Raw genomic sequence first — 56695 nt, forward strand, 5'->3', positions numbered from 1 at the left:
AGGCCGAGCGAGCGCTGATGCCCGATGCCGATGATGCGCGCGACATGGGTGCGGCCGCGTAGCCGCTCATTGGCCTCGGCCGGGTTCAGCTCGGCGATCAGGCAGACGACCTTGCTGGTGCCGATGTCGAGAATCGACAGCGTCGCGCTCTTGCGCGACGAGAGCGGCCGCATCCGCGGCGTCAGGCCCTGGGAGGTGACGTGGTTCACGCCTCGCCTCCCTTCTTCTTCGTCTTGTTGTTCTTGAGCTGGTCGGCGCGGGTTGCCGCGCCCTCCTCCGTCAGCCGCATGACCACGCGGTCCGGCTGGCGCAGGTCGATGGCCAGCAGGTCCTTCTCCATGATGCGGTAGTCGCTTTGGAGCGAGACCAGGCGCTTCAGCGCCTCGGCCGGCGCGATCTCGGGCAGGCGGACATCCATGCCGTTGTCGAGCTTGAGGTTCCAGCGCCGCCCCGAGACGAGCGTCGCCGCGCGGATATGGGACGCCATGGCGCCGGCCTCGGACCGCAGCGCGAGGTATTCGCGGGCCCGGTTGTTGGCGTCTGCCCCCACGACGAGCGGCAGATGGGCAAAGCGTCCGTCGTCCATCTTGTCGATCACGGTCCCGTCCGCTGCGATGACGAAGAGCTCGCCCTTGACCTGCCAGAGCGCGAAGGGCTCGCGCTCGGTCAGCGTGATGGCGACCTCGCTCGGATAGAGCTTGCGCACGGTCGCCTCGCGGATCATCGGCGCGGCCTCCAGGCGCTTGCGTGCCTCGTCGGCGTCGAAGAACGCCAGCGAGGTCTTCGAATCGATTCCCGCCGCGACCAGCACCTCGATTTCGGAGAGTTCCGCGATGCCCGAAATGGTCACGCGGTCGATCCCGAAGCCGACGAGGCTCGCCAGCATGTGATGCGGCTCGCCGTAATTGGCGCGGAGCGTCTCGAGATGCCCGCCGAGCACGATGCCGACTCCGGCGCTGAGGGTGAGGAAACCCAGAGCCAACCAGGTGCCGATGCGCTGCGGCAGCCGCTGCGCCAGCGGCAGCGCGGCGGCGCTGCGGCGCGAGCGGCGCAGCCAGCGCCCCGGCCGCTCGCCGACGAGCAGCTGCGGCCCGGGAGCCGGAACGGGGAGACGCGAGGCGGCGTTCGCTGCCACTGTCTTCACCGATCGAGGGAGGCGTCCTCCACCATCCATTTGACGAGCTCACCGAAGTTAAGGCCCGCGTGGGCTGCGAGTTCTGGCACTAGGCTGGTTTCGGTCATGCCGGGCTGCGTGTTGACCTCCAGCCAGACGAGAGTGTCGGTCTCGTCGTCGTAGCGGAAGTCAGACCTGCTGACGCCCCGGCACCCGATTGCTTGATGCGCCGTTAACGCACACTCTTCGATCTGCTGGTAAATTTTTGGTAAAATTTGAGCCGGGCAGATGTGGATCGAGCCACCTTTTGTGTACTTGGCGTCGTAGTCGTAGAACTCGCCCGTGGACGCCCGGATCTCGGTAACGCCCAGCGATTTTCCGCCCATGATGGCGCAGGTCAGTTCGCGCCCGGCGATGAAGGTTTCGGCCAGCATCGCCTCGCCGCAGGGCCAGTCCGGCCGGGCGATTTCCTGCGGCGGATGCTCGCGCCCCTTCTTGACGATCACGACGCCGACGGATGAGCCCTCATTGACCGGCTTGAGCACATAAGGCGGTGGCAGAACGTGCTTCTTCGCCGCCTCGAAGCGGGAAACCAGCACGCCATGCGCCACCGGCACGCCGGCGGCGGCGACGACCATCTTGGCCTTGTCCTTGCGGATCGCCAGAGACGAGGCCAGCACGCCGGAATGGGTGTAGGGGATGCCGAGGATCTCGAGCAGGCCCTGGATCGTGCCGTCCTCGCCGAAGCGGCCATGCAGGGCATTGAAGGCGACGTCGGGCTTCAGCTTCGCCAGCACCTCGGCGATGTCGCGGCCGACATCGACCTTTGTGACCCGGAAGCCGACACTCTCCAGCGCCGCGGCGCAGCCGGCGCCCGTGTCGAGGCTGACCTCCCGCTCGACGGACCAACCGCCCATCAGCACTGCGACATGTGTGGTCATCGAGATCCCCGGTCGAAACGATGTCCGACCCTTGGCCCGAGATGGTTAACGGGCCGTTAACCCTGCCGCTTCCGCCCTGCCGGAAATTAACTGCCAGGGGGTCTCAGGCCGCCACGCCGAGCCGCTTGATCTCCCAGTGCAGCTCGTAGCCGGAATGCGCCTTGACCCGGCGCCGGACCTCCTCGCCCAGCCCCTCGACATCGGTCGCGGTGGCGCCGCCGGTGTTGATCAGGAAATTGCAGTGCATTTCCGAGACCTGCGCCCCGCCGACGCGCAGGCCCCGGCAGCCGGCCGCATCGATCAGCTGCCAGGCCTTCCCGCCGGGCGGGTTCTTGAAGGTCGAGCCGCCGGTGCGCTCCTTGATGGGCTGGGCCGCCTCGCGCGCGGCCGTGACCCGGTCCATCTCGGCCTGAATCTCCGCCTTGTCGCCCGGCCGGCCCTGGAACAGCGCCGAGGTGAAGATGATGTCCTGCGTCGCAGGCCCGCTACTGCGATAGGCAAAGCCCATCTCGGCATGGCTGAGCGTCACGATATCGCCCGCCCGGGTTACGCCGCGCGCCTCGACCAGCACATCGGTCGTCTCGCCGCCATGGGCGCCGGCATTCATCCGCAGCGCGCCGCCGATGCAGCCGGGAATGCCGCGGAAGAAGGCAAGCCCGTCGAGCGCGGCATCGGCCGCCGCCCGCGCCACCTTGACGTCCGGAACCGCGGTGCCGGCGCGCAACCGGTCCCCCTCCTCGATCGCGATCTCGCCGAAGGCCTTGCCGCCGAGCCGGATCACCAGACCCGGAACGCCGCCGTCGCGGACGATCAGGTTGGAGCCGAGCCCGACCACGGTGATGGCAATGCCCTTGGGCAGATGCGCCAGCAGATGGGCGAGGTCCGCCTCGTCGGCCGGGGTGAACAGGACCTGGGCCGGACCGCCGACCCGGAACCAGGTCAGCGGCGCCATCTCGGCATTGGCGATCAGGCGTCCGCGCAGTTCGGGGGCGGCGGCGCGGATGTCGGAGGTGATGTCGGGGAAGGTCATGACCGAGGCTTTATCCCAACGTCTGCAGCAACGAAACCGCGTCGTCATTCTCGGGCGCCCGTGGCGCAGACCCGAGAATGACGATCCGGAGATGTTCCGGGCAAGCCCGAGCATGACGCAGTTGCACCGTGTCACCTTCTCCCCCGAGGGAAGAAGGATTCAAGGCTCAGCCCTTCAGCGCCGCCAACTCCCCCGGCAGCGCATAGGCCCATTGCGTGATGTTGCCGGCACCCAGCAGGACGACATAATCGCCCGGCCCCGCGACTTCGGCCACCATCTCGGCGAGCTTGTCCGAGCTCTCCAGCGGCAAGGCATGACGGTGGCCGCGCGCCTTGATGCCGGAGACCAGCGAATCGCGGTCGGCACCAGGGATCGGCGCCTCGCCCGCCGCATAGGTGTCGGCGACGATCACCGTGTCGGCATCGTTGAAGCAGGCGGCGAAATCGTCGAACAGGCTGGCGAGCCGCGTGTAGCGGTGCGGCTGCACCACGGCGATGACCTTGCCCTTGGTCGATGCTCGTGCGGCGCGCAGAACGGCCGCGATCTCGACCGGGTGATGGCCGTAATCGTCGAAGATCAGCGCGCCGTTCCATTCGCCGGTCTTGGTGAAGCGGCGCTTCACCCCGCCGAACCCGGCCAGTGCCTCGCGGATGCGCTCCACCGGCACGCCGAGATCATAGGCCACGGCGATCGCGGCGGTCGCGTTCAGCGCGTTGTGATGGCCCGGCATCGGCATGATGAGATCGCGAATGACCTCGTCGCGGCCGCGCTTGCGGTCGCGGATCAGGAGCGTGAACTTCGCCTGCCCACCCGACAGATCGATGTCGATCAGGCGAAAATCGGCCTGCGGATTCTCGCCATAGGTGACGACGCGGCGGTCCTCGATCTGCCCGACCAGCCCCTGCACCGTCGGATGGTCGATGCACATCACGGCGAAACCATAGAAGGGCAGGTTCTCGACGAAGGTCCGGAACGCCGCCTTGATCGCGTCGAAGGTGCCGAAATGGTCGAGATGCTCGGGGTCGATATTGGTGACGATCGCGACGTCGGCCGGCAGCTTCAGGAAGGTGCCGTCCGATTCGTCGGCCTCCACCACCATCCAGTCGCTCTCGCCCATGCGCGCATTGGTGCCGTAGGCGTTGATGATGCCGCCATTGATCACGGTCGGGTCGAGCCCGCCCTTCTCGAGCAGCGTCGCGACCAGCGAGGTGGTCGTGGTCTTGCCATGGGTGCCGGCGACAGCGACTGCTGTCTTCAGCCGCATCAGTTCGGCCAGCATCTCGGCCCGGCGCACCACCGGCAGGCGGTTCTCGCGCGCCGCGACGAGTTCCGGATTGTCGCGCTTGATCGCCGTCGAGACCACGACGACCTCGGCCTCGCCGAGATTCTCCGCATTGTGGCCGACGAAGGTCCTGATGCCCTTCTCGGCCAGGCGCTTGACGTTGGCGCCGTCGGAGGCGTCCGAGCCCTGCACCTTGTAACCGAGATTGTGCAGCACCTCGGCAATGCCGGACATGCCGATACCGCCGATGCCGACGAAATGGATGGCGCCGAGTTCTGCCGGCAGCTTCATGGGTCAGATGTCCTTGATGGGGTCTAAATCGAGAATCCGGCCACCTCGGCAACGAGGCGGGCAAGTCGGTCGGCGGCATCGGGGATGCCCGCGCTCTTGGCGTTATCGGCCATGGCCGTCAAGTGCGCCGGCTGCCGCAGCAGGCCGGAGAGCTCGGTCGCAAGCCGACGTGGCGTGAACTCCGGTTGCAGGATGCGGATCGCGCCGCCGGCCTTCTCCAGGAAGCCGGCATTGGCGGCCTGATCCTGGTCGAGCGCGCCGGGCAGCGGCACCAGAAGTGACGGCCGGCCGATCACAGTCAGCTCCGCGACGGTCGAGGCACCCGAACGGCCGATGACGAGATGGGATCGCGCCATCCGCGCCGGCAGGTCCTTGAAGAAGGGCGCGATCTCGCACCTCACGCCGAGCTGGCCGTAGATGCCGCTCACGCGGTCGGCATCCTCGGCCCGCGCCTGCTGCGTGATGACGAGACGGGAACGCTCCTCCGGGCTCAGCTGCTGGATCGCGGGCGGCACGATGTCGGCCATGATCCGCGCGCCCTGGCTGCCGCCGAAGACGAGCAGGTTGAAGTCTCCCTCGCCCGGCCCGGCATAGGGCGAGGCCGCGGCAGTCACGGCCGGGCGCACCGGATTGCCGACATGGCGGCATTTCGCCCGCGCCGACGGCGAAAGCCCGCCGACCTCCGAGAAGCCCGTGCCGATCGCATCGACCCAACGCGAGAGGAAGCGGTTGGCCCGCCCGGCGACGGCGTTCTGCTCGTGGATCAGCGTCCTGGCGCCGCCGAGCGCGGCGCCCAGCACCGGCGGGACGGTGGGATACCCCCCGAAACCGACGACCAGCGCAGGCCTGACCTCCTTCACCGCCCGCCGCGCAGCCAACACGCCGCGGCCGATGTCGAGACCGACGCGAAGCTTGCCCGAGAGCGAGCGGCCGGACGGGGTCGCGGACGGAACCGGAATGACCGCATCGGCCGGGAACTCGCCGGCGAACTCCGCCCCGCGCGGATCGGTCATCAGCATGACCCGGATGCCCTGCGCCCGCAGCACATGGCTCAGCGCTTCGGCCGGGAACAGATGCCCGCCCGTCCCACCCGCCGCGAGGATGACGAGCTTGTCCTGCGCCATGGCGTCAGTTCCTGAACACGCCGGAATCGACGGCACGCGGCCGCCTGCGCGTCAGGGCCAGCAGGAAGCCGGTGCCGATGGCGAGCGAGATCAGCGAGGAGCCGCCATAGGAGATGAAGGGCAGCGTCATGCCCTTGGCCGGCATCATGTGCAGGTTCACCATCATGTTGATCGCGGCCTGGATGCCGAACAGCAAGGCAAGCCCCGTGACGGCGAGCCGGATGAACGGGTCCTCGGCTTTCTGCGCAATGGCGAGCGAGCGCAGCACGATCATCGCGAACAGCATGACGAGCAGGATGCAGACGACGATGCCGAACTCCTCGGCCGTCACCGCGAAGATGAAGTCGGTATGCGCGTCGGGCAGGATGCGCTTCACCGTGCCCTCGCCCGGCCCCTTTCCGAGCCAGCCGCCCTGGGCGAAGCTTTCCAGCGCGGTATCGATCTGGAAGGTGTCGCCCGAGCCCTTGTCCATGAAGCGCTCGATGCGGGCCCGCACATGCGGCACCATCTCGTAGGCGATCAGCATGCCCAGGGCGCCGATGCTGCCGAGCCCCAGCACCCAGAACCAGTGCAAACCGGCGACAAAGAACAACCCGCCCCAGACCAGCGTCACCAGCACGGTCTGGCCGAAATCCGGTTGCAGCACGAGCGGGGTGATGGTGGCCGGCAGCAGCATGAACGCCAGGATCGTGCCCGGTAGGTCGGGCCTGCGCGTGCCCTCGGCGAAAGCCCAGGCGGCGAGCACGACGAAGGCCGGCTTAAGGAATTCGGAGGGTTGGATCGAGCCAAGCGGGCCGAGCGTCAGCCAGCGTCGCGCGCCCTTCACCTCGACGCCGAGATACAGCGTCGCCACCACCATGGCGAGCGAGACCGTGAAGAGCAGCAGCGCCGCCCGGCGGACCTGGCGCGGCGTCAGGAACGAGACGGCGATGAAGACAGCCAGCGCAGCCAGCAGATAGACGGCCTGCCGATTGACGAAATGGAAGGTCGAGAGGCCGAGCCGCTCGGCCACCGGCGGTCCGCCGGCCATCAGCAGCACGACGCCTGAGACCATCAGCGCGACGAGGCCGCTCAGGATGACGCGGTCGATCGACCACCACCAGCGGCCGCTGAGAGAGGGTTCGGCGCGCGAAACCATGTCGGGGGCTCCAGAACGGGCATCGGCGCAGGGGATGCGCCGCGATTCCGAATCACTCTGTCAATGAATGGTTAAGCGTTTGATTCCGGGCGGGCACGAATGGGCGCCGGAATCGCGAAGGCGCGAGGCGGCGTAGCGACCCCGCATTTTGATCGTCTCGCCCCTTTGGCAGGTCACCACGCTGCGCAGGACCTTCGCCCGCTCCTCTCGCGCGCCGCGAAGTCCTCAGTCGTCCGTATCGAAATCGATCACGCGCCCATCGGCTTCGAACTCGGCATCGAACTCGCGCCCGTCGGCGAGGCGGCCTTCAATTTCAATGCGTCCGCCACGCTCGAACTCAATCTTTTCGAGCATGGCGTCGGCGGGCCAGGAGGGGCTTTTCAGCACCGGGGCCGGAACCAGCGAGCGGATCTGGTCAATGGGAAAGAGCCCGCGCCCACGCGCTTCGATCTCCTCGATCGTGCCGTTTCGCTCCAGTTCGATCTTGATGCGGGCGCCGCCGGGTAGGGTGCCATAGACATTGCTGCCATACTCGACGTGCGGCTTCTGGCGGATTTGAACATCGGTCAAGCCGAGCCCCGAAATCGAGGGTGGGAGCTCTTGGGCGGCAAGCATGCCAGGATAGGCGAAAGCTGCTGCCAGGACGGTGACCGCGAAAACGTGCTTCATCGTTTGAAATCCTCTCCGCCAGCGCTCTCGCACACGCCGATTGCTAAATTGCGACGCCTCGCAGAACCGACCACGAATGTCCGGCTTCTCGCAAGCTTCCGACGTCGGACATCGGCCGGGCCCAGCCCTGCTGACCGTTTGGACCCATGTTGGCGATCCACCCAAGACCGAAGCTGGCCTATCTCGCCCCGAACGGCTCGAAACCCGGCAGCGCCTTCACCAGCCCTCGGAACGCGTCGCCGCGCACCTCGAAATTCGGGAACTGGTCGAAGGAGGCGCAGGCCGGCGAGAGCAGTACCGCGATCTCGCCAGTGCCCTCATGGGCCTGCGCATCGCGCGTCGCGTTCGCGACCGCGACATCGAGCGTGCCGCTGCGCTCATAGATGACGCCGCCGGCTTCTTCGAAGGTCGCCGCGAAGAGGTCGCTCGCCGCGCCGATCAGATAGGCTTTGGCGATGTTCGGGAAATAGCGCCGCAGGCTCTCGATGCCGCCATCCTTGGCCTTGCCGCCGAGGATCCAGAAGATGTCGCGGAAGGAGGTCAGCGCCTTCTCGGTGGAATCGGCATTGGTCGCCTTCGAATCGTTGATGAAGACCACCCGGCCGATGCGGCCGATCTCCTCCATGCGGTGCGCGAGCCCCGGATAGCTGCGGAAGCCGGCGGCAATCTCATCGGCAGAAAGCCCGAGCGCAAAGCAGGTCGCGAAGGCAGCCGCCGCGTTCTGGGCGTTGTGCGAGCCACGGAGCGAGCCGATCCCGGCGAGGTTCGCAACGATGCGCGGCTTGCCGTCGCGCACCTGGACAATCCGCGTCTCCAGCGTCCCGGCATTGGCGGTGACGCCGGCGAAGACGCCCTCATCGAGCGGCTGCTCGCCGCTGATCTTGACCAGCGGACGCCCTGAGGCCGCGCGCCGCCGAGCCATCTGCTTGGAAGGCTCGTCATCGACGCCGACGACCGCAATGTCCGAGCCGGCAATGAGCCGCTCCTTGATCGCGCGGTAGTTCTCGAAGGTTCCGTGACGGTCGAGATGGTCCGGCGTCAGATTCATCTGGATGCCGACGCTCGGCGCGATCGAGGGCGCGAGATCAATCTGGTAGCTCGAGCATTCGACGACATGGACGCGCCCCTCGGCCGGCGGCTCCAGCGCCAGCACGGCGGTGCCGATATTGCCGCCCATCTGCACATCGCGCCCGGCCGAGCGCAGCACATGGGCGATCAGCGCCGTCGTCGTCGACTTGCCGTTGGTACCGGTGATGCAGACGACCGGCGCGGCCGGCGCGATCCTCGCCCGCTCGCGGAAGAACAGCTCGACATCGCCGATCACCTCGATACCGGCCGCCCTCGCCTTCTCGACGGTCCAGTGCGGCTGCGGATGGGTCAACGGCACACCGGGCGACAGGATCAGCGCCGCGAAGCCGGACCAGTCGGCCGAGGCCAGATCGACGATCGTGATGCCCTCGGCGGCGGCCTTGTCGCGGCCTGCCTGGCCGTCGTCCCAGGCGGCGACCTCCGCCCTTCCGGCTAGCAAGGCGCGCGCCGTCGCCAGCCCCGAACCGCCGAGGCCAAACAAGGCGACGCGGGCGCCAGCGAAGACGGTGATGGGCGTCATGATCAGCGCAGCTTCAGCGTCGAGAGGCCGATCAGCGCCAGCACGACGGAAATGATCCAAAAGCGGATCACCACCTGCGGCTCGGTCCAGCCCAGCTTCTCGAAATGGTGGTGGATCGGCGCCATCAGGAAGACGCGCTTGCCCGTGCGCTTGTAGACCAGGACCTGGATGATCACCGAGAGCGCCTCGATCACGAAGAGGCCGCCGACGATGGCGAGCACGATCTCGTGCTTGGTCGCGACCGCGATGACGCCGAGCAGGCCGCCGAGACCGAGCGAACCGGTGTCGCCCATGAAGATCTGGGCCGGCGGCGCGTTGAACCAGAGGAAGCCGATGCCCGCGCCGATCATCGCGCCGCAGATCACCGACAGCTCGCCGGCGCCGGGCACATGGTGGATCTGGAGGTAGTTGGCGAAGATCGCGTTACCGGTCAGGTAGGAGATGAAGCCGAAGGTGGCGGCCGCGATCATCACCGGCACGATGGCGAGCCCGTCGAGCCCGTCGGTGAGGTTGACCGCATTGCCGGCGCCGACGACGACGAAGGCCGTCACGAGGGGGAAGAAGATGCCGAGCGGGATCACCAGCTCCTTCAGGAAGGGCATCGCGAAGCCGGATGCGATGGCCGGCGGGCCGAGCTGCATCACGATCCAGCAGGCGATCAGCGCGATCACCATCTCGAGCCCGAGCCGGGCCTTGCCGGAGAAGCCCTTGTGGGACTGCTTCGTCACCTTGAGATAGTCGTCATAGAAGCCGATCGCGCCATAGCTCACGGTGACGCCGAGCACGACCCAGACGTAAGGGTTGCGCAGATTGCCCCAGAGCAGGGTCGCGACAAGCAACCCGCCCAGGATCATCAGACCGCCCATGGTCGGCGTGCCGCGCTTGGCGAGATGCGATTCCGGACCATCGGTGCGGATCGGCTGGCCCTTGCCCTGCTTGATCCTGAGCCAGGAGATCGCCGCCGGGCCGAAGAAGAACACCACGAGCAGCGCGGTCGCGGTCGCGCCGCCGGCGCGGAAGGTGATGTAGCGGAACACGTTCAGGATCGGGAACGAGCCGGAGAAATCGGCGAGCCAGACGAGCATCTGATTTTAGGTCTCTTCTTGCTAGACCGACGCGCGCCCGACCGGGAACGCATCGACCTATCTCCTTGTTGCAGCGTCGGACTTGCCCGAACGCTTATTCGGCCGGCAGCACCGGAAAACGCGCCATGATCGCCTTGACGATCGGCCCCATGCGCGAGCTCAGGGACCCCTTGACCATGACGACGTCGCCGCCGCGAATCGCATCCAGGACGAGAGGCTCCAGCCCGCTCGACTGCGCGGCATAAGCACCCCTGAGGTTGGAAGGCAAGCTGTCATAGAGCCCACGCATCAAGGGGCCGCATGCGAAGACCGCATCGACATGGTTGGCGAGGATGGTCTCGGCAAGGTCCTTGTGCAGCTCCGGCCCGGTCGGCCCGAGCTCCAGCATGTCGCCCAGCACCGCGATCCGCCGGCCCCGCCCGGTCGCCGGAATGCGGCCGAGATTCTCGATCGCGGCCCGGACCGATGCCGGATTGGCGTTGTAGCTCTCGTCGATCAGGGTGAAGAAGCCGCCCGGCGCCTCAAGCTTCTGCTGCGCGCCGCGTCCCGCCGGCGGCTTGAGATTGCCCAGTGCCAGCGCGGCCAAGGCGAGATCGGCGCCCAGCGCCTCCACCGCGGCGAGCACCGCCAGCGAATTCAGCACGATATGCTTGCCGGGGCTGCCGATCCGGTAGGTCACGGGCTTGCCCATCACCAGCGCATCCACAGTCGAGACGTCCGAGCGCAGCGCGCAGGAGATCAGCCGCACGTCCGCGTCAGGGCTTTCGCCGAAGCGGATCACGCGGCCGGCCGGGCCGGCCTTGGCGATCCTCTCCAGCAGCTCGGCCTGCGGAATGTCGGCATTGATGATGGCCGTGCCGCCGGGCTCCAGCTCCCAGAAGACGCCGGCCTTTTCCTCGGCGATGCCCTCCAGCGAGGCGAAGGCCGCCAGATGCACCGGCTGGATCGTGGTGATGATCGAGACCTGGGGCCTTACCAGCTTCGCCAGCGGCAGGATCTCGCCGGGATTGCTCATGCCGATCTCGTACACCGCATAGGCCACGTCGGCGGGCGTGCGGCAGAGCGTTAGCGGCACGCCCCAGTGGTTGTTGTAGGAGGCGACGGGAGAATGGGTCTTGCCCTGCCGCGACAAGGCGAGCCGCAGCGCCTCCTTGGTGCCGGTCTTGCCGACCGAGCCGGTGACGGCGACGACACCGGCCTCGAGCTCCGCCCGGCGGACGCTGCCGGCCTGCTCCATCGCCTTGAGCACGTCAGGCACGACGGCGAGCGGCCCGCGGCCGGCGAACCCGGCCGCATGGGCCTCGTCGATCACGGCGAGCGCAGCCCCTTTGTCGAGCGCGCCCGCGACGAACTCATGCCCGTTGCGGGCCTCGCCGGTAATCGCGAAGAAGGCGTCGCCGGGCTCCAGGGTCCGGGTGTCGATCGAGACGCCGGTGACGGCTGCTGGCACCGTCCCCTCGGTCCGTGCAGCCATGGCCGCGACCAGCTTCTCTCCACTCCACAGGGGCGCACTCATCCTGCGATCTCCGCGATAGCCGTCCGCACCACGTCCTGGTCGGAAAAGGGATAGGTCCGGTCGCCGATGATCTGGCCGGTTTCATGGCCCTTTCCGGCCACGACGAGAACATCCCCGGCGGCGAGCATCCGCACCGCCGCCATGATGGCCTCGGCCCGGTCGCCGATCTCGCGCAGCCGCGGCGAGGCCGCCATCACCTCGGCACGGATCGCGGCAGGGTCCTCACCGCGCGGATTATCGTCGGTGACGATGGCGATGTCGGCTTTCTCGGCCGCAATCGCGCCCATCAGCAGGCGCTTGCCCTTGTCGCGGTCGCCGCCGCAGCCGAAGACGCAGATCAGGCGGCCCGCAGCATAGCCTCGCAGGGTCGAGAGCACTGCGGCCAGTGCATCGGGCTTGTGGGCATAGTCGACGACGACGAGCCCGCCATTGGCTTCGCCGACACGCTCCAGCCGTCCGGCCACGCCCTCAAGCCCGGCGATGGCATGCAGCGCGGCCTGCGCATCTTCGCCCGTCGCGATCGCCAGCGCGGCGGCAACCAGCGCATTGCCGGCCATGAAGTCGCCGACCAGCGGCAGCGAAACCGCTAGCTCCCGCCCATCGACGGCAAGCGTCAGCCGCTGCGAGAATCCGTCCCGTGCCGCATCGACCAGCCGGATGGTTTCGCCCTTGCGGCCGATGCCGATCAGCGGATGCCCCGCCGCGGCCGCGGCCTGCGCCGCCTCTGCCGCGAAAGGCTCGTCGCGGTTAATCACGACGGGCGCGCCTTTCGGCAGCAACTCCCAAAGCCGCATCTTGGCGGCGAGGTAATCCTCCACCGTCGGATGATAATCGAGATGGTCGCGCCCGAGATTGAGGAAGGCGCCGGCCTTCAGCCTGACACCGTCGAGGCGGCGCTGGTCGAGCCCATGCGACGAAGCCTCCATGGCGAGATGGCTCACGCCCTCGCCGGCCAGCCTGTCGAGGGAAGCGTGCAGCGACAGCGGGTCCGGCGTCGTCAGCGAGCCGTAATCGGCGCCCTTCGCCGTGACCACGCCGATAGTGCCGAGGCTCGCCGCATCATGGCCGAGCGCCTGGTAGATCTGGCGGGTGAAGTCCGCGACAGAGGATTTTCCGCTGGTTCCGGTGACCGCGACGATGGTTCCGGGCTGGCGCGGATGGACCTGCGCGGCGGCGAGAGCCAGCGCCAGCCGGGGATCCTCGACCTGCGCGAAGGCGACGTTCGCGGGCAGATCGGTGGGTCGCTCCTGCCCCGATACGATCGCGACCGCGCCCTTCGCGACCGCGTCCGCAATGAAGCGCGCGCCATCCGCCCGCGCCCCGGCCAGCGCGACGAAGACCTGCCCCTGCAGCACCTTGCGGCTGTCGAAGGCGACGCCGGTGACCGGGCGCTTACCGGCCTCCGGGAACACACCGGGAAAAAGCGCGTCGAGGCTGAAGCCGGTAGCGTCTGTCAAAAGCCCATATCCTTGCCGATACGAAGAGCCGCGCGTCATTCTCGGGCGGAGCAAAGCGTAGACCCGAGAATGACGCGCAGGATCAAGCGCCCTGCCACTCCCTGAACGACTCCGGCGCCTGATCGTCCAAAGATGCTCCGGTCAAGCCCGAGCACGACGCTGGCCTCAGCGCGTGCCCCAGGCCCCGACCCGCGCCATCAGCGGGAACGGCGCGACCGGCGGCTCGAAGCGCGGCGGCAGGCCGAGCAGCGGCGCAGTGCGCTCGATCACCTTGCCCGTCGTGATGCCGGCGTTCCAGGCCGCCGTCGAATAGCCGCCACTCTCGGCATAGCCCTTAGGTTCGTCATAGATGGCAAGGAACAGGTATCTCGGCTTGTCGGAGGGCGCGATGGCCGTAAAGGTCGTAAAATTCTTGTTCTTGGCGTAGCGCCCGTTGATGACCTTCTCGGCGGTGCCGGTCTTGCCGCCGACGAAATAGCCCGCGACATCGGCCTTGCGGGCCGACCCCCTCTCGCCGTTCAGCCGCATGATGAAGCGCATCGCCTCGGAGGTCTCGGGCTTTATCACCCTGACGCCGCTCTTCCTCGCCTCTTCCTCCGAACGCTTCAGGAAGGTCGGCGTGATCAGCGTGCCGCCATTGACCAGCGCACCGACGGCCGCCAGCGCCTGAAGCGGCGCCACCGCGAGGCCGTGGCCGAAGGCGATCGTCGCCGTGTTGATCTCGCCCCAGCGGCCCGGCACGATCGGGGCCGCACTTTCGGGCAACTCCGTCGTCATCCGGTCGAGCTGCATCATCTTCTTGAGGAAGGCCTTGTGGCCCTCGACGCCGACCGACAGGGCCATCTTGATCGAGCCCATGTTCGACGAATGCAGGAAGACCTCGGGCACCGTCAGGGTCCGGCCGGTGCCATGGTATTCCCTGATGACCTGCCGGCCAAAGCGCATCATGCCGCCGGCGGTCGAATAGGTCGAATTGATGTTGGCCTTGCCGGAATCCAGCGCCATCGCGACGGTCAGCGCCTTGAAGGTCGAGCCCATTTCGTAGACGCCGACACTCATCCGGTTGATGCGGTCCTTCTCGAGCGCATCGACCGGGTTGCCCGGGTCGAAATCGGGCAGCGAGACCAGCGCGATCATCTCACCGGTATTGACGTCCATGATCGCACCCGCGGCCGCGATCGCCCGGTATTTCTCGAGGCCCTTGGCAAGTTCGTCGCGCAGTGCGTGCTGGACACGCAGGTCGATCGACAGCGCCATCGGCTTGAGGTCCGAGGCCTGCGTCGCGAGGCCCGCCCCGTTCAGGTCCTGCAACCCTTGCGAGTCGATGAATTTCTCGATGCCGGCGATGCCGACATTGTCGACATTGGCGAAGCCGAGCACATGGGCGGCGGCCGTGCCGTTGGGATAGACCCGCTTGTTCTCGGGCACGAAGCCGACGCCGGGAATGCCGAGGCGATGCACCTCGGCCTGCTGGCGCGGCGTGATCTCGCGCTTGACCCAGACGAAGCCCCGCTTGGTGCCGAGCTTGTCGCGCAGGTCCCTGGCGTCGAGGTCCGGCAGGACGGCGGTGAGCAGCTCCGTCGCCTCGTCCTTGTCGAGGATCCTGCGCGGCTCAGCGAAAACCGAGACGCTGCGGACGTCGGTGGCGAGCACTTCGCCGTTCCGGTCGACGATGTCCGGCCTGGCCGAGGAGATCGCGTTGGAGGTGGCACGGCGCAGGCCGACCTGCTCGTTGGGCAAGGCCGCCAGCATCACGAGCCGCGCCGTGATGGCCAGGAACAGAACCGAGAAGCCGAGGATCACGAGCCCGACGCGCGGCTGGCTCTTCTCGCCGCTCATGCGGAAGATGTCGCGCAGCAAGGCGAGGCGGCTCCGGGGGGCGGCCTTGCCCTCGGGCTGGCCGGCCTCGGCCGCTTCCTCGCTGATGGAGCGCTTCATGGACGGCCTCCCGGCGTGGTGGCGCTGGCCTTGCGGTCCCGCGGTGTCTCGGTGGGAACGAGCCCGAGATCCTCGAGCTTGCGACCGATGGCGTCGACCTTCGGTCCGCGATTGGGAATGTCGGAGAAGCGGACCACCTGCGTCACCGAGAAGGGCTGCAGGTCGAGATGGCGGTCGGCCAGCGCCTGCAGGCGGTCGGGCCGGTTCAGGAACTGCCACTCGGCCTTGAGCACCGCGATGGCGTCGCGCTCGCGCTGCGCCTTCATCCGGGTCTTCTGGAGTTGCTCGGCCTCGAGCGTGGTCTCGTATTTGATCGTGTAGGCATAGAGCGCCGAGGAGACCAGCGCGCCGATGGCGACGACGTGGAGCAGCTTGATCATGCTCGATGCCTCCGGCGGGGCTGGGACGCGGGAATGCCGGCGAGCGCGACAAGGCCGGGCTCGGCCGGCCGTGCCGGTGCGGCGTTGCGCTCTGCGGCGCGAAGCTTGGCCGATCGCGCCCGCGAATTGGCGCGCATCTCCGCTTCCGAGGCGGTGATCGGACCCCGGTTGACCAAGCTGAAGGTCGGCTGCGCCATGCTGACCGCCGGCGCATGGCGCGAGCCGGCCGGCGCCCGCCCGGCGCGCTCTGCGAGGAACTGCTTGACGATGCGGTCCTCCAGCGAATGGAAGGTCACGACGACGAGCCGCCCGCCCGGCACCAGCACGGCCTCGGCCGCATGCAGCGCCGCCACCAGCTCGCCGAGTTCGTCATTGACCGCGATGCGCAGCGCCTGGAACACGCGCGTCGCCGGATGCGGCCCGCCGGGCTCGGCCCAGACGATGCCGGCGACGAGATCGGCAAGCTGCTTGGTCGTCGTCAGCGGCGCCTTGCGCCTGGCCTCGATGACGGCGCGCGCAACAGCCCGAGAGCGGCGTTCCTCGCCATAATGATAGAAGATGTCGGCGAGCAACCCCTCCTCGCCCTCGTTGAGAAGGTCGGCGGCGCTCTGACCCTCGCGGCCCATGCGCATGTCGAGCGGCCCGTCGAAGCGGAACGAGAAGCCGCGCTCCGCCTGGTCGATCTGCATGGACGAGACGCCTATGTCGAGCACGATGCCGTCGAGCGGCGCCATCGCGAACCGCTCCGCCTCGGCGGCGAGTTCGCTGAAGCGCGACTGGGCAAGCGTCAGACGCCCCGCCATCGCCGCGACGAGACCGGCCCCGCCGGCGATCGCGGTCGGATCGCGGTCGAGTGCGAGCAGCGTCGCGCCGGGAGCGGCTTCCAGCATGGCGCGGGAGTAGCCGCCGGCGCCGAAGGTCCCGTCGAGATAGCGCCCGCCCGGCTTCAGCGCGAGCGCCTCCAGCACCTCGGCCAGCAGCACGGGAACATGCGGCGCGTCGGCCGCCCCTGCCCTGCCGTTCTCCTGCTCGCCCTGCCCGCTCATGCGCCAGGCGCTCCCGCGACGGACGGCAGCGACTGCGAGCTCAACGCGCGCTTGACGTCGCGCAGCCGCGCCCGGGCCGCATCGAGATGGGCCTGGAACCGTGACGGCTCCCAGAGCTGAAACTTGTGGCCATGACCGACGAAGGTCACCGCATCGGCGATGCCCGTATGCGCCCGCAGCGCCTCGCTCAGCATGATGCGCCCCTCCGGATCGACCTTCAGCACCTCGGAGGTGCCGTTCAGCGCCGTCGACAGCGATTCCCACTCCTCCGAGAAGGGCGAGAACCGCGCCAGGATATCGTCGATGGTCTTGCGAAGCGCGTGGCCGCCGGCATCGAAGGCCGTGAGATCCAGCGCCGGATGGACGTAGAGCCCCTCGTAGCCGTCCTTCGCCAGCACGGCACGGAAGCTCGACGGGATCGAGACCCGCCCCTTGGCGTCGAGCCGGTTGGTGAAGTTCGAGACGAAGCGGTCCGTCAACGCCGCCTCCCGGCCTGCTCTGCGCATGCCCGCCCGGCCGCGAAGCGGGCGGGACTAAAGCCTCCCGCCGAAGCAGGCAAAGCGCATCCTCCGACCGGATTCCGCGCGGCACACGGAGCCCGATTTGATTGTCGCCTGCCGGTTTCGACGGGATGATTTGGGATAGCATGGGTCAGGATGGGCGTCAATGGAATCGGGAGTTCGAAGGCGTGGCAGCGGGGCCTACGGATCATCACAGCCCGTTAAGGTTAAGTATCCGTAACCACGCGCAATTCCGTGCCCGCAGAGCCGATGCGGGGTAGCACCCGGCCTGATCGTGGCCGCTCTCGCTTCGATATTTTTTGAGCTCAGCCCTGACGGGCCGCTTTGAGCAGCGCTCTACGAAGCGCCGTCAGCTCGGCAAGCAGCGAACCGTCCGGCCGCACCGCCGCGCCGATCGCGCCGCCCATCACCTCGGGAACACAGCCGCCCTTCTCGCGCAGTGCCTCGCCCTTCCCGGTCAGATGCAGCAGGACCTGGCGCTCATCCTCCCGGCTGCGCTCGCGCCGGATCAGGCCCGACGCCTCGAGGCGCTTGAGCAGCGGCGTCAGCGTGCCTGAATCGAGCGAAAGCCTCTCCCCCACCGTCTTCACCGGCAAGCCGTCCCGCTCCCAGAGCACGAGCATCACCAGATATTGCGGATAGGTCAGGCCGAGATCGGCGAGGACGGCGCGGTAGAGCCGGGTGAAGGCATGCCCGGTCTGGTAGACGGCGAAGCAGAGCTGCTCCTCCAGCCTCGGACCGCGCCGCTCGGGAACCTTTTTCGCCGCCATCGCTTCCCTGTTGATCTCTTGCCGCGAACGATCGCGCCCGCCCGACGGAAAACCAGAACCGGGCCGGCCACGCAATCACCGTTACGTGAACGCTCCGATTTTGGTCGTTGACAATTTGATTGTGCACGATCTAAATCACCCACGCAACCTCGTCGGCGCAGCGATTGCCATCCCGGATCACCCGGACCGCTCGCCCGCCCGCCTCAGTGAAGGAGTTTTCCGATGAAGATCCTCTACACCGCCCATGGCTCCGCTACCGGCGGCCGCGAAGGCAAGGCCGAGACTGATACCGGCAACGTCAAGCTCGTGCTCAATACGCCGAAGGAGCTGGGCGGCGGCGGCGGCGAAGGCACCAATCCCGAGCAGCTCTTCTCGATGGGCTATTCCGCCTGCTTCCTCGGCGCGCTGAAAGCCGCGGCCCGCAAGGAGAACGTCAAGATCCCGGACGACGCGAAGGTTTCGGCCGAGGTCGGCATCGGCCCGCGCGACGACGGCCAGGGCTTCGGCATCGCTGCGAAGCTGACGGTCTCGGTGCCCGGCCTCGACAAGGCCCAGGTCGAAGACCTCGTCCAGAAGGCCCACGTCATCTGCCCCTACTCGCACGCGACCAAGGGCAATATCGACGTCGAGCTGAAGGTCGCCTGAGACCTCTTGCGTAGGTAGGCTCGGGGCAATTCGCTCCGGCGAGTCGGATGCGGCGATGGTCGAGAACCGGAGCGGAACGGACTGATGTCCGTGAGCACCGGAAGCGCAGGCCGTCGCCGCAGCGGGCCGCCGGAGTAGAATTGCCAGCCGGCCTGTAAGCCGGGTTCTGGATGGCCGGAGAATTGCTCCCCCGACGTGACGGCCATTCCTCTGGGACGCGCATTGCTGCGCGCCTCGAGCAACCAACCCGGACGACAAGGCGCGAAAACATGCCCCTCCCCGCTTGCGCGGGGAGCATCGTCCCTATTCGGTTTTGCTCCCGGTGGGGCTTGCCATGCCGTCCCCGTTGCCGGGTCCGCGGTGCGCTCTTACCGCACCTTTTCACCCTTACCGCAGGCCGTAAGCCCGCGGCGGTTCGATCTCTGTGGCGCTTTCCCTGGGGTCGCCCCCGCCGGACGTTATCCGGCACCGTGTTTCCGTGGAGCCCGGACTTTCCTCCCCCGCAAGCGGGAGCGGCCGTCCGGCCGACTGGCGAGGGGGAGATGCGCGCTCAGGCGGCGCGCGTCAAGCGCGATCGGTCCCGGGAACGATCAGTTCAGCGCCGTGATGGTGCGGACCTTGGAGCAGTAGGTCCGGTTCGCGCCGCTCATCCGGGTCGCCATATGGCCGCTCTGGTACTTCATGACCGTGCGGCAGGTGTCGCCGCCGGCCAAGCGGTAGGCTTCCGCCAGATACTTCATCGCATAGCGCGCATTGGTCTCGGCATCGAGCAATCCTGCGGCGCTGCCGGAATAGCCCATGCCGCGCGCGGTCTGGTGGCGGATCTGCATCAGGCCGTAATTGCCGGCGTTCGAGGCACGCGGATTGTAGCGGCTTTCGATCCGCACCACCGCGTCGGCTAGCGCGAAGGGCACGCCATTGGCGGCAGCATGCTTCGCGACCAGAGCCTTGAGTCCCTCCGAGCCGGCGGGAGCGGCAAGCGCGCCCCGCGTCGTCCGGCCGGCCTTGCGACCTTGCTCGGCGGGCTCAGCGGCGGCCGTCTCGGGCTTTGCCGCCTGCGTCTCGCCGGCCTCCTTCGCCCGCTTGATCTCCGCCTCGCGGACGATGAAGGCGCGGGCGTCAGTCTCGTCATTGACCAGGCCGTTGGCGAAGGCTGCGCCGCTCAGGCAGAACAGCGACAGGGCAGTGGCTCCGGCGAATGTAGATTTCATGATCGTGACAATCCTCGTGATCCCAAATTCGTGATCGAGGCGCAGCGAACTGACGGCGAAATGTGGAGGGAATCGGACCTCTCGCAAGCACAAGCGATTTCTTAGGTATATCGACAAAAAACTAATCTATACATGACTATAGAGCTTTCGGGCACATCCTCGGTGTACTGGAACGCCACCGCCGCCCTGCCGCGAAGTCGTTTGCCGGCACCGCAATCTCTGCCGCTTTTGCGCCATATTCCACTCGCGGCATTGGAACGATTTGCGTTTTCAGGGAGGCTGATGCGTCAAGTTGTCGCAATTGGGGCAGGGAACAAAGTATCCGGCAGGCTGTGGATGACGCTTTTAGGCAGGCGCCCGTTGCGCGTACTCGTCCGAGCGCCCATGGTCCGGCCGACCTGATTTGTCCGCCCAGGCCTTCGCGGCCACGGCGGTTCGGAGCCGTATCGACGATGCCATCTTCCTTCTGGGGCGCTTTGGGCGGCGGGGGCCTCGGCCTTGCGCTCGGCGGCCCGCTCGGCGCGCTGGTCGGCGCGCTTGCCGGCCATATGCTGATCGATCGCGAGGGAGCGCCCTTCGGCCCCGCCCCGCGCGAGCTGATCTTCACCACCGGGCTGGTGGCGCTCTCGGCCAAGATGGCGCGCTCGGACGGCGTCGTGACCCGCGACGAGGTCGCGGCCTTCGAGCGCATCGTCAAGGTGCCGCCGGAGCAGCACCGGCGCATCGAGATGCTGTTCGACCTCGCCAAGCAGACCAGCGCCGGCTACGAGGCCTATGCCGCGCAGATCGCCGAGAGCTTCCGCGACGAGCCGGCCCTGCTCGAGGACGTGCTGGACGGCCTTTTCCTGATCGCCGCCGCGGACGGGGCGATCCATGAGGCGGAGCACGCCTATCTGCATGACGTCGCGGCGATCTTCGGCATCGGCGAGGCCGATTTCGCGCGGATCGAGGCCCGTCATGCCCGTCGCGCCGACGACCCCTATCTCGTGCTGGGCGCCAGCCGCGAGCTGAGCGACGGCGAGCTGAAGCGCCATTACCGCAAGCTCGTCGCCGAAAACCATCCCGACCGTGAGATCGCGCGCGGCCTGCCCGAGGAAGCGGTGCTGATCGCGACGCGCCGGCTTGCCGCCATCAACGCGGCCTGGGACCGGATCGCCAGGGAACGCGGCCTCGGCAACAGGCTGACGAGCGAGCCCGCGTGAGCCTGACGATGACGCCGGACAGCCGCTTCGCGGCGAAGGTCTTCCCCTCCCCGAACCATGGCGAACGCAGGGGCGGCAGCGGCGACGGAAACCGCCGGCCGGACATGCTGATCCTGCACTACACCGGCATGCCGGTCGCGGGCGAAGCGCTGCAATGGCTCTGCAATCCGGTCTCGCAGGTTTCGTCGCATTATTTCGTCTTCGAGAACGGCCACACGCTGCAGCTCGTGCCGGAGGGCCGCCGCGCCTGGCATGCCGGCGCCTCGCACTGGGCCGGCGAGACCGACATCAACTCCTGCTCGATCGGCATCGAGATCGCCAATCCCGGTCATCCCGGCGGCCTTCCCGACTTCCCGGCAGAGCAGATCGCCGCCACGCTGAACCTCTGCCGCGACATCTGCGAGCGCTGGTCGATCCCGCCCGAGCGGGTGCTCGCCCATTCCGACATCGCGCCGGGCCGCAAGATCGACCCAGGCGAGAAATTCCCGTGGCGCCGCTTCGCCGAGGGCGGCGTCGGCCTCTGGAGCGAGCCGGCCCCGATCCGCGGCGGCCGCTTCTTCGCCCGCGGAGACAGCGGCCAGCCGGTCGAGGCCCTCCAGGCGATGTTCGCGATGCTGGGCTACGCCATCGCGGTCGACGGCGCCTATGACGAGCGGCTCGAGGCCGTCGTTGCGGCCTTCCAGCGTCACTGGCGGCAGGACAAGGTCGACGGCGTCGCCGACGCCTCGACCATCACCACGCTGCGCGATCTGCTGGCCGCGACGCAGTCCGCCCGCTCGGCCTGAGCCCGGGGAGTCACCTTGGCAGCTGAACCGGACCTATCCGAAAGATTGCAATAAGTTAACTCGCTGCCGGCGCTCCGTTCTGGCATGCTCCCGCCGTTGGACGCCGGCGTGGTCGCCGGCGCGACGATGGGGGCGCCCTTGCGCAACTGGCTGATCGGCTCTGCACTCGCCGCGCTCGTCCTGGGAGGCGGCTACTGGACATTGCGGCCGAGCGGCGGCACCGCCTCCGAAACCGCCTATCGCATGGCGAGCGTCGACCGCGGTCAGATCACCGCCGCCGTTCGCGCCACAGGCACGCTGACGCCGGTGACGACCGTTCTGGTCGGCTCGCAGCTTTCCGGCCAGATCGTCGAGATCCTCGCCGACTACAACTCGCAGGTGAAGGCCGGGCAGGTCGTCGCCCGCCTCAACAGCGACCAGATCAGGACGCGGCGCGACGCCGCGCAGGCTGATCTTCAGCAGGCCCGGGCCGACCTCCTAGTCAAGCAGGCGCAGCTCGATCGCGCCCGCGTCGCCCGCACCAAGGCGGAATCGACCATCAAGGACATCGCCGCCCAGCGCGAGCGGACGAACGCCCAGCTCGCCGACGCCAGGCGCACCTTCGACCGGCAGAACGAGCTCTTCAACCGCAACACCGGCTCGCAGCAGAATCTCGACACCGCCCGCACCCAAGTCGAGATCCAGACCGCGAGTCTCGCCTCAAATGAAGCGCAGATCGCCTCGGCCAAGGCCGAGCTCTCCGGGCTCGACGCCGACATCCTGCTCGCCGAAGGACAGGTGAAGTCGGGCAAGGCCGCGATCTCGCAGCGCGACGCCAAGCTCAGGGATATCCTGATCGACCTCGAGCGCACCGATATCCGCTCGCCGGTGGACGGCGTCGTGGTCCAGCGCCAGGTCGATCTCGGCCAGACGGTCGCGGCCTCGCTGTCGACGCCGACGCTGTTCCAGATCGCGCAGGACCTGCGCATCATCGACATCTATGCGAATGTCGACGAGGCTGATGTCGGCCGGCTCAAGACCGGGCAGCCGGTTTCCTTCACCGTCAACGCCTATCCGAACCGCAGCTTCGAGGGCCGCGTCGAGATGGTGCGCCTCGGCGCGCAGACGATCCAGAACGTCGTCACCTATACCGGCGTCATCCGCGTCGAGAACGCCGACATGGCGCTGCTGCCCGGCATGACCGCCAATCTCCAGGTGGTGACCGAGGACCGCCGCGACGTGCTGCGCATCGCCAATGCGGCGCTGCGTTTCCGCCCGCCCGGCGCTGCCGCGAACGCGCCGGCCGCAACCGCCCCCCAAACGCCGATGGCGCGCCAGGGCGGCCGCGGCGGCGCGGCAGGCGCAGCCTTCCGCGAGCGCATCGAGACAGAGCTGCAGCCGACGCCGGAGCAGAAGCAGGCGATCGCGACGTTGCTGGAGGAGCGCCGCGCCGGCGCCCGCGAGGCCATGGCCGGCCTGTCCGAGGAGGAACGCCGCGCCGCCTTCCGCAGCGCCCGCACCGAGATGCTCGCGAAGATCGCCGGCGTGCTCGATCCCGAGCGCCGGGCGAAATTCGAGGCGATGATGCAGGAAGGCCGTGGCGCGTCGCGGCAACAGGGCACGCCGGGGCGCGTCTACGTGATCGGCGAGGATGGCCAGCCTCAGGCCGTGCCGGTGATGCTCGGCTCGACGGACGGCGCCTATACCGAGCTCGTCTCTGGCGAGGTTAAGGAAGGCCAGGCGTTGGTGGTCGGCGGCGGCCCGCGGCCGACCACCGCTCCCGCCACGACCGGTGGACCGCCGGTCCGCGGCCCGCGGCTGTTCTGAACGCGATGTCGGCCATACCAGCCCTCTCCTGTCATTCCGGGGCGGCCCAACGGGCCGAACCCGGAACCCATGACGGGGTGAGCCCAAAGCCACGCTCGGTCGCTCATGCTCGCCCGGTCGTAGGTTCCGGGTTCGCCGCTGCGCGGCGCCCCGGAATGACAGCGGAGGGCAAGTCGCCATGCCCCTGATCGAAGCCCGCGAGCTCTCCCGCGTCTACGACCTCGATTCCGGCCGCGTCACGGCGCTCGACCGGGTGTCACTCGCCATCGAGGCCGGCGATCTCGTCGCGGTGATGGGGCCGTCCGGCTCCGGCAAGTCGACCTTCATGAACCTGATCGGCTGCCTCGACCGGCCGACGGGCGGGCATTACCGGCTGGACGGCGTCGCGGTCGAAAGCCTGAGCGGCGACGGGCTGGCGGAACTGCGCAACCGCAAGCTCGGCTTCGTCTTCCAGCAGTTCAACCTGCTGCCGCGGGTCGATGCCTGCGCCAATGTCGAGCTGCCGATGCTCTATGCCGGCGCCGACCGTAAGGTCCGCCGCGAACGGGCGCTGGCGGCGCTCGGCCGCGTCGGCCTCGCCGAGCGCGCCCATCATCGCCCGATGCAGCTGTCCGGCGGCCAGCAGCAGCGCGTCGCCATCGCCCGCGCGCTCGTCAACGAACCGCGCCTGCTGCTCGCCGACGAGCCGACGGGTGCACTCGACAGCCGCACCGCACTGGAAATCCTCGCCCTCTTCCAGGACCTCAACCGTGAGGGCGTCACCGTCGTGCTCGTCACCCATGACGCCGAGGTGGCGCGGCATGCGCGCCGCGTCATCCGCTTCCGCGACGGACATCTGCTCAGTGACCAGCGCCAAGAGCCGGCCGATGCCCGCGCCGCGCTGGCGGCGCTCGATGCCGGCATCTTGCCTGACGCCGAGATCTTGCAACCGGAGGCCGCCGCATGAGCATCGTCGAGGCGATCCGCTCCGCGCTGTCGGCCATCGGCGCCAATGCCCTGCGCTCGGCCCTGACCATGCTCGGCATCATCATCGGCGTCGCCGCCGTCATCGCCATGGTCGCGATCGGCTCCGGCGCGCGCGAACGGGTGACCTCGCAGATCAAGTCGCTTGGCGCCAACCTTGCCATCATCCAGTCCGGCAACGTCACGCAGGGCGGCGTCAGGCTCGGTGCCGGCGCCTCCTCGACCCTGACCGACGAGGATGCGGTCGCGATCGCGAAGGAGGTCGACGACGTGGCCGCCGCCGCGCCCGTCATCGTCACCCGCGCCCAGACCGTCTATGGCGGCACCAACTGGTCGACGCAGATCACCGCGACCGAGCTCGACTTCTTCACCGCCCGTGAATGGGACGTGGCCGAAGGCCGGCTGTTCGAGCCCGAGGAACTGCGCCGCGGCGAGGCCGTCGCGATCATCGGGCAGACCGTGGCGCGCAACCTCTTCGGCGAGCAGAACCCGCTGGAGCAGCCCTTCCGCATCCGCAACGTGCCCTTCAAGGTCATCGGCGTGATGGCGCCGAAGGGCCAGTCGGCGCTCGGGCAGGACCAGGACGATGCCATCTTCGTGCCGCTCGACACCGGCCGGCGCCGCATCGTCGGCCGCAACTATGCCCGCGACCGCTCGGTGCAGACGATCATGGTCAAGTTCGCCAGCGAGGCCGCGATCGCGCCGGGCATCGAGCAGACCAGCGCCCTGCTGCGCCAGCGCCACCGGCTGATGGCCGACCAGGACGACGACTTCATCGTCCGCAACCTGACCGAGATCGCCAACACCGCGACGCAGGCCGCAACCACCCTCTCCTGGCTGCTGGCCGCTGTCGCCGGCGTGTCCCTGCTCGTCGGCGGCATCGGCATCATGAACATCATGCTGGTCTCGGTCACCGAGCGCACCCGCGAGATCGGCCTGCGGCTCGCGGTCGGGGCGCGCCAGCGCGACGTGCTGGCGCAGTTCCTGATCGAGGCGACGACGCTGGCGACAATCGGCGGCGCGGTCGGCGTCGCGCTCGGCATCGGCTCGGCGCTGACGATCGCGCGCATCGCCGGCTGGCCCTCCGTCGTCTCGATCGAGACGATCCTGATCGCGGTCGGCGTCTCCGGACTGATCGGCGTCTTCTTCGGCTTTTACCCCGCCCGACAGGCCGCGCGGCTCGATCCGATCGAAGCGTTGCGGCGGGAATGACCATCGAACTTGTGCGTCGCGAAAAGGGACGCTTAATCACTCCTGCATAGCGTCGAGCCGTAGTGGCGATTCGGTCGTGCCGAGGGCATCCTTTGAATGGCAATCCAAGTGCAGCGCTCGCAGCGAGCCGCCTCTACGATCGGGCCTTGGCCGGCCTCGGCGGCACATGGGCCTGCGACCTCTCCAGTCAGGTCTTGACCTGGAGCGAGGGCGTCTATGACCTCTTCGGCCTGCGGCGCGGGTCGGGGCTGCAGCGCGCGGCGACGCTGGACCATTACCAGAGCCAGAGCCGCGGCGAGATGGAACGGCACCGTGCCGAGGCCATCCGCACCGGCAAGGGCTTCGCTCTCGACTGCCAGATCCGCTCGAACGGCCAGAGCCGCTGGATGCGCCTGCGCGTCGGCGTCGGCTACGAGCACGGACGACCGATCCACATTTTCGGCACCAAGCAGGACGTCACCGCCGAGAAGGCGATGTGGGACGGGCTGGTCACGCTGGTCGGCAACGATCCGCTGACCGGGCTCGCCAACCGGCGCGCCTTCGAGGACGCGCTGCGCGAACTCAGCCGCCATGCGGGCAGTTCCCACGGTTTCGCCCTGGCGGTGATCTCCATCGATGATTTCGAGGCCATTCGCGACCAGCACGATTTCGCCGGCGCGCAGGCCTGCCTGCGCTGCATCGGCGAGCGCCTCGGCCGGCTCTTCCCGGACGCCGTCCTCGTCTCACGCATCGGGGGCAGCGAATTCGCCTTGCTGCTGCAGGCGCCCGCCGGTGCCGGTTCGCTTGCCGCGACGCTTCAGGCCGCCCATAGCCTGCTGGCCCGGCCGGTGCCGCAACGGGGGCCGGCCATCGGTATCGGCGTCTCCATCGGGGCCACCATGATGAAGCCGAGCCATCGTCACGATCCGAAGAAGCTCTTCGCCGAGGCGGATGCAGCTCTCTACGTCGCGAGGGCCGCCGGCTACAATCGGCTCCGGGTATTCGACGGAATGATCGCCACGCGGGTCCCCGTCGTTCATTAGAGCGCGCTGATTTTGCACGAGACCGGGTCGTCTTTCCGGGGCTTCGCGTCAGCGAAGAGCCCGGAACCCAGAACCGATGCCGCTTCCGCGAAGAGCGTGCCCTGTCCATGAGCCAAGCGATCAAGCGCATCGGTTCCGGGCTCAGGCCTGCAGCCCGCCCGGAAGGACCGGTATATCGTCAGGAATCAGCCGGATCCAGGCGGTCGGCGCGGCCCTCCGCCGCTTCAGCCGAGCGTCTTGATGAAGGCGAGCTGCCCGTCGAGGCTGCGCCCCATGTCGTGCCAGCCATGCCGGCGGTAGAAGCGCTCGGCCCGCGTCCCTGCTCCCGTCGTCAGCCAGGCCTGGGCATGGCCCGCGCCCTTCAGGCGGGCCAGCGCCTCGTCCAGCAGCGCCCGGCCATGGCCCCGCCCTTCATGGCTCGGATCGACGAACAGCGCCCAGATGAAGCCGGTCTGGTGGTTGGCGCAGGCGAAGGCGACAACCTCGCCAGCCTCCTCGGCCACCAGGAAGATCGCGTGCTCGCGATACCAGCAGACCTCCTCAGGCGTGACCTTCGCGGGATCGCTGAGGACGTTCTCGCGCACGCCCATCCGGATCGCGTCGATGCGCGGCTGATCGGCGGGCGTCGCGGCACGGATCGTCGTCATTCCGGCCGGCCTCAGCGCTTGCGCACGAATTCGGTCCGCAGCACCAGGCCGCGGATCGTGTCGTGACGGCAATCGATCTCCTCGGGGTCCTCGGTCAGCCGGATCAAGCGGATCACCGTGCCCTGCTTGAGGGTCTGGCCCGCGCCCTTGACCTTGAGGTCCTTGACCAGGACGACGGAATCGCCGTCGGCGAGGATATTGCCGGCGGCGTCCCGCACCTCGACGCGCGCCGCAGCGGCGGCCGCAGCCGCAACCTCCGAAGCCGGGCGCCACTCGCCCGTGGCCTCGTCATAGACGTAATCGTCGTCGGCCATGGCCACTCCTTCGCAATCAGGAGATGGCCATAGCGCCTGCGGCGCCGAAACGGAACCTCTCCGTCATTTGCGAGGAGCGCAGCGACGAAGCAATCCAGGGGGATTTGGCGCTCTGCCGCCCCTGGATTGCTTCGCTTGCGCTCGCAATGACGGTTGTTACTCCGCCGCCTGCAGCCGATAGGCAGCGGTGTCGTAGTTGAGGATCGGTGCCAGCCAGCGCTCGACCTCCTCGATGCTCATGCCCTTGCGCTGGGCATAGTCCTCGACCTGATCGCGCTCGACCTTGGCGACGCCGAAGTAATAGGCGTCCGGATGCGAGAGATAGATTCCCGAGACCGACGAGCCCGGCCACATCGCATAGCTTTCCGTGACCTTCACGCCGACGCGGCGCTCGGCCTCCAGCAGGCGGAACAGCGTTTCCTTCTCGGTGTGGTCGGGTTGGGCCGGATAGCCCGGCGCAGGGCGGATGCCCTGATACTCCTCGCGGATCAGCTCGTCGTTCGAGAAGGCCTCGTCCGCCGCGTAGCCCCAGTACTCCTTGCGGACAAGCTGGTGCATGCGTTCGGCCATCGCCTCGGCGAAACGGTCGGCCAGCGCCTTGACCATGATCGAGCGGTAGTCGTCGTTGTCGCGGGCGAACTTCTCGGAGATGCGCTCCTCCTCCGCCCCGGCCGTGACCACGAAGGCGCCGACATAATCGGGCCGCTCGATGCCTTCCGGCGCGACGAAGTCGGAGATGCACATGTTCGGCTTGCCGTCGCGCTTGGAGAGCTGCTGGCGCAGGCCGTGGAAGGTCGCAAGCGTCTCGGACCGGCTCTCGCCGGTATAGAGGCGGATGTCGTCGCCGACGGCATTCGCCGGCCAGAAGCCGATCACAGCCTTCGGGTTGAACCAGCGCTCCTCGACGATGCGCTTCAGCATCGCCTGCGCATCGTCCCAGAGCGCGCGCGCCGCCTCGCCCTGCTTCTCGTCCTCGAGGATCTGCGGGAAGCGGCCCTTCATCTCCCAGGTCTGGAAGAACGGCGTCCAGTCGATCACCGGCACCAGATCGGCGATGTCGTAGGTGCGGAAGGTGCGGGTGCCGAGGAAGCTCGGCTTCGGCGGCTTGTATCCGGCCCAGTCCGGCTTGAAGGCGTTGGTGCGCGCCTTCTCGATCGACAGGCGCTGCTTGTCGGCCTCGGAGCGGCGATGGGCTGCCGCGACCTTGGCGTACTCGCCCCTGACGCCCTCGACATAGGGCCCCTTCTGCTCGCTGGAGAGCAGGCTGGAGACCACGCCGACGGCGCGCGAGGCGTCGTTCACATGCACCGTCTGCCCACGTTCATAGGCCGGGTGGATCTTCACCGCGGTGTGGACGCGGCTCGTCGTCGCCCCGCCGATCAGGAGCGGAATGTCGAAGCCCTCGCGCTCCATCTCGGTCGCGACCGTCACCATCTCGTCGAGCGAAGGCGTGATCAGTCCGGACAGGCCGATGATGTCGACATTCTCCTTGCGGGCGACGTCGAGGATCTTCTGCGTCGGCACCATCACGCCGAGATCGATGACCTCGTAATTGTTGCACTGGAGCACGACGCCGACGATGTTCTTGCCGATGTCGTGGACATCACCCTTGACCGTCGCCATCAGCACCTTGCCGGCAGCCGAGCGCTCGGAGCCGCCGTTCAGGCGCTTCTCCTCCTCCATATACGGCATCAGATAGGCGACGGCCTGCTTCATCACGCGGGCGGATTTCACCACCTGCGGCAGGAACATCTTGCCGGCCCCGAACAGGTCCCCGACCACGTTCATCCCGGCCATCAGCGGCCCCTCGATGACATGCAGCGGCTTAGCGGCGTTCTGGCGGGCTTCCTCGGTGTCGGCGTCGATGAATGCGGTGATGCCGTTGACCAGCGCATGCTCCAACCGCTTCTCGACCGGCAGCTCGCGCCAGGCCATGTCCTTGCCCGAGACCGCCACGGAGCCGTCGCCCTTGAAGCGCGGCGCAGCGTCGAGCAGGCGCTCGGTCGAGTCCTTGCGGCGGTTGAGGACGACGTCCTCGCAGAGCTCGCGCAGCTCAGGGTCGAGATCGTCATAGGAGCCGAGCTGGCCCGCATTGACGATGCCCATGTCCATGCCGACCTTGATGGCGTGGTACAGGAAGACCGAGTGCATGGCTTCGCGGACCTTCTCGTTGCCGCGGAACGAGAAGGACAGGTTCGAGACTCCACCCGAGATATGGGCGTGCGGCAGCGTCTCGCGGATCGTCTTCGTCGCCTCGATGAAGTCGTTGCCGTAGTTGTCGTGTTCCTCGATGCCGGTCGCCACCGCAAAGACGTTCGGGTCGAAGATGATGTCCTCGGGCGGGAAGCCGATCTCCTCGGTCAGGAGCTTGTAGGCCCGCGAGCAGATCTCGATCTTGCGCTCATAGGTGTCGGCCTGGCCCTTCTCGTCGAAGGCCATGACGACGACCGCCGCGCCGTAGTTCCGGCAGATCCGGGCATGCTCCAGGAAGGCCTCCTCGCCCTCCTTCATCGAGATCGAGTTGACGATCGGCTTGCCCTGGATCGTCTTCAGCCCGGCCTCGATGACATGGAACTTCGACGAGTCGACCATGATCGGCACGCGGGAGATGTCCGGTTCCGAGGCGATCAGGTTGCAGAACTCGGTCATCGCCTTCTCGGAATCGAGCAGGCCCTCATCCATATTGATGTCGATGACCTGCGCGCCGTTGGCGACCTGGTCGCGCGCAACGTCGAGCGCGGCGGCATAGTCCCCATTGGTGATAAGCTTGCGGAACTTGGCCGAGCCGGTGACGTTCGTGCGCTCGCCGACATTCACGAAGGGAATGGTCTCGTCGAGCGTGAAGGGTTCCAGCCCCGCCAGCCGCAGATAGGGCTTCACCTCGGGAGCCTGCCGCGGCGCCTTGCCGGCCACCGCCTGCGCGATCGCCGCGATATGCCCGGGCGTCGTGCCGCAGCAGCCGCCGACGACATTGACGAGCCCGGCATCGGCGAACTCGGCCAGCATCGCCGCCGTCGCCTCGGGGCTCTCGTCATAGAGGCCGAACTCGTTCGGCAGGCCGGCATTGGGGTAGGCGCAGATCAGCGTGTCGGCGACGCGCGAGAGATCCTTGATATGGGCGCGCATCTCGCGCGCACCGAGCGCGCAGTTCAGGCCGATGGTCAGCGGCGCGGCATGGCGGATCGCGTTCCAGAACGCTTCCGTGGTCTGCCCGGACAGGGTGCGGCCCGAGAGGTCGGTGATCGTGCCGGAGATCATCACCGGCAGGCGGATGCCGCGCTCGCGATAGACGTTCTCGATCGCGACGATCGCCGCCTTGGCGTTCAGCGTGTCGAAGATCGTCTCGACCAGGATGATCTCGGAGCCGCCGTCGATCAGGCCCCTCACCTGCTCGGCATAGGATTCGCGCACCTGATCGAAGGTCACCGCCCGGAAGCCCGGATTGTTGACGTCGGGCGAGATCGACAGCGTGCGGTTGGTCGGGCCGATCGCGCCGGCGACATAGCGGCGGCGGCCGTCCTCCTTCTGCGCCATCGCGGCGGCCTCGCGGGCGACGCGCGAAGCTTCCACGTTCAGCTCATAGGCCAGCGCCTCCATGCCGTAATCGGCCTGGGCGATCTGGGTCGAGGAGAAGGTGTTGGTCTCGACGATGTCGGCACCGGCCCGGAAATAGGCCAGATGGATGTCGCGGATCGCCTCGGGCTGGGTCAGCACCAGCAGGTCGTTGTTGCCCTTGAGGTCGTGGTTCCAGCCCTTGAAGCGCTCGGCCCGGAAATCGGCCTCCGAGAACTTCTGGTCCTGGATCTGCGTGCCCATCGCGCCGTCGAGCACGAGGATGCGCTCGGAGGCGGACTGGCGCAGCGCACGCTCGATCTCGGCGCCGTCGACGGGAGTGGGCTGGAAATCGGACATCGTCACGCTTTCACCAATTTGATGCTCAGTCATTGCCGTCATTGCGAGGAGCGAAGCGACGAAGCAATCCAGGGCCGCGGAACGCTACGTCTTCCTGGATTGCTTCGCTTTCGCTCGCAATGACGAATTCACTCCGCCGCAGCCGCCTGCGCCGCCGCTGCTTCAGGCTTGACCCCGACCAGATGGCAGATCGCATAGACCAGATCGGCCTTGTTCATCGTATAGAAATGCAGATCGGTCGCGCCGCGGTCGATCAGGTCGAGAGCCTGCTCGGCACAGACGGCGGCAGCCACCAGCCGCCGCGTCGCGGCATCGTCCTCCAGACCCTCGAAGCGGTCTGCCAGCCATTGCGGCACGCTCGCCCCGGTCTTGCGGGCAAAATTCGCGGTCTGCCTGAAGTTCTGCACCGGCACGATACCCGGCAGGATCGGAATATTGATGCCCTTTGCCCGGACGCGGTCGAGATAGCGGAAATAGACGTCGTTATCGAAGAAGAACTGGGTGATCGCGCGGGTCGCGCCGGCATCGACCTTCTTCTTCAGCGCGTCGATGTCGGCGTCGAGCGAGGCGGCCTCCGGATGCTTCTCCGGATAGGCCGAAACCGTGACCTCGAAATCGCCGATGCGCTTGAGGCCGGCGACGAGGTCAGAGGTCTGGTGATAGCCCTGCGGATGCGGCTCGTAGGCAGTGCCGAGACCGCCCGCAGGATCGCCGCGCAGCGCCACGACATGGCGCACCCCCGCCTCCCAATAGGCGCGGATGACCTCGTCCACCTCGGCGCAGGAGGCGGAGACGCAGGTCAGATGCGCGGCCGGCTTCAGGCCGGTCTCCTCGACCATGCGCTTGACGGTGGCGTGAGTGCGCTCGCGCGTCGACCCACCGGCGCCATAGGTCACCGAAACGAAGGAGGGGCCGAGCGGCTCGAGCCGGCGCACGCTCTCCCAGAGCGCGACCTCCATCTCCTCCGTCTTGGGCGGGAAGAACTCGAAGGACACTTTCGGGCGGCAGGAGCCGTGCCGGCTGGGGCGAAACGCGTTCATCAGGCTACCTCTAGATTAGTCTGCCGCACGGGCGGGTCGGACTGGACGCGTCGGTCCGCGCCCCGCCACAGCATGACCGGAAGCTGTCCGGAACGGCCGCCGGCAAGCGTGATTTCCTCGGACAGGTCGCAGGCAAGACCGACCTCGGCGAACCAGCCGGCGATCTGCGCCCGCGAGAAGCCGAGCCGGCGATGGGCATGCTCGGTGCGCAGGAATTCCATTTCATGCGGCGCGAAATCGACCACGATCAGCCGCCCGCCCGGAGCCAGCATCGCAGCCGCCTCCCGCACCGCCCGCCCCGGATCGTCGAGGAAATGCAGCACCTGATGGATGATGACGACGTCGAAGGCGCCGCGCGGGAAGGGCAGCGCGTAGATGTCGCCCTGGCGCAGCTCGACGCGGGAAAGCCCCGCCTTCTCCAGATTCGCGCGCGCCACGGCCAGCATGGCGTGGTTGGCGTCGACGCCGATGGCGCGACCGAATTTCGGCGCGATGCGCTCCAGCATCCGCCCGGTCCCGGTGCCGAGATCGAGCAGGCCGCCCGGTGTGCCGTTGCCGACGGCGGCTTCCACGGCCGCTTCCACCGCCTCGTCCGGCACATGCAGCGAGCGCAGCCGATCCCAATCGCGCGCGACGCTGGCGAAATAGCTCTGCGCCACCTCGGCCCGCGCCCCGCGCACCGCCGCGAGCCGCTCGCGATCGGCTGCGAGCACCGGGTCGGAACGGTCGAGCCAGGCGGCCAGCGAGGCGGCGAAGGCGCCGCCCGGCCCGGTCTCGTCGAGGCGGAAGAAGGCCCAGGCGCCCTCGCGCGAGCGCCGCACCAGCCCGGCCTCGGCCAGAAGCTTGAGATGGCGGGAGATGCGCGGCTGGGACTGACCGAGGATGTCGGTCAGGTCCGACACCGACAATTCGCCTTCGGACAGCAGCGCCAGGATGCGCAGCCGCGTCTCCTCGCCCGCGGCCCGCAGGCCGGCAAGCAGAACATCCGAGGAGAGCGTGGTCGGCTGGCGCAAGTGCCCGAACTCCATTCGTCAGGAAAAAAGATATAAAGATATCTTTATGTCAGACACGGATGCGACGCAAGCTCTATCTCGGCTGGTGGACCGTATCGGCTCCCGCTTCGACGCGCTCGAAAACGCCGTTAGGGACCACTCTCCACTCCGCCGCCACGCGACGGGGCTGCCTCCATGGCGCGCGCCAGAGCCCGGAACAGCCGAGGGTCGCCCGACTGCGCCACGTTGAAGCGGAGGAACCGGCTCGCGCTCTGCGACAGGCTGTAGACGTTGCCCGGCGCCAGCACGATGCCTTCCGCCAGCAATTGCCGGGCGATGGGGGCGGAATCCATCCCCTCCGGCAGGGCGCACCACAGGAACATGCCGGCGCGCGGCTCTATCCAGGGCATGATGCCGAGCGCCTTCAGCCGCGACGCGGTCTCGCCCATGGCGGCTGCGAGCCTAGCGCGCAGACCGTCCATGTATTTGCGATAACTGCCATCCCTGAGACAGGTCAGGACGAGTTCGGCCGCGAGCCGCCCGGTCCCGAAGGATGCGGCGATCTTCTGGTCGATCAGCGCCTCGATCCAGTCCGGCTGCGCCACGATGTAGCCGCAGCGAACGGAGGCCGAGAGGGATTTCGAGAAGCTGCCGATCTGGACCACCCGCTCAAGCCCGTCGAAGGCGGCGAGGCGTGGCGCCGGCTCCGGCTCGAAATCCGCGAAGATGTCGTCCTCGACGATGGTCAGCCCGTATTGTTCTGCGAGCTTCAGCACGCGATGGGCGACGACCGGCGAGAGCGTCGCGCCCGTCGGGTTGTGGAGGGCGGAATTCGTGACGTAGAGCCGCGGGCGCTGCTCGGCCAGTACCTGCTCGAACACGCCCGTATCCGGCCCCTGAGGCGTGTAGGGCACCCCGACAATGCGCACCCGATGCGCCCTGAGCAGGGCGTGGAAGTTGAAATAGCAGGGATCGTCGACGAGCACGGTGTCGCCCGGCTCGACCAGGAAGCGGCAGACGAGATCCAGCGCCTGCGTGCCGGACTCCGCCAGCATGATCCGGTCCGGCCCCGCCTCGATGCCATGCACCGCCAGGCGGCGGCCGAGAACCTGGCGCAGCGGCAGCAGGCCGAGCGGCGTGCCGTAGTCACCCAGCGTCTCCGCCGGCGCACGCGCGAGCGTCCGCAGCGCCCGCCTCAGGCTGTCCTGCGGCAGCCATTCCGGCGGCAGCCAGCCGCAACCCGGCTTGAGCACGCCCTCGCCGGCATCGAGCGACTGGCGCGAGACCCAGAACGGATCGACCGCACGCTCGAGCTTCGGCCCGAGATCGGCCAGCGAGAACGGCGGCGCATGGCCAGCGACGTAGAAGCCGGAACCCCGTCGCGCCAGGATCACGCCCTCCGCAGCGAGACGGTCATAGGCTTCCACCACGGTGGATTTCGACACCGCCATCGTCTCGGCAAAGCTGCGGATCGAAGGCAGCTTGGCGCCGGAAGCCAGCGTGCGCCCAGCGATGCGGGCCCGGATCGCGGCCATGACGCGATCGACGCGCGTGCCACCCAGCCGTTCAGATCCGTCGCCTCGCAACATCCGTACTGCCTCCGAGAGCAGGACAGTTTGCATCAACTGTCCTGAACTGTCTCTGGCAAAGTCGCCGACGCGGCGCGATGCAGGCACGATCTGTTCCGGAATGGTGGACGCGATGGCGAGCGGCTGGCTCAACGGCTTCCTCGGCGTGCTGATCTTCGCCGGCTCGCTTCCCGCAACCCGGGTGGCGGTCGCCGATTTCGACCCGCTTTTCCTGACACTGGCGCGCGCCGCGATCGCCGGCATCGTCGCGCTGGCGCTGCTGGTCGCTTTCCACGAGAAGCGCCCGGAACGGCGCGATATTCTCCCGCTCGTGGTTGTCGCGCTCTGCGTCGTCATTGGCTTCCCGCTGCTGACGGCGCTGGCCCTGCAGCATGTCACGACCGCGCATTCGATCGTCTTCGTCGGCCTGCTGCCACTAGCGACTGCGAGCTTCGGCGTCCTGCGCGGCGGCGAGCGGCCACGGCCGGCCTTCTGGATCTTCTCCTGCATCGGCAGCGCGCTGGTCGCGGGCTTTGCCACCTCGCAAGGCTTCGCGGCCTCCCCGACCGGCGACCTGCTGATGCTCGCGGCCATCGTCGCCTGCGGGCTCGGCTATGCCGAAGGCGCCGCGCTGTCGCGCCGGCTCGGCGGCTGGCAGGTGATCTGCTGGGCGCTGCTGCTGTCGCTGCCGGTCACAGCCGGCCTCGCCTTGGCGACGATGCCGGCCTCCTTCGCCGAGACGAGCCGGCCGGCCTGGCTCGGCCTCGCCTATGTCTCGCTGTTCAGCATGCTGATCGGCTTCGTCTTCTGGTATCGCGGGCTGGCCCAGGGCGGCATCGCAGCCGTCGGGCAGTTGCAGCTGCTGCAGCCCTTCTTCGGACTCGGCCTGGCGGCGCTCCTGCTCGGCGAGACGGTGAGCTGGCAGATGCTGGCCGTCTCGGCGGCCGTCGCGAGCTGCGTCGCCGGCGCCAAGCACTTCGCCGATGCCAGGCGCTATGCGCGATAGAGCCATAGCGACGGAAACACGGCGTCATCCCGGACAAGCTGCGGAGCAGCGCTGATCCGCGATCCATCGGAGAACGCTGAGAGACCGCTTCGGATGACGACGCGTTTCCAGGAAAACACGCCATGCCCACGGTTCAGCCAAAGTACACCCAAAGCACACCGTGCCGCCGATGTGGCCGAGCGGCGGCATCAGCAACGATCGACCCGCCGCAGCAGCTCCAAAGAGGCCGCTGGGCGCGACAAATCCCATTCAGCGGGCAGCGCCTGAGCGCGCCCGCTGTCGCGGCGGCCGGGGCAGGCACACCGCGACGGTTATGAAGTAGCCGAGCTCACATCACCTGGAGCGAGCCCGCCGCAGTCTTGCCGCGCTCGGTCTTGAGCTCGAACGAGATCTGCTGGCCTTCTGTCAGCGTCATCAGACCCGCTTCCTTTACGGCAGTGATGTGGACGAACACATCCTTGCCGCCGTCGGCGGGCTGAATGAAACCAAAGCCCTTCTCGGTATTGAACCACTTGACGGTGCCGGTCGCCATCGCCGCATCCTTTAGAAGTCAACGCATCTTCGCGACCGCCTGTTTACAAGCGACAGTCGGTCGCGCCTTCGAAGGATTGACAGAATTTTTTAGCTTGTCGAGGCCAAAGGAGGAGTAGGCGACCTAGCCTTATGATCAAGACTTGACCAGCAGCAGTTTCGCCGAAACCGACGACTGTGAAGACCCCCCGAGATATATCTCGACTTCGCCGGGATCGACGATATAGCGGCCCTCTTCATCATGTGCGCCAAGCCGCGACGCCTCCAGCCGGAAGCGCACGGCGCGAGTCTCGCCGGCACGCAGCGAAACCTTGTCGAAGCCCTTGAGTTCCCTCATCGGGCGTGAGCGGCTGGCGACCGGCTGGCGGATATAGAGCTGCACCACCTCCTGCCCGTCACGGGAGCCGGCATTGGTCACGTCCACGGAAACCTCGACCACGCCGTCAAGCGGCACTTTCGGCTTGGAGACCTGCGCATTGGTATAGGTGAAGCTGGTATAGGAAAGACCGTGGCCGAAGGCGTAGAGCGGCTCGTTGGCCTCGTCCATGAAGATCGACTCGTAGCGCTGGCGGATCTTCTGCGGCCGCCCCGTCGGGAGGTGGTCGTAATAGACCGGGATCTGGCCGACCGAGCGCGGGAAGCTCATCGGCACCCGGCCCGACGGATTGACCTTGCCGGTCAGGATGTCGGCGATCGCCGTGCGCCCCTCGGTGCCGCCATGGAAGGTCTGCAGGATCGCCGCGACATGGGCGTCGGCCCAGCTGAGCACGAGGGGGCGCCCCGTCGCCAGCACCAGCACCACCGGCTTGCCCGTCGCGACGAGCGCCTCCAGCAATTCCTGCTGCACGCCCGGCAGGTCGAGCCTGGTGCGCGAGGCGCCCTCGCCCATGAACTCGCAATCCTCGCCCAGCATGGCCACGACCAGATCGCTCGCCGCCGCCGCGCGGATTGCGGCCTCCTTGTCGGCGAATTCAAGGCCGCAATTCTTCTTGAAGGCCGGCTCGTAGGTGACGGCGACATCCTTGGGCAGCCGCTCGCGCAGCGCGTCCGGCAAGGGGGTGATGACGCGCCGGCCGAGCCCCGCGGGATCGGTCCAGACGCGCTCGTCCTCCGGCACCGCCATGGCGCCGATCACGGCGACCGACTTCACCGTGTCGCGGATCGGCAAAGTCTCGTTGGCGTTCTTGAGCAGGATCGCGCCTTCCTGCGCCGCCTGAAGCGCGACCTTGCGGGCCTCTTCGGTCTGCATCAGCTTGGGCGCAGCGGCGGGGTCGACGTCGGGCTTGTCGAACAGGCCGAGATGAAACTTCACCCGCAGCACGCGCCGTACGGCCTCGTCGAGCGCCTTCACCGGCACGTGGCCGGCCTTGACCTCGCCGGCGAGATGCTTGTGGTAGACGTCGCCCATCATGTCCATGTCGATGCCGGCGAGCAGCGCCTTGCGCGCGGCTTCCGCGTCGTCCTTGGCGATGCCGTGCAGGCGCAGCTCCGTGATCGAGCCGAAATCGGAGGTGACGAAGCCCTTGAACCCCCATTTGCCGCGCAACAGGTCCGTCAGCATGCCGCGATGCGCAGTCGTCGGCACGCCGTTCAGCGCATTGAAGGCGGCCATTGCGGTCATAGACCCCGCATCGAACGACGCCTTGAACGGCGGCAGGAACAGGTCGAAGAGCTGGCTCGTCGGAATCCAGGTCGAGTTGTAGTCGCGGCCGGCTTCGGCCGCGCCATAGCCGACGAAGTGCTTGACCGAGGCTGCGACCCCGCCGCGCTGATAGCCGCCCGTGCGGGCCGCCGCGACCACCGAGCCGAGGAAGGCATCCTCGCCCGCGCCTTCCAGCACCCGGCCCCAGCGCGGGTCGCGCGAGATGTCGACCATCGGCGCAAAGGTCCAGTTGATGCCGGCCGCCGCCGCCTCGCGCCCGGTCCAGTAGGCCGCCTGCTCGATCAGCGCCGGATTCCAGCTCGAGGCCTGGCCGAGCGGCAGCGGGAAATAGGTCGAGAAGCCATGGACGGCGTCTAGCCCGATGATCAGCGGGATCTTCAGCCGGCTCTCGCGGACGGCCTTCTGGACCTCGAGAACCTCGGCCGGGACGACGAAGTTCATCACGCCGCCCATGCGGCCAGCCCTGACCTGGTTGACGTCGAAGCCTTCGCCGCGCCCCGAAAGATGCAGCTGGCCGACCTTCTCCTCCAGCGTCATGCGCTTGAGCAGCGCGTCGATGCGGCGCTCGATCTCGGTCGCCTCGCGGCCGGTCTTCCAGCCGACCGCCTGCTGGGCCGAGGCCGGCGCCTGCTCGGCTCGCGCCGACGGGGACAGGGCCGCAATGGCGAGGCAGCAGGCGAAGAGCGGGGCGGCGAGCCGCAGGATCATGGAGGACAGCTTTCGACGAGGAAAGGTGAAGGCGGATGACGGATGTCGAGCGCCGCCCTACAGGAATGATCCGGCGGGCTCAACCTTGGCTGGCTCGCCGGTTGCATCGCAGGCACCGCCTGAACGCCTCCTGAATCGGACCCGCCCGCATGTCGCAATCAACCGCGCCACTCGCCTCGCCGATGGAACGGCACCGGCTCTACGAGGATGCGCTGGCAATCCTCCTCGGCACGCTGATGGTCAGCGTCGGCATCGCGCTTTTCGCCGAGGCGACGATCATGACCGGCGGGGCGGCCGGGCTGGCGCTGCTGCTTCAATATGCCACCGGGCTCGAGTTCGGCCTGCTCTTCTTCGCCGTCAACCTGCCTTTCTACTGGCTCGCCTTCCGGCGCATGGGGCTGGCCTTCACGCTGCGAACCTTCGTCGCGGTCGGCCTGGTCTCGCTTCTGGTCCAGGCGACGCCGCTCTGGCTCGACATCGGCACGGTTCAGCCGGTCTATGCGGCACTTGCCGGCGGCGGCGCGATGGGGCTCGGCCTCCTGGTTCTGGCCCGCCACCGCACCGCGATCGGCGGCGTCAACATCCTCGCGCTCTATCTGCAGGAGAAGCGCGGCTGGCGTGCGGGCTGGGTCCAGCTCGCCATCGATGCGGCGATCTTCGCCGGCGCCTGCTTCGTCCTGCCGCTCGACAGGCTGGCAATCTCGCTGCTCGGCACGCTCGTGCTGAATGCGGTGCTCGGCATGAACCACAAGCCGGGGCGCTACAGAGGCGTATCCTGAAGAGCAGCGGCCCGCGACGCCGCGTGACCTTGCGTGCCGGCACGCGGCATGCGAGTCACCCGCCCGGTTGAACACCTGCGACGAGGCTCGATACAATGGCCCAGCCCCTGACCATCGAAGATCTGCGTATTCTCGCCAAGCGCCGCGTCCCGCGCATGTTCTACGACTACGCAGATTCCGGCGCCTGGACCGAAGGCACCTACCGCGCCAACGAAACCGACTTCGCCAAGATCAAATTGCGCCAGCGGATCGCGGTCGACATGACCGACCGTACGCTCGAATCGACGATGGTCGGCCAGCGGGTTGCGATGCCCGTCGCGATCGCCCCGACCGGAATGACGGGGATGCAGCATGCCGATGGCGAGATACTCGCCGCTCGTGCAGCCCACAAGGCCGGCGTTCCCTTCACCCTGTCGACCATGAGCATCTGCTCGATGGAAGACATCGCCAACCATGTCGGCCAGCCCTTCTGGTTCCAGCTTTACGTGATGAAGGATCGCGAGTTCATCGCCCGTCTGATTCAGCGCGCCAAGGCTGCTGGAGTGACGGCGCTGATGCTGACGGTCGACCTGCAGATTCTGGGCCAGCGCCACAAGGACATCCGCAACGGCCTCTCCGCACCGCCGAAACCGACACTCGCCAACCTGATCAATCTCGCGACAAAGCCACGCTGGTGCCTGAAGATGCTGGACACGCCGCGCCGGCAGTTCGGCAACATCGTCGGCCATGTCAGCGGCGTCGCCGACGTCTCCTCGCTCTCCTCCTGGACCTCCTCGCAGTTCGACCCGAAGCTGAACTGGGACGACGTCAAGTGGATCAAGGATCAGTGGGGCGGCAAGCTGATCCTCAAGGGCATCCTCGACCCTGAGGATGCCGAGATCGCGGCGCAGTCGGGCGCCGATGCGCTGATCGTCTCCAACCATGGGGGCCGCCAGCTCGACGGCGCCCTCTCCTCGATCGAGGCGCTGCCGGCGATCGTCGATCAGGTCGGCAACCGTATCGAGGTGCTGTTCGACGGCGGCATCCGCTCGGGCCAGGACATCATCAAGGCGCTGGCGCTCGGCGCGCACGGCACCTTCATCGGCCGCGCCTTCCTCTACGGTCTCGGCGCCATGGGCGAGAAAGGCGTGACGCTGACGCTCGACATCATCCGCAAGGAGCTCGACGTGACGATGGCGCTCTGCGGCCTGCGCGACGTCAGGAACGTCGACGAGCGCATCCTCGCCGGCGGTCGCGAGGGCGCGATCAGGCGGCTGTCTGCGGCCTGATCGCCGAGGCGACATCCCGCTTTCACCCCACTGGAGGTCCGAGATGGCCGAGCAGCCGATCAAGGGGCCGGCGTCGTATTTTCCCTCCATCGAGAAGAAATACGGCCGCCCGATCGCCGAATGGAAAGCTCTCGTCAGGGCGCGCTATCCCGCCAGGCACATGGAGCTGGTGGCGATGCTCAAGACGGAGCACGGCCTGGGCCATGGTCACGCCAACGCCATCGTCGCGGACACCTTGGCCGAGGACAAGAAGTAGCTGGCCGCCGCCCCGCCTTGCCCCGCTATGACGCCCCGGTTCTGATCACCCATGAAAAAGACCCGGCGGATCGCCTCCGCCGGGCCTTTCTCTTCTCAGTGGACGATCCGCCTCGCGATCATGCGCGAGGCGGGCCGCTCAGCCTCAGGCGCGATACCAGGACGAGAGGTTCCAGGTGTCCACGTCCCAGCCGCTGTGATCATGCGAGAGGTTGTTCGCCGCGGCGACGACCTTCGTGCGCGAGAGCAGCGGCAGGATGACGTTGGCCTCGCAGAAGATCTCGTTGACCTTGATCAGCAGCGCGGCGCGCTTGGCCGGATCGAGCTCCTTCTGGGCGGCCCTGTAGGTCGTCGGCAGCCGGGTCCGAGTAGCGCGAGATGTTGCGGCCGAGCCACTTGTTCTCCTTGCTGGCGATTTCCCAGGAGACGAACTGGTTCAGCAGGCGCTCCGGATCCGGCTGCGGCTGCGTCGTCGTGTACATTTGGATATCGGTGTAGAGCTTGGTGTAGGTGTCGGTGTTGGCGACATCCGACGAGAAGAACACCGAGGCGGTCACCGCCTTCAGCTCGAGATCGATACCGGCGCGCTGGGCGGCCTGCTTGATGATGGCCTGGGTCTTCTGGCGCGGCGCGTTGATCGAGGTCTGGAAGACGTAGCTGAGCTTCTTGCCGTCCTTCTCGCGAATGCCGTTCGAGCCCTTCGTCCAGCCGGCGTCGTCGAGGATCTTGTTGGCCTTGTCGATGTTGAACTCGTATTTGAGCTTGGTCGACTTGAACCGCTTCGGCTCGTTGACGAAGCTCGCGGTCGCGGTGCCGCCGCGGCCATAGATGAACTTCTGGATCGAGTCGCGGTCGATGAGCAGGTTGAACGCCTGGCGCACCGCCGGGTCCGTCAGCGTCGGGTGCTTGGTCTTGACGCTCGAGCGCTCGCCGTCGACGTCGGTCCACGGATCGGTCGTGTTCAGGATGATGAACTCGATGTCGCCCGCAGGCGCCGCGCTGATCTTGCCCCGACCGCCGGTCTCCATGCGCTTGAGGATCTCGTCCTCGACCTGCATGTTCCAGGCATAGTCGTATTCGCCGGTCTGCAGCACGGCGCGCGCCGCCGAGACCGCGTCACCGCCGCCCTTGATCTCGAAGCTATCGAAATGCGGCTGGTTCTTGACGTGGTAGTCCTCGTTGCGGGTGGTGGTGAGAATGTCGCCCGGCTTGAAGTCGGCGAACTTGTAGGGGCCGGTGCCGACCGGCTTCAGGTTGACCGGAGCCTCGCGCGACTTGGCGCCCTTGTACTCTGCGAAGAGATGCTTCGGGATGATCATGCCGGCGACGCCGACGAAGGCATCGGCCCAGAACGGCGTCGGCTCCTTGAAGATCACCTTGACGGTGTGGTCGTCAACCTTCTCGACCTTGATGTTGGCGTAGGAGCCGGAGGTATAGGCGGCGGTCTCCGGATCGGCGGCGTATTCCCAGGTAAAGACGACGTCGTCGGCGGTGAACGGCTTGCCGTCATGCCATTTCACGCCCTGCTTCAGCTTCCAGGTGACGGTCGTGCCGTCTTCCGAGAGCCCGCCATTCGCCTTGGAGGGAGCCTCGGCCGCGAGCTGCGGGATCAGGTTGCCTTCCTTGTCCCAGCCGGCGAGCGGCTCGTAGAACACGCGCGAGGCGATCTGGTCCTTGGTGCCCGAGGCGAAATGCGGGTTGAGCAGCGTCGGCGCCTGCCAGAGCAGAATCTTCACCGGGCCACCGCCGCCGGCCTTGGTCGGCTTGTAGTCGAGCGTGGCGTTCGCCATCGCGACATCGTTCCAGGCCAGGATCTGGCTCGCGATCGGCGCGGTGATACCGACCGCAGCCAGCTTCTTGATGAAGGAACGGCGCGAAAGCTGCCCGTCCTTGACGCTCTGAACCATGCCCTGGATTTGCTGACTATTCATAGACTTACCTTCGCATTACGTTTGCCGGCGCATAAATTCGGGCACCGAAAGACAGGCATACTTCGTCACAACCGAAGCATTACTATGCTTCGGCCGCGGCCGACCTCTTAGGAGCTGTGACCTTAAGTCCTGCTTAAAAGGACTGAGGCAAAGCGGTGCATCCTTGATCCGCCTGCCTTCATTTTAGCCGTTCTGCACGCCGGGCGCCCTGCGTCCGATCGTCCAGCGAAAAGCCCCGCGACCGGTGTCGCGGGGCTTTCAAATGGCAAACCGGCTATCAGCGCGAGAATTTCTTGTACTGGATGCGCTTCGGAATGGTCGAATCGATGCCGAGGCGGCGCTTCTTGTCCTCCTCGTAATCGGCGAAGTTGCCCTCGAACCACTCGACATGGCTGTCGCCCTCGAAGGCGAGGATGTGGGTCGCGATGCGGTCGAGGAACCAGCGATCGTGGCTGATGATCACGGCGCAGCCGGCGTAATCCTCGAGCGCCTCTTCCAGGGCCCGCAGCGTGTCGACGTCGAGGTCGTTGGTCGGCTCGTCGAGGAGGAGGACGTTGGCGCCGGACTTCAGCATCTTGGCGAGGTGGACGCGGTTGCGCTCACCACCCGAGAGCGAGCCGACCTTCTTCTGCTGGTCGCCGCCCTTGAAGTTGAAGGCCGAGCAATAGGCCCGCGAATTGATCTCTTTCTTGCCGAGATAGATGATGTCGTTGCCGCCCGAGATCTCCTCCCAGACGTTCTTCTTGTCATCGAGCGAGTCGCGGCTCTGATCGACATAGCCGAGCTTGACGCTCTCGCCGATCTTGATCGTGCCGGCATCGGGCTTGTCGACGCCCGTGATCATGCGGAACAGAGTCGTCTTGCCGGCGCCGTTGGGGCCGATCACGCCGACGATGCCGCCCGGCGGCAGCTTGAAGGACAACCCGTCGATCAGCAGCTTGTCCTGGAAGCCCTTCGACAGGTCTTCGAAATCGACGACGTTGTTGCCCAGCCGCTCGGCGATCGGGATGATGATTTGCGCGGTGTCGGGGCCCTTGTTGCTGGCCTTCTGCACCAGCTCGTCATAGCGCTGGATACGCGCCTTGCTCTTCGCCTGGCGGGCCTTCGGCGAGGCGGCCATCCACTCCGCCTCGCGCTCCAGCGTCTTCTGGCGCGAAACGTCCTCGCGGCCTTCCTGGGCGAGGCGCTTCTGCTTCTGCACCGACCAGGCCGAGTAATTGCCCTCATAGGGAATACCCTGGCCGCGATCGAGCTCCAGGATCCAGCTGGTGACGTTGTCGAGGAAGTAGCGATCGTGGGTGACGATCAGGATCGCGCCCGGATAGGTCCGCAGGTGGCCTTCTAGCCAGGCGGTGGTCTCGGCGTCGAGATGGTTGGTCGGCTCGTCGAGCAACAGCAGCTCGGGCTGCTCCAGCAGGAGCTTGCAAAGCGCGACGCGGCGGCGCTCGCCGCCCGAAAGCTTGGAGACCTCCCAGTCGTCGGGCGGGCAGCGCAGCGCGTCCATGGCCTGGTCGACCTTGGAATCGAGATCCCAGAGGCCCTTGGCCTCGATCTCGTCCTGCAGCGCCGTCATCTCGTCGGCGGTCTCGTCCGAGTAGTTCATGGCGAGTTCGTTGTAGCGATCGAGGATCGCCTTCTGGGGCGCGACGCCGAGCATGACGTTGTCGCGGACGTTCAGCTCCTCGTTGAGCTTCGGCTCCTGCGGCAGGTAGCCGACGCGCGCGCCCTCCGCGACCCAGGCCTCGCCGGTCCACTCCTTGTCGAAGCCGGCCATGATCTTGAGCAGCGTGGACTTGCCCGCGCCGTTGACGCCGAGCACGCCGATCTTGGCGTCCGGATAGAACGACAGGTGGATGTCCTTGAGAACCTGCTTGCCGCCCGGATAGGTCTTCGACAGGCCGCGCATATGGTAGATGAATTGACGGGACATAAAGGTGCGGTCTCCGCTCTCGGACTGATCGGCCGGACTGTTCGGGAAATCTGGCGCGTATGTAGCGATGCCGGCCCCGCGCCGCAACCGCCATGCTGCCGACCTTCAGCGATTGCGCCACGGTCCACAGGCTGAATAATGCCCGCTGGCGCAACCGTTTCAGGCGAATCCGACGTGTCCGATCAAGACGGCAAGGCGCCGATCGAACTGAGGCTGCATGACAGCGCCCAGCTCTTCAACACGCTCGACCCCTTCCCCTTCCGCGAGGGCGACATCTCCGCTGATGCCGAGCGCTACATCGTCGAATGGGCGCAGGAGCTGCCCAAGGGCGCACCGATCGCGATCGTGGTCCATCTCCAGCAGCCGGAGAATTCGGCCAGGGCCGGCCCGGACCTCGCGAAGGCGCTGAGGAACTGGTTCGCGGCCAAGGCCCGCGCCGAGGCCCAGGCGCTCCGCGACCTGTTCCGTGACGGCCGCCTGGCTTTCCTGATCGGCTTTGCCGGGCTCGCCATCTGCCTGTTCCTGAGCTTCCTCCTGACGCAGCGCTTCGAGGGGCCCTTCACCCGCGTCTTTCAGGAAAGCCTCATCATCATCGGCTGGGTGGTGATCTGGCGGCCGGCCGAGATGTTCCTCTACGACTGGGTTCCGCTCCTGCGCCGCCGGCGCCTGTACCAGCGCCTCGCCGATGCGCGCATCACCGTGCAGACAGCCCTCGCGCCGCGAAATGACGCTGCAGCACCATCGCCGAAGGTCAGCTGAATATCGAACACTGTATGCAGCATATCTTGAGAGCCTCGTGAAAGCTGTCTAAGCTCCCCTTCGGACCGTCACGTTGAAAAGGCGGCAGATCCGTTGGGAGAGAACATGAAGATCCTTACGAAAGCCGCGCTCGGCGCTGCGGCGATGCTACTCGCCATCAGCCCGTCCTGGGCCTTTCCAGACCGCCCCGTCCAGTTGATCGTGCCCTGGGCAGCCGGCGGCGGCATGGATGCGGTGATGCGGATCTTCGCGGCCGGCTACGAGGCCGAGCTGAAGCAGCCGGTTAACATCGTCAACCGCACCGGGGGCGGCGGCATCACCGGCCACACCGCGATCGCGACCGCCACGGCCGACGGCTACACCCTCGGGGGCATCAGCCCCGAGATCTCGTTCTTCAAGACGCTCGGCATGGGGGACCTCACCGTCGACAGCATCGATGCCTTCTCGCGCGTCTCGCTGATCCCAGCCGGCGTCACGGTCAAGGCCGACAGCCCCTACAAGACCGCGGCAGACTACATCAAGGCGGTAAAGGACAACCCGAAGGGCACGCTGATGGCGTCGGGCACCGGCGTCGGCGGCTCCTGGCATATCGCCTCGGGCGGACTGCTCAAGGCGGCGGGCCTGACCCCGGACGCCGTGAAATGGGTTCCGAGCAATGGCGGCGCGCCGGCGCTCAACGATCTCGTCGCCGGCGGCCTGCAGGTCTTCACCGGTTCGCCGATCGAGGCCAGGGCGATGCTCGAAGCGGGCCGCGTCCGCACCATCCTGCTGATGACCGAGGAGCGCCACCCCAACTTCCCGGACGTTCCCAGCGCCAAGGAGGCCGGGCTCGACTGGACCTATCAGAACTGGTTCGCGCTCGCCGGCCCGAAGGGCATCCCGGCCGACCGCCGCAAGATTCTGTTCGAGGCGGCCGAGCGGACGATGCAGCGCCCGGAGGTCCGCAAGGCCATGGCCGATCGCGGCATCACGCCTGTCTGGGACAAGCCCGAGGAGTTCGCCGCCTATGTGAAGACCTTCACCGAGCGCGGCAACAGCGTCCTCAAGGAGCTCGGCCTCGCCAAGAACTGACGGCGCCGTCCCCCGGGGAGCGCTTCACAAAAGCGGCATCCCCACGCTCCGAAGCTTCCCTTCGGCCCGAGCCATGCATCAGACTGGCCGGGCTGAAGCGAGGTGGAGGCGAGCATGCGACGAAGGGCGACGCGGGCGAGGTCTCTCCGGTTCGGCCTGGCCGCCCTGCTCGCGGGCTTCCTTGGCAGCGCCCCGGCCCTGGCGCAAAGCGACGAGCCCGGCTGTCGGCCGGAGATGGCTTCGCTGCGCCTGCCGGTCCAGCGCGCCAATCTCTTGCTGGCCAATCTGGCGCAGGGCGAGACCCGCCTCACCTTCGTCGGCCACGCCACCTTCCTGATCGAGACGCCGGGCGGCATCAGGCTCGCGACCGACTACAACGACTATATCCGGCCCTCGGTCACGCCGGACATCGCGACGATGAACAAGGCGCACTCCACGCATAATTCGCGCAATCCGGACCCGGCGATCAAGCAGGTCCTGCCCGGCTGGGACCCGACCGGAGCGGGTCCGGCAAAGCACGACCTCACCCTCGGCGACCTGCGCGTCCGCAACGTGCCGACCAATATCCGCAGCTATGCCGGCGGGACCGATTTCGACGGCAATTCGATCTTCGTCTTCGAAATCGGCGAGCTCTGCATCGCCCATCTCGGCCATCTGCATCACCCGCTCGAGCCCGGTCATCTGCGTGCGCTGGGGCGTGTCGACGTCGTGCTCTTCCCGGTCGATGGCAGCTACACGCTCGATCAGGAGGGCATGCTCGAGGTGCTGAAATCGCTGCAGGCCCGGGTGATGATCCCGATGCACTTCTTCGGCGGCGGCACGCTGAACCGCTTCCTGGCGCGCTCGCAGGAACTCTGGCCAGTCGAGCGCCGCGAGCAGCCGGTGATCACCGTGACCAAGGCGGGGCTGCCGGCGAAACCGACCGTGATCGTCCTGCCCGGTCACTGAGGGCGAACAAAGCGCCGGCACTCGATATGCACGTTAAGCTCCCGGTCAGGCTGATCTCAGGCTGACGTTGCGCAAGACGGCGGCGCTGGCATTCTGCCAAGCATCAGATCGTCCACCGGGAACCCCGCGATGACCCGCGCACTCGTGATCGCCTGTCTCTCGGCCGGCCTGTTGCTGCCGGCCGGCGCCGAGGCCGCCAAGATGCGGTCCGGCGGCAAGAGCAGCGCCTCCTCGTCGAGCGAGACCTCCGGCGGCAAGCGCGGGGCCATCGCGGTCCTCCCCGGCGCGGCGGCAGCCTCCCGCGGCGCCAAAGCCGGCGACGCCCCCGCCCGGGTCCCCTTCCCGCCCTCCACCATGGCTGCGGCCGCGCCCGCGGCGAGCGTTCTCGCCGTCAGTGACACCCCGAAGATCTGGTGCCGCAGCGAAGTCGTGGTCGGCGGCTTCTGCGTGCTCAACTAAGCCCGGCCGGGCTTTCTCGGAACCACGCCGTCATTCCGATTGAGGCCTGCGGCCTGTCCCGGAATGACGGCGTGGTTCCGTGCGTGAAGGCTTCGTGACGATCAGAAATCGCCGAGATCGTCCGGCACGTTGCCGTGGATCTTGCCGGCCGCCTTCGGCTTGGTGAGCGGCGCCGGGATCGGCGCATTGCCGCGCACGAGGTTGACGCCTGCATAGATGTCGCTGGCCACCTGCAGGTCCAGCCGCTCGTCGTCGCGCCGGCGGACATCCTCGGCGATTTCGATCGCCTCCTCCTGCGAGACGCCCATGCCGAGCAGCACCGCCGTGCCGAAGGCCATCGCCGATTCGAAGGTCTCGCGGATCTGGTATTCGACGCCGTTGCGGATCAGGTCCATCGAGTGGCCCCGATCATAGGCGCGCACGAACAGTTTGGCGTGCGGGAAGGCCTCCTGAGCCACCGCGACGATGCGGTTGGCAGTGTCGCGATTGTCGACGCAGACCAGGATCGCCTCGGCCCGTTCGGCCCCGGAGGCATGCAGGATCTCGGCGCGCGTGCCGTCGCCGTAATGCACCTTGAAGCCGAAATTTGACGCGGCCTTGATCAGCTCGACATCGACCTCGATGATCGAGACGTTGAAGCCGCGCGCCAGCAGCGACTGGCTGGCGACCTGCCCGAAGCGGCCAAAGCCGATGATCAGCGCCCGCCCGTCGAGGCCGTCGGCCAACTCGACGCCGTCCAGTGAGGTCTCCTGCGCCGGCATGAAGCGGTCGAGCGCGATCGCGAGCAGTGGCGTCAGCGCCATCGAGAGGATCACCGTCGCGCTGGCGACCGCATTCACCTGCGCATCGAAGATGCCCGCAGCCAGCGCTGCACCATACAGCACGAAGGCGAACTCGCCGCCCTGCGAGAACAGCGCAACGCGGGTGATCGCCTCGCGGTTGGTCGAGCGGAACAGCTTGGCGACGGCGAAGATGCCGAGCGCCTTGACCCCCATGAAGGCGATCACCGCCAGCCCGATCAACTGCCACTGGCTGGCGATGACCGCGAGGTCGAGCGACATGCCGACGGCGAGGAAGAACAGCCCGAGCAGGATGCCGCGGAACGGCTCGATATCGGCCTCGAGCTGGTGGCGGAAGCTCGATTCCGACAGCAGCACGCCGGCGAGGAAGGCGCCCATCGCCATCGACAACCCGCCGAGCTGCATCGCCAGGGCCGAGCCGAGAACGACGAGCAGCGCGGCCGCCGTCATGACCTCGCGCGCCTGCGCCAGCGCCAAGAGCCGGAACATCGGGTTGAGCAGGTAGCGCCCTGCAAGGACCAGCCCCGCGACGCAGGCGAGCCCGATGCCGAAGGACAGCCAGCCATTGCCGGCATCACCGCTGACAGGCGCGAGCAGCGCCACGACCGCAAGCAGCGGCACGATGGCGAGGTCTTCGAGCAGCAGGATCGAAACCGCCTGCTGGCCCTGCGGTGTCGAGGTCTCGCCGCGTTCGTCCAGCATCTGCATCACGACGGCGGTCGAGGACAGCACGAAGCCCATGCCGGCGATGAAGGCCGCGGGCAGCGGCAGCCCATAGGCATAGCCGACGGCGGTAAGCAGCGCGCCGCAGAAGGTGACCTGCAGCGCTCCGAGGCCGAAGATCTCGCGGCGCAGGTTCCACAGCCGGGACGGCTGCATCTCCAGCCCGATGATGAAGAGGAACATCACCACGCCGAACTCCGCGACGTGAAGCACCGTCGCCGGATGCGCGAAGAGGCCAAGCCCATAGGGGCCGATGGCGAGCCCTGCCGTGAAATAGCCCAGCACGGAGCCGAGTCCGAGACGCTTGAACAGCGGCACGGCGACGACGCCGGCCCCCAGCAGGCTTACGACCTTGATCAGATCGCCGGTGACGCCCTCGACTGCCATCCACTCCCCTTCCAGCTCGGCGCCACCGCTCGAAGCGGCCACGCTCAGTAGGTGCGCTGCACCACGATGGCAATCGCCAGTCCGCTTTCAGGCGCCAGTCCGGCTCGGACGCCCCTCGACCGGATAGGCCGGATCGCTGTAGCCCGGCGTCGAGGGGTGGCCTGCCGGCACGAGCGAATCCACCAGCGCCTCGTCCTCGGCCGTGAAATCGACGTCGAGCGCGGCGAGATAGGCCTGCCACTGCTCCATCGTGCGCGGGCCGGCTATGGCCGCGGTCAACAGCTTGTTGTTGAGTACCCAGCCGATCGCGAACTGGATGGGCGTCATGCCGCGCTCGGCCGCGTGACGCTTGATCGCCTGGGCGATGACGAGGCTCTCCTCGCGCCATTCGGTCTGCATGATGCGCCTGTCGGCGCTGCCGGCGCGCGTTCCCTCCGGCGGCGCCTGGCCGGGCTCGTACTTGCCGGTCAGCACGCCGCGCGCCAGCGGCGAATAGGAGGCGACGCCGAGCCCGTAATAGCCGCAGGCCGGGAGGTGCTCGACCTCGGGCATCCGGTTCATCGCGTTGTAATAGGGCTGGCTGACCACCGGCCGGTCGATGCCGAGATCGTCGCAGAGCCGGCAGATCTCGGCGAGCCGCCAGGAGCGGTAGTTCGACACGCCGAAATGGCGGATCTTGCCCTGCTGGACGAGCTGGCCGATGGCGCGCACCGTCTCGGCCAACGGCGTCGCATGGTCCTCCTTGTGGAGGTAGTAGATGTCGATGAAGTCGGTGCCAAGCCGGCGCAAGCTGTCCTCGCAGGCCTGCATCACCCATTTCCGCGAAAGCCCGCCACGGTTAGGGCCGCCACCCATTGGGTTGGCGAGCTTGGTCGCAAGGACCCAGTCATGCCGGCTGGCGGCGATGGCGCGCCCAGTGATCTCCTCGGAGACGCCCTGGCTGTAGGCATCGGCCGTGTCGATGAAGTTGATGCCGGCACCGCGCGCATGGTCGATGATCGCACGCGACTGGGCCTCGTCGGTGGCGCCGCCGAACATCATCGTTCCCAAGCAAAGCGGCGATACCTTCAGGCCGGACCGGCCGAGCTGGCGATAGTCCATCGAAACACTCCCAATCCCGGACCGCCGGCCCGCTCACATGGAAACTGCCCCAGCGCCGCGCCGCGCGCCAGCGCCGCAGGCGCGGCCACGCCCTGCAAGGCACGCGCCGCCACGCTGGCCTTCGCCCGGCAACAGCAAGAAAATGCTTAACTTTTCATGCCAGGGTCTCGGCATCCTCCTTGCGGCCAGAGCCGATGAACCTCGCCACGCTCGTCCAGAGCCAAACGCTCGCCACGCTGCTGCAGGCGCTGAGCCCCACCACCGGGCTCGCGCCCGGCAGAACGGTGGAGGCGCGCCTGCTCACTTTGGCCGGCGACGGCACCGCGACGGCGCAGCTCGGCGACGACACCGTGACGCTCATGCTCGCCGGCCCCACCGCCCGGCAGAACGCGCTGCAGCCTGGTGCCACGCTCGTCCTGCGCTTCGATGCGGCCGAGGAGGCCGGCACGAATCTGCGGGCGACCCTGGTCGATGTCCGCGCACCGGCCGCGCAAGAGACGCAGCCCGGCGCCGTCCCGGCTGCCGTGTCGATACCACAGCCGGGAACCGCCGCGCAGATCGCAGCCGCCGCGTCGGCCAGCATCCCGTCCGGCCAGTCGACATCTGCACCCGCCCCTGCCGGTTCCACCCCGCTTCCCGCAGCCGTGCTCGCCGCGACGCAGCCCTCGGCCGTCAAGGTCGGGACGCAGGCTGCGACCGGATCGAACACCTCGCAGCAGCAGGCCTGGCCGCAGACGGCCACGCCACAGGCCGCCGCTCCGGCGACGCCCCGGGCGCTCGCCGGAGCGCTACTCGGACCGGCGCTTGCGCGTCAGGACAGCCTCGCCCCGCTGCTGGCCAATATGCAGGCGCTTGCCGAAGGCTCCGTCTCGCTCGCGCTGCCCAAACCGATCCTGACGCTGGTCGAACGGGTTCTCGCCCAAGCGGTCCCGGTCGAGCGAAGACCCCTGACCGGCCAGGCGCTGAGGACAGCGGTGCAGAACTCCGGCCTCTTCCTGGAGGCGAGCCGGGCCGAGGGCCGGCCGCTGCCGCCGGGCGGCGACCTCAAGGCCGGGCTTCAGGCCCTGCGCGACGGCCTCGCGCCGCTGGCCCAGGCGCTTTCTCCGCCCCGCGCAACCGCTCCGACCGCCGCTCGCAATCCGGGCGCCGAAGCCGCTCAACACGCACCGATGCCGGGCCTGCCGTCGCGGCCGTCGCCGCCGCAGCGCGACGGCGCGCTCCACCCTCAGCCGCCGGCCGCGCCAAGCCTCTCCGCCGGGGAGACGCCGCTCGCCATCGTCGAGACCCTGCTGGAGCAGGCCGAGGCCGGGCTCGATCGCATCAAGCTCGCGCAATACGCCTCGCTGCCCCCCGAAGCCGCGCGCGTCGAGGCTCAGCAAGCCCAGCAAGGCCAGCGCTGGCTCACCGAGATCCCGCTCGCTTTCCATCATGGAACCGCGATGCTGCCGCTGCAGATCGAGAGGGAGCCGCCGCGCCGCGATGGCAGCGACGCATCCGGCCCGCTCTGGCGCGTGCGCTTCGCGCTCGATGTCGAGCCGATCGGCCCCCTCCAGGGCGTCGTCACACTGCAGGGCCGCAGCGTCGGCATCTCGCTCTGGGCCGAGCGCGAGGAAACCAGCAAGCTGCTGCGCGGCGCCTCGCCCCAGCTCGAGGCGGCGCTTGCCGGCGCGCAGTTCGAGAGCGGCGGCATCGATATCCGCACCGGCCAGCCGCGCACCGTCCAGCCCACGGCCGGCCAGTTCCTCGATCGGATGTCATGAGCACGCCCCCGCCCCGCCAGATCGCCGTCGCCCTCGAATATGACGGGCATGGCGCGCCACGCGTCACGGCCAAGGGCCGCGGCGAGCTGGCCCAGCGAATCGTCGAGACCGGGCGCGAGCATGGCGTCGCGATCGAGGAGAACGCCGTGCTGGCGCAGGCCCTCTCCGCCGTCGAGCTTGACGACCAGATACCGGAGGAGCTCTACCGCGCAACCGCGCAGGTCATCGCCTTCGTGCTCGCCCTGCGTGGCGAGATGCGGCATCAGAATCGGGACGGCACCAGATCTTGAATACCGGCATCGTCGTCAGGCGCATCCGTCCTTCCGATTATGCAGGCTATGGCCCGGCTTTCGCCGAACTGGCTTTGCGTGCGCTGGAACCCAACCCGCACATGTCGCCGGTCGCCGTCGGCGCCGCGCGTGTCATCGTGCCGGAGGACCGGCTCGTCATCCTCGCCGCCTGGCTGAGCGAGGCGCTGGGCTCGGAACGCCTCGTCGGCATCTGGGCGCTGCGCCGCCAGCGCGACTGGCGCAGCGGCTTCGCGGCCGTGCTCATCGCGCCGCTCCTGCCGCTCTACGAAGTCTCGTCGCTGCCGGTCATTGACCGCGACCATGCCGACGACACCGCCGAAGCGATGCTGCGGCACCTGCTCGCGGCGAGCGATCTGCCGCACAAGCTCGCTTTACCGCTTCTGCCGCTCGAAGGCCCGACCTTCGCCGCACTCGCCGAAGGCTGCCGGGCCACCAGCAGCAGGCTCTCGACCTATGAGCGCTGGCAGCGACCGGTGATGCGCCCCGAACCCGGCGACGACGCCGAGCGCTATCTCCGGCGCGCGCTCGGCCCAAGCTACAAGAAGCGGATGCAGCAGTTCCGTGCCATCGCTCGCCATGGCGAGCTGAGCTTCCGCCGCCTGCGCGGAGATGCTGCACGGGACGCCCTTCCCGATTTCCTGGCACTCGAGTCCGCCGGCTGGAAGGGCAAGGCCGGCACCGCGATCGCCCGGCTGCCGCAGGCCTCGGCCTATCTCGACAAGCTCGTGGCGCTCTCCGCCGCGGCCGGCGCGCTGCAGCTCGACATGCTGCTGCTCGACGGGCGTGCACTCTCCATGGGGCTCCTGGTCGAGAGCGCCGGCACGCGGCATTTCCTCAAGATCGCCTATGACGAGAGCGAGGCGCGCCATTCGCCCGGCCGGGCCCTGACCATCGCCATGATCAAGGCGGACTTCGCCAGCACGCCACCGCTCTTCTTCGACAGCGGCGCCGGCGAGGAGGTCGATGCCCGCACCTATGTCTGGGGCGAGCGCCGCGAGATGGCCAACGCGATCATCAGTCTCGGCAGCGCCTCGCCGGCCCTGCCACATCTGGCGGCCGGGCTCCGTCGCCTCCTGCGGCAGGCCCGCACCCGGCTGCGGCGTTGAGTCAGGAGAAATCGCTGGCGCCAACAAGGTCGATCGGCCAAATCTGCCGCCGGCCTAACCGTGAGCACCTTGCGATATGAGCACCGCGATCAAGATCGGCATCGTCACCGTGTCGGACCGTGCCTCCGCCGGCATCTATGAGGACGAGGGCGGCCCGGCGATCGCGGCCTATTTCGAGAAAGTCCTGACCTCGCCCTGGACGGCGGTTTCCCGCGTCATTCCCGACGACCGCGCGCTGATCGCGCAGACGCTCACCGCACTCGCCGACGAGGAAGGCTGCTGCCTGATCGTCACCACGGGCGGTACCGGACCTGCCCCGCGCGACGTCACGCCCGAGGCGACCGAGGACGTGGTCGAGAAGCCGATGCCGGGTTTTGGCGAGCTGATGCGGCAGGTCAGCCTTGCCAAGGTGCCGACCGCGATCCTCTCGCGCCAGACCGCCGGCATCCGCGGTCGTTCGTTGATCGTCAACCTCCCCGGCCGGCCGCGCGCCATCGCCGAATGCCTCGACGCGGTGATGCCGGCAATCCCCTATTGCATCGACCTGATCGAGGGGCCGTATCTGGAGACCGACCCGGCGGTCATCGTCGCCTTCCGGCCCGGGCAGAAGCCGAAGGGCTGAACGGCGAGCTCTACCCCGCCTGCAATTCCTGCCCGATCGCGCGCACGAGCCGGGGAGAGATCGGGTCGATCTGCGCAGCATAGCCGCCCACCAGCTCGCCGGAGCGGCCGATCAGATATTTGTGGAAGTTCCAGCGCGGCGCCTCCGCCGGCCGCTGCGCCGCCGCCCAGCGATAGAAGGGATGCGCGTCCCCGCCCCTGACCGCGGTCTTCTCGGCGAAGGGATAGGTCGCGCCATGGCTCTGACGCGCCGCTTCGGCGATGGCGGCCCCTTCCAGCGGCTCCTGCCCGCCGAAATCGTTGCTCGGGACCGCGATCAGCATCAGGCCGCGGTCGCGGTAGCGCTGCCAGAGCTGCTCCAGCGTCGCGAACTGCCCGGCGAAGCCGCATTGTGTCGCCGTGTTGACGATCAGCACCGGCCGGCCGCGATACTCCGCCAGCGGCAGCGCCCCGCCTCCAGCCTTCGCGAATGAAAAGGACGAGGCCGAAGGCACGGTCTGCGCCCGCGCCACGCCAGCGATCGCCGGCGCCACGCAGGCTCCGGCGATCCATCCCAAAACCTTGCGGCGTTCGATCGTCATGGTCGCCTCCCTGCGGCCGATGGGCTTCCCATTGCCGCTGCGCATCATGCGCCGGTTCGCCGGCCCGATGCAAAGACGCAAACACCCCGCGGCCTCACGGCCCGGGGCGTTCGCGACAGAACGGTGGCTTGCCCCGGTGGCGGGGACGGCCTTGTCAGGAGCTGAGCGACAGCACCTTCTTCACGCGCACTTCGAGGTCGCGCAGCTCGTAGGGCTTCACGACGTAATGATCGGCGCCGTTGGTCGTCGCCTCGTCCATCTTGTCGACCGAGCGCTCGGAGGTCGCCATGATGATCTTGATCTGGTTCAACTCGGGCACGGAGCGGATGGCGCGCAGCAGATCGATGCCGCTCATGCCGTCCATGTTCCAGTCGAGCAGCAGCAGGTCGTAGCGCTTGGTCTGCATCTTCATCAGGGCCTCGCGCGCATTCTCGGCCTCGTCGATGTCCTGGAACTCGATCTGCTTCAGGAAATAGGTCGCGAGTCCGCGCATGCTCTTCTGGTCGTCGACCACCAGAATCCTGTACTCGCTTCTCGCCTTCATCACGCTCTCCTTAGGCGGTGCGCTGGTGCGACCGCTCTCCGATCAGGTTGCTCACCGCCGCACCGATCTGGTCCAGCGCGACGACCCGCTCGGTAGCTCCGATCTCGAATGCCGCTTTCGGCATCCCGTTTACCACGCAGGTTTCCCCGCTTTGAATTAATGTTTCGGCCCCGGCTTTGCGCATGGCTAACAAACCATCAGCACCGTCGCGGCCCATGCCGGT

51 protein-coding genes, 1 other RNA gene and 1 pseudogene (2 of these 53 cut by a window edge) are annotated in these 56695 nt (G+C 67.7%); 19 read left to right on the top strand and 34 right to left on the bottom strand.

What is annotated here, in order from left to right; genetic code table 11:
• From ftsA to ASE63_RS23090, 17 genes are all read right to left on the bottom strand, one after another.
• Positions 1-173: the 5' portion of a cell division protein FtsA gene (ftsA, locus tag ASE63_RS23010; RefSeq protein ID WP_056807521.1), read on the bottom strand. The gene continues 1120 nt to the left of window position 1, outside the view; only the first 173 of its 1293 coding nucleotides appear in the window; the start codon lies at positions 171-173; its stop codon lies beyond the left edge, outside the window.
• Positions 174-205: 32 nt separating this feature from the next.
• Positions 206-1135 (bottom strand): cell division protein FtsQ/DivIB, encoded by a 930-nt coding sequence (locus ASE63_RS23015; RefSeq protein WP_244491545.1) that lies wholly within the window; start codon positions 1133-1135, stop codon positions 206-208.
• A gap of 5 nt (positions 1136-1140) precedes the next feature.
• Positions 1141-2055, bottom strand: coding sequence for a D-alanine--D-alanine ligase (locus tag ASE63_RS23020; protein ID WP_056807185.1), 915 nt, complete (start codon positions 2053-2055; stop codon positions 1141-1143).
• A 103-nt stretch (positions 2056-2158) separates the two neighbouring features.
• Positions 2159-3085, bottom strand: coding sequence for a UDP-N-acetylmuramate dehydrogenase (gene murB / locus ASE63_RS23025; protein ID WP_056807187.1), 927 nt, complete (start codon positions 3083-3085; stop codon positions 2159-2161).
• A 166-nt stretch (positions 3086-3251) separates the two neighbouring features.
• Positions 3252-4658: a UDP-N-acetylmuramate--L-alanine ligase gene (gene murC / locus ASE63_RS23030; RefSeq protein ID WP_056807192.1), complete on the bottom strand. Its 1407-nt coding sequence runs from the start codon at positions 4656-4658 to the stop codon at positions 3252-3254.
• 23 nt (positions 4659-4681) lie between these two features.
• Positions 4682-5782 (bottom strand): undecaprenyldiphospho-muramoylpentapeptide beta-N-acetylglucosaminyltransferase, encoded by a 1101-nt coding sequence (gene murG / locus ASE63_RS23035; RefSeq protein ID WP_056807194.1) that lies wholly within the window; start codon positions 5780-5782, stop codon positions 4682-4684.
• 4 nt (positions 5783-5786) lie between these two features.
• On the bottom strand, positions 5787-6920 hold the full coding sequence (locus tag ASE63_RS23040; RefSeq protein ID WP_056807197.1) for a putative peptidoglycan glycosyltransferase FtsW: 1134 nt from the start codon (positions 6918-6920) through the stop codon (positions 5787-5789).
• A gap of 225 nt (positions 6921-7145) precedes the next feature.
• The gene (locus ASE63_RS23045; RefSeq protein ID WP_056807200.1) at positions 7146-7589 is read right to left on the bottom strand and encodes a hypothetical protein; all 444 of its coding nucleotides are present in this window, start codon (positions 7587-7589) and stop codon (positions 7146-7148) included.
• 178 nt (positions 7590-7767) lie between these two features.
• Entirely contained in the window at positions 7768-9198 is a 1431-nt protein-coding gene (murD, locus tag ASE63_RS23050; protein ID WP_056807204.1) for a UDP-N-acetylmuramoyl-L-alanine--D-glutamate ligase, read from the bottom strand.
• A gap of 2 nt (positions 9199-9200) precedes the next feature.
• A complete protein-coding gene (mraY, locus tag ASE63_RS23055; protein ID WP_056807207.1) occupies positions 9201-10283 on the bottom strand; it encodes a phospho-N-acetylmuramoyl-pentapeptide-transferase in 1083 nt (360 codons plus the stop codon).
• Positions 10284-10377: 94 nt separating this feature from the next.
• On the bottom strand, positions 10378-11799 hold the full coding sequence (locus ASE63_RS23060; protein WP_056807211.1) for a UDP-N-acetylmuramoylalanyl-D-glutamyl-2,6-diaminopimelate--D-alanyl-D-alanine ligase: 1422 nt from the start codon (positions 11797-11799) through the stop codon (positions 10378-10380).
• Positions 11796-13211, bottom strand: coding sequence for a UDP-N-acetylmuramoyl-L-alanyl-D-glutamate--2,6-diaminopimelate ligase (locus tag ASE63_RS23065; protein WP_244491566.1), 1416 nt, complete (start codon positions 13209-13211; stop codon positions 11796-11798). Before ASE63_RS23065 ends, ASE63_RS23060 begins: the two co-directional genes overlap by 4 nt.
• A 210-nt stretch (positions 13212-13421) precedes the next feature.
• Positions 13422-15194 carry a penicillin-binding protein 2 gene (locus tag ASE63_RS23070; protein WP_082610214.1) on the bottom strand — a complete coding sequence of 591 codons (1773 nt, stop codon included), beginning with the start codon at positions 15192-15194 and terminating at the stop codon, positions 13422-13424.
• A complete protein-coding gene (locus ASE63_RS23075; protein ID WP_056807216.1) occupies positions 15191-15574 on the bottom strand; it encodes a hypothetical protein in 384 nt (127 codons plus the stop codon). Before ASE63_RS23075 ends, ASE63_RS23070 begins: the two co-directional genes overlap by 4 nt.
• Positions 15571-16620, bottom strand: a complete 1050-nt coding sequence (gene rsmH / locus ASE63_RS23080; RefSeq protein ID WP_056807221.1) for a 16S rRNA (cytosine(1402)-N(4))-methyltransferase RsmH — start codon at positions 16618-16620, stop codon at positions 15571-15573. Before rsmH ends, ASE63_RS23075 begins: the two co-directional genes overlap by 4 nt.
• Positions 16617-17099 (bottom strand): division/cell wall cluster transcriptional repressor MraZ, encoded by a 483-nt coding sequence (locus ASE63_RS23085; protein ID WP_244491547.1) that lies wholly within the window; start codon positions 17097-17099, stop codon positions 16617-16619. Before ASE63_RS23085 ends, rsmH begins: the two co-directional genes overlap by 4 nt.
• 347 nt (positions 17100-17446) lie before the next feature.
• Positions 17447-17911 carry a MarR family transcriptional regulator gene (locus ASE63_RS23090; RefSeq protein WP_056807225.1) on the bottom strand — a complete coding sequence of 155 codons (465 nt, stop codon included), beginning with the start codon at positions 17909-17911 and terminating at the stop codon, positions 17447-17449.
• Between the two features lie 222 nt (positions 17912-18133).
• Here ASE63_RS23090 and ASE63_RS23095 point away from each other — a divergent pair, with 222 nt between their 5' ends.
• Entirely contained in the window at positions 18134-18556 is a 423-nt protein-coding gene (locus ASE63_RS23095) for an organic hydroperoxide resistance protein (protein ID WP_056807229.1), read from the top strand.
• Positions 18557-18695: 139 nt separating this feature from the next.
• On the opposite strand, the gene rnpB is transcribed toward ASE63_RS23095, so the two are convergent.
• Positions 18696-19088: RNase P RNA component class A (gene rnpB / locus ASE63_RS23415), an RNA gene on the bottom strand.
• A gap of 58 nt (positions 19089-19146) precedes the next feature.
• The gene (locus ASE63_RS23100; RefSeq protein WP_056807232.1) at positions 19147-19767 is read right to left on the bottom strand and encodes a lytic transglycosylase domain-containing protein; all 621 of its coding nucleotides are present in this window, start codon (positions 19765-19767) and stop codon (positions 19147-19149) included.
• A gap of 452 nt (positions 19768-20219) precedes the next feature.
• Between ASE63_RS23100 and ASE63_RS23105 the strand changes: the two genes are divergently transcribed.
• The 6 genes from ASE63_RS23105 to ASE63_RS23130 all read left to right on the top strand — a co-directional run bounded on the left by ASE63_RS23105 (position 20220) and on the right by ASE63_RS23130 (position 26757).
• The gene (locus ASE63_RS23105) at positions 20220-20969 is read left to right on the top strand and encodes a DnaJ family molecular chaperone (protein WP_056807235.1); all 750 of its coding nucleotides are present in this window, start codon (positions 20220-20222) and stop codon (positions 20967-20969) included.
• Between the two features lie 8 nt (positions 20970-20977).
• The gene (locus ASE63_RS23110) at positions 20978-21754 is read left to right on the top strand and encodes an N-acetylmuramoyl-L-alanine amidase (RefSeq protein WP_056807527.1); all 777 of its coding nucleotides are present in this window, start codon (positions 20978-20980) and stop codon (positions 21752-21754) included.
• An 84-nt stretch (positions 21755-21838) separates the two neighbouring features.
• A complete protein-coding gene (locus ASE63_RS23115) occupies positions 21839-23560 on the top strand; it encodes an efflux RND transporter periplasmic adaptor subunit (RefSeq protein ID WP_056807239.1) in 1722 nt (573 codons plus the stop codon).
• A gap of 178 nt (positions 23561-23738) precedes the next feature.
• Positions 23739-24506 carry an ABC transporter ATP-binding protein gene (locus tag ASE63_RS23120; protein ID WP_056807243.1) on the top strand — a complete coding sequence of 256 codons (768 nt, stop codon included), beginning with the start codon at positions 23739-23741 and terminating at the stop codon, positions 24504-24506.
• Positions 24503-25735, top strand: coding sequence for an ABC transporter permease (locus tag ASE63_RS23125; protein ID WP_056807245.1), 1233 nt, complete (start codon positions 24503-24505; stop codon positions 25733-25735). Before ASE63_RS23120 ends, ASE63_RS23125 begins: the two co-directional genes overlap by 4 nt.
• 146 nt (positions 25736-25881) lie before the next feature.
• Entirely contained in the window at positions 25882-26757 is an 876-nt protein-coding gene (locus tag ASE63_RS23130; RefSeq protein WP_056807247.1) for a sensor domain-containing diguanylate cyclase, read from the top strand.
• 224 nt (positions 26758-26981) lie between these two features.
• On the opposite strand, the gene ASE63_RS23135 is transcribed toward ASE63_RS23130, so the two are convergent.
• The 6 genes from ASE63_RS23135 to ASE63_RS23160 form a co-directional block, all read right to left on the bottom strand.
• Positions 26982-27404, bottom strand: coding sequence for a GNAT family N-acetyltransferase (locus tag ASE63_RS23135; protein ID WP_056807251.1), 423 nt, complete (start codon positions 27402-27404; stop codon positions 26982-26984).
• An 11-nt stretch (positions 27405-27415) separates the two neighbouring features.
• Positions 27416-27718, bottom strand: a complete 303-nt coding sequence (locus tag ASE63_RS23140) for an alkylphosphonate utilization protein (protein ID WP_156410559.1) — start codon at positions 27716-27718, stop codon at positions 27416-27418.
• Positions 27719-27874: 156 nt separating this feature from the next.
• Complete coding sequence (gene metH, locus ASE63_RS23145) at positions 27875-31630, bottom strand: methionine synthase (protein ID WP_056807257.1); 3756 nt, start codon at positions 31628-31630, stop codon at positions 27875-27877.
• A gap of 128 nt (positions 31631-31758) precedes the next feature.
• Complete coding sequence (gene metF / locus ASE63_RS23150) at positions 31759-32670, bottom strand: methylenetetrahydrofolate reductase [NAD(P)H] (RefSeq protein ID WP_156410560.1); 912 nt, start codon at positions 32668-32670, stop codon at positions 31759-31761.
• Entirely contained in the window at positions 32670-33683 is a 1014-nt protein-coding gene (locus tag ASE63_RS23155; RefSeq protein WP_082610228.1) for a metalloregulator ArsR/SmtB family transcription factor, read from the bottom strand. The genes metF and ASE63_RS23155 overlap by 1 nt, the downstream gene beginning before the upstream one ends.
• A 128-nt stretch (positions 33684-33811) precedes the next feature.
• A complete protein-coding gene (locus ASE63_RS23160; protein WP_056807265.1) occupies positions 33812-35251 on the bottom strand; it encodes a PLP-dependent aminotransferase family protein in 1440 nt (479 codons plus the stop codon).
• Between the two features lie 103 nt (positions 35252-35354).
• Between ASE63_RS23160 and ASE63_RS23165 the strand changes: the two genes are divergently transcribed.
• The gene (locus ASE63_RS23165) at positions 35355-36236 is read left to right on the top strand and encodes a DMT family transporter (protein WP_056807529.1); all 882 of its coding nucleotides are present in this window, start codon (positions 35355-35357) and stop codon (positions 36234-36236) included.
• A gap of 328 nt (positions 36237-36564) precedes the next feature.
• Here the strand turns inward: ASE63_RS23165 and ASE63_RS23170 are convergent, their stop codons facing one another.
• Positions 36565-36768, bottom strand: coding sequence for a cold-shock protein (locus ASE63_RS23170; protein ID WP_056807268.1), 204 nt, complete (start codon positions 36766-36768; stop codon positions 36565-36567).
• A 135-nt stretch (positions 36769-36903) separates the two neighbouring features.
• Positions 36904-39138: a glycoside hydrolase family 3 N-terminal domain-containing protein gene (locus tag ASE63_RS23175; protein ID WP_056807271.1), complete on the bottom strand. Its 2235-nt coding sequence runs from the start codon at positions 39136-39138 to the stop codon at positions 36904-36906.
• 149 nt (positions 39139-39287) lie between these two features.
• On the opposite strand from ASE63_RS23175, the gene ASE63_RS23180 reads away from it, so the two are divergent.
• The 3 genes from ASE63_RS23180 to ASE63_RS23190 all read left to right on the top strand — a co-directional run bounded on the left by ASE63_RS23180 (position 39288) and on the right by ASE63_RS23190 (position 41441).
• Positions 39288-39917 carry a YitT family protein gene (locus ASE63_RS23180; protein WP_056807276.1) on the top strand — a complete coding sequence of 210 codons (630 nt, stop codon included), beginning with the start codon at positions 39288-39290 and terminating at the stop codon, positions 39915-39917.
• Between the two features lie 95 nt (positions 39918-40012).
• Entirely contained in the window at positions 40013-41185 is a 1173-nt protein-coding gene (locus tag ASE63_RS23185; RefSeq protein ID WP_056807279.1) for an alpha-hydroxy acid oxidase, read from the top strand.
• 43 nt (positions 41186-41228) lie between these two features.
• A complete protein-coding gene (locus ASE63_RS23190; protein ID WP_056807281.1) occupies positions 41229-41441 on the top strand; it encodes a DUF4287 domain-containing protein in 213 nt (70 codons plus the stop codon).
• A 144-nt stretch (positions 41442-41585) separates the two neighbouring features.
• Here the strand turns inward: ASE63_RS23190 and ASE63_RS23195 are convergent.
• Positions 41586-43371: pseudogene (locus tag ASE63_RS23195) on the bottom strand (peptide ABC transporter substrate-binding protein).
• Between the two features lie 277 nt (positions 43372-43648).
• A complete protein-coding gene (ettA, locus tag ASE63_RS23200) occupies positions 43649-45301 on the bottom strand; it encodes an energy-dependent translational throttle protein EttA (RefSeq protein WP_056807284.1) in 1653 nt (550 codons plus the stop codon).
• 174 nt (positions 45302-45475) lie between these two features.
• Between ettA and ASE63_RS23205 the strand changes: the two genes are divergently transcribed.
• The 4 genes from ASE63_RS23205 (at position 45476) to ASE63_RS23220 (ending at position 48538) form a co-directional block, all read left to right on the top strand.
• Positions 45476-46060: a hypothetical protein gene (locus ASE63_RS23205; RefSeq protein WP_244491548.1), complete on the top strand. Its 585-nt coding sequence runs from the start codon at positions 45476-45478 to the stop codon at positions 46058-46060.
• A 105-nt stretch (positions 46061-46165) separates the two neighbouring features.
• Entirely contained in the window at positions 46166-47131 is a 966-nt protein-coding gene (locus ASE63_RS23210) for a tripartite tricarboxylate transporter substrate binding protein (RefSeq protein ID WP_056807290.1), read from the top strand.
• 114 nt (positions 47132-47245) lie between these two features.
• Positions 47246-48079 (top strand): MBL fold metallo-hydrolase, encoded by an 834-nt coding sequence (locus ASE63_RS23215; RefSeq protein ID WP_056807531.1) that lies wholly within the window; start codon positions 47246-47248, stop codon positions 48077-48079.
• A gap of 129 nt (positions 48080-48208) precedes the next feature.
• A complete protein-coding gene (locus tag ASE63_RS23220; protein WP_056807295.1) occupies positions 48209-48538 on the top strand; it encodes a hypothetical protein in 330 nt (109 codons plus the stop codon).
• Positions 48539-48639: 101 nt separating this feature from the next.
• On the opposite strand, the gene ASE63_RS23225 is transcribed toward ASE63_RS23220, so the two are convergent.
• Complete coding sequence (locus tag ASE63_RS23225; RefSeq protein ID WP_056807298.1) at positions 48640-50448, bottom strand: monovalent cation:proton antiporter-2 (CPA2) family protein; 1809 nt, start codon at positions 50446-50448, stop codon at positions 48640-48642.
• An 87-nt stretch (positions 50449-50535) separates the two neighbouring features.
• Complete coding sequence (locus ASE63_RS23230; RefSeq protein ID WP_056807301.1) at positions 50536-51549, bottom strand: aldo/keto reductase; 1014 nt, start codon at positions 51547-51549, stop codon at positions 50536-50538.
• A 194-nt stretch (positions 51550-51743) separates the two neighbouring features.
• Here ASE63_RS23230 and ASE63_RS23235 point away from each other — a divergent pair, with 194 nt between their 5' ends.
• The 4 genes from ASE63_RS23235 to mog all read left to right on the top strand — a co-directional run bounded on the left by ASE63_RS23235 (position 51744) and on the right by mog (position 55348).
• On the top strand, positions 51744-53309 hold the full coding sequence (locus ASE63_RS23235; protein WP_056807304.1) for a flagellar hook-length control protein FliK: 1566 nt from the start codon (positions 51744-51746) through the stop codon (positions 53307-53309).
• The gene (locus tag ASE63_RS23240) at positions 53306-53599 is read left to right on the top strand and encodes an EscU/YscU/HrcU family type III secretion system export apparatus switch protein (protein WP_056807307.1); all 294 of its coding nucleotides are present in this window, start codon (positions 53306-53308) and stop codon (positions 53597-53599) included. Before ASE63_RS23235 ends, ASE63_RS23240 begins: the two co-directional genes overlap by 4 nt.
• Positions 53596-54726 carry a GNAT family N-acetyltransferase gene (locus ASE63_RS23245; RefSeq protein ID WP_056807310.1) on the top strand — a complete coding sequence of 377 codons (1131 nt, stop codon included), beginning with the start codon at positions 53596-53598 and terminating at the stop codon, positions 54724-54726. Before ASE63_RS23240 ends, ASE63_RS23245 begins: the two co-directional genes overlap by 4 nt.
• A gap of 76 nt (positions 54727-54802) precedes the next feature.
• Positions 54803-55348 carry a molybdopterin adenylyltransferase gene (gene mog, locus ASE63_RS23250; RefSeq protein ID WP_056807313.1) on the top strand — a complete coding sequence of 182 codons (546 nt, stop codon included), beginning with the start codon at positions 54803-54805 and terminating at the stop codon, positions 55346-55348.
• Between the two features lie 10 nt (positions 55349-55358).
• Here the strand turns inward: mog and ASE63_RS23255 are convergent, their stop codons facing one another.
• From ASE63_RS23255 to cheB, 3 genes are all read right to left on the bottom strand, one after another.
• Complete coding sequence (locus ASE63_RS23255; RefSeq protein ID WP_056807534.1) at positions 55359-55928, bottom strand: glutathione peroxidase; 570 nt, start codon at positions 55926-55928, stop codon at positions 55359-55361.
• Between the two features lie 154 nt (positions 55929-56082).
• Positions 56083-56472, bottom strand: a complete 390-nt coding sequence (locus ASE63_RS23260; protein ID WP_156410561.1) for a response regulator — start codon at positions 56470-56472, stop codon at positions 56083-56085.
• Between the two features lie 10 nt (positions 56473-56482).
• Positions 56483-56695, bottom strand: partial view of a chemotaxis-specific protein-glutamate methyltransferase CheB gene (gene cheB, locus ASE63_RS23265; protein WP_056807319.1) — the 3' end only. It continues 885 nt past the right edge of the window; only the last 213 of its 1098 coding nucleotides appear in the window; its start codon lies beyond the right edge, outside the window; its stop codon occupies positions 56483-56485.

Source organism: Allobosea sp. Root381 (genome assembly GCF_001429395.1).
GTDB lineage: Bacteria > Pseudomonadota > Alphaproteobacteria > Rhizobiales > Beijerinckiaceae > Allobosea.

Coding starts and splice junctions, on each gene's coding strand:
- ASE63_RS23020 (WP_056807185.1), bottom strand. CDS start 2,055: ATGACCACACATGTCGCAGTGCTGATGGGCGGTTGGTCCGTCGAGCGG.
- murB (WP_056807187.1), bottom strand. CDS start 3,085: ATGACCTTCCCCGACATCACCTCCGACATCCGCGCCGCCGCCCCCGAA.
- murC (WP_056807192.1), bottom strand. CDS start 4,658: ATGAAGCTGCCGGCAGAACTCGGCGCCATCCATTTCGTCGGCATCGGC.
- murG (WP_056807194.1), bottom strand. CDS start 5,782: ATGGCGCAGGACAAGCTCGTCATCCTCGCGGCGGGTGGGACGGGCGGG.
- ASE63_RS23040 (WP_056807197.1), bottom strand. CDS start 6,920: ATGGTTTCGCGCGCCGAACCCTCTCTCAGCGGCCGCTGGTGGTGGTCG.
- ASE63_RS23045 (WP_056807200.1), bottom strand. CDS start 7,589: ATGAAGCACGTTTTCGCGGTCACCGTCCTGGCAGCAGCTTTCGCCTAT.
- murD (WP_056807204.1), bottom strand. CDS start 9,198: ATGACGCCCATCACCGTCTTCGCTGGCGCCCGCGTCGCCTTGTTTGGC.
- mraY (WP_056807207.1), bottom strand. CDS start 10,283: ATGCTCGTCTGGCTCGCCGATTTCTCCGGCTCGTTCCCGATCCTGAAC.
- ASE63_RS23060 (WP_056807211.1), bottom strand. CDS start 11,799: ATGAGTGCGCCCCTGTGGAGTGGAGAGAAGCTGGTCGCGGCCATGGCT.
- ASE63_RS23070 (WP_082610214.1), bottom strand. CDS start 15,194: ATGAAGCGCTCCATCAGCGAGGAAGCGGCCGAGGCCGGCCAGCCCGAG.
- ASE63_RS23075 (WP_056807216.1), bottom strand. CDS start 15,574: ATGATCAAGCTGCTCCACGTCGTCGCCATCGGCGCGCTGGTCTCCTCG.
- rsmH (WP_056807221.1), bottom strand. CDS start 16,620: ATGAGCGGGCAGGGCGAGCAGGAGAACGGCAGGGCAGGGGCGGCCGAC.
- ASE63_RS23090 (WP_056807225.1), bottom strand. CDS start 17,911: ATGGCGGCGAAAAAGGTTCCCGAGCGGCGCGGTCCGAGGCTGGAGGAG.
- ASE63_RS23095 (WP_056807229.1), top strand. CDS start 18,134: ATGAAGATCCTCTACACCGCCCATGGCTCCGCTACCGGCGGCCGCGAA.
- ASE63_RS23100 (WP_056807232.1), bottom strand. CDS start 19,767: ATGAAATCTACATTCGCCGGAGCCACTGCCCTGTCGCTGTTCTGCCTG.
- ASE63_RS23105 (WP_056807235.1), top strand. CDS start 20,220: ATGCCATCTTCCTTCTGGGGCGCTTTGGGCGGCGGGGGCCTCGGCCTT.
- ASE63_RS23110 (WP_056807527.1), top strand. CDS start 20,978: ATGACGCCGGACAGCCGCTTCGCGGCGAAGGTCTTCCCCTCCCCGAAC.
- ASE63_RS23115 (WP_056807239.1), top strand. CDS start 21,839: ATGCTCCCGCCGTTGGACGCCGGCGTGGTCGCCGGCGCGACGATGGGG.
- ASE63_RS23120 (WP_056807243.1), top strand. CDS start 23,739: ATGCCCCTGATCGAAGCCCGCGAGCTCTCCCGCGTCTACGACCTCGAT.
- ASE63_RS23125 (WP_056807245.1), top strand. CDS start 24,503: ATGAGCATCGTCGAGGCGATCCGCTCCGCGCTGTCGGCCATCGGCGCC.
- ASE63_RS23135 (WP_056807251.1), bottom strand. CDS start 27,404: ATGACGACGATCCGTGCCGCGACGCCCGCCGATCAGCCGCGCATCGAC.
- ASE63_RS23140 (WP_156410559.1), bottom strand. CDS start 27,718: ATGGCCGACGACGATTACGTCTATGACGAGGCCACGGGCGAGTGGCGC.
- metH (WP_056807257.1), bottom strand. CDS start 31,630: ATGTCCGATTTCCAGCCCACTCCCGTCGACGGCGCCGAGATCGAGCGT.
- metF (WP_156410560.1), bottom strand. CDS start 32,670: ATGAACGCGTTTCGCCCCAGCCGGCACGGCTCCTGCCGCCCGAAAGTG.
- ASE63_RS23160 (WP_056807265.1), bottom strand. CDS start 35,251: ATGTTGCGAGGCGACGGATCTGAACGGCTGGGTGGCACGCGCGTCGAT.
- ASE63_RS23170 (WP_056807268.1), bottom strand. CDS start 36,768: ATGGCGACCGGCACCGTCAAGTGGTTCAATACCGAGAAGGGCTTTGGT.
- ASE63_RS23175 (WP_056807271.1), bottom strand. CDS start 39,138: ATGATCCTGCGGCTCGCCGCCCCGCTCTTCGCCTGCTGCCTCGCCATT.
- ASE63_RS23180 (WP_056807276.1), top strand. CDS start 39,288: ATGTCGCAATCAACCGCGCCACTCGCCTCGCCGATGGAACGGCACCGG.
- ASE63_RS23185 (WP_056807279.1), top strand. CDS start 40,013: ATGGCCCAGCCCCTGACCATCGAAGATCTGCGTATTCTCGCCAAGCGC.
- ASE63_RS23190 (WP_056807281.1), top strand. CDS start 41,229: ATGGCCGAGCAGCCGATCAAGGGGCCGGCGTCGTATTTTCCCTCCATC.
- ettA (WP_056807284.1), bottom strand. CDS start 45,301: ATGTCCCGTCAATTCATCTACCATATGCGCGGCCTGTCGAAGACCTAT.
- ASE63_RS23210 (WP_056807290.1), top strand. CDS start 46,166: ATGAAGATCCTTACGAAAGCCGCGCTCGGCGCTGCGGCGATGCTACTC.
- ASE63_RS23215 (WP_056807531.1), top strand. CDS start 47,246: ATGCGACGAAGGGCGACGCGGGCGAGGTCTCTCCGGTTCGGCCTGGCC.
- ASE63_RS23220 (WP_056807295.1), top strand. CDS start 48,209: ATGACCCGCGCACTCGTGATCGCCTGTCTCTCGGCCGGCCTGTTGCTG.
- ASE63_RS23225 (WP_056807298.1), bottom strand. CDS start 50,448: ATGGCAGTCGAGGGCGTCACCGGCGATCTGATCAAGGTCGTAAGCCTG.
- ASE63_RS23230 (WP_056807301.1), bottom strand. CDS start 51,549: ATGGACTATCGCCAGCTCGGCCGGTCCGGCCTGAAGGTATCGCCGCTT.
- ASE63_RS23235 (WP_056807304.1), top strand. CDS start 51,744: ATGAACCTCGCCACGCTCGTCCAGAGCCAAACGCTCGCCACGCTGCTG.
- ASE63_RS23240 (WP_056807307.1), top strand. CDS start 53,306: ATGAGCACGCCCCCGCCCCGCCAGATCGCCGTCGCCCTCGAATATGAC.
- mog (WP_056807313.1), top strand. CDS start 54,803: ATGAGCACCGCGATCAAGATCGGCATCGTCACCGTGTCGGACCGTGCC.
- ASE63_RS23255 (WP_056807534.1), bottom strand. CDS start 55,928: ATGACGATCGAACGCCGCAAGGTTTTGGGATGGATCGCCGGAGCCTGC.
- ASE63_RS23260 (WP_156410561.1), bottom strand. CDS start 56,472: ATGAAGGCGAGAAGCGAGTACAGGATTCTGGTGGTCGACGACCAGAAG.